The sequence below is a fragment of the Ureibacillus acetophenoni genome (assembly GCF_900220965.1).
GTDB classification, from domain to species: Bacteria; Bacillota; Bacilli; order Bacillales_A; family Planococcaceae; genus Ureibacillus; species Ureibacillus acetophenoni.
On sequence record NZ_OBQC01000007.1, the window covers coordinates 115,343 to 171,354 of the forward strand.

The window sequence follows — 56,012 nt, forward strand, 5'->3', positions numbered from 1 at the left end:
ATTAGAAGAAATCGATGAGATATTAGACAAAATGCACTAGTTATTAGCCAAAATCGAGGCATTATTAGAAAATAACAGATTAAGTCCATATAATTGTGTAAAAACAAAAGAGTCATTTTGATTCCTCTTGGTTAGAATGTTTTCAGCTACGACAAACATTAGAAAAGAGGATATTAAAATGACCCAAATTCAGTTTAACCTAAATATGGATCTTTTAAAAGATTCTGTTATAAATTCAAACATTGATACTGTTGTTAAATCAGCTATCGTTCTTGTTTTAAATGAGTTCATGGAAAAAGAACGTGATGAATATTTACAAGCAGCTGCTTATGAGCGCTCTTCTGAGCGTCGTGATTATCGTAACGGTTATTATGAACGTGACTTTACATTAAGCATAGGCAAAATAACACTGAAAGTACCTAGAACACGTAACGGTGAATTTTCACCTTCAGTATTCGAAAAATATGCTCGTTGCGATCAGGCATTGATTGTATCTATGACAGAGATGGTTATAAATGGAGTCTCTACAAGAAAAGTCACTCATATTGTTGAACAACTATGTGGTAAAAGTGTTTCAAAATCATTTGTTTCAACGCTTACTCAAAAGTTAGATCCAGTTATCAATGAATGGGCCAGCAGGCCTTTGAATACGACTTATTATCCATATATGTTTGTTGATGCTATGTATACTAAAGTTCGTGAGCACCATAAAGTCGTTTCTAAGGCTATTTATATAGCGACTGCGATTAATGAGCAAACGGATAAAAGAGAAATACTCGGATTAAGTGTTGATCATGTCGAAAGTTATGAGAGCTGGACTCGTTTTTTTCAATCTTTAAAATCTCGTGGGCTCCAATCTCCAAAACTTATAATTTCTGATGCACATCAGGGGTTACAGAAAGCTATACAACGTGAATTTATCGGTACAGCTTGGCAAAGATGTAATGTTCATTTTAAGCGTAATATCATGGATAAACTACCAAAAAAGGATTCTTCTGAAATACGTACTATGATTAAGCGTGTTTTTGAAGCCATTACAATTGAAGATATTCGTAAATTTAAGGATGAACTACTGGAACAATTCAGTGATAACCCAAGATATGAAAAAGCTCTTACGACCTTTGATGAAGGTTTCGAAGATACCATTCAATATATGAATTTTCCTGAAAAAATTCGAAAACATATCCGAAGTACTAACTCTCTTGAACGCTTAAATCAGGAAGTAAGAAGACGTGAAACTGTCTTACGTATATTCCCGAATACACAATCAGCTTTCCGTTTAGTAGGAGCAGTGTTAATGGAATATCAAGAAAAAAATTATGACCGAAGGAAATCTCTAGCTAAATAAGACTTTGAATTTTTCGTTCTTAACTTCTATTCCTGGGAGTATTCCATATCCAATAAAGGCTATCAAAGTGAAAAGAGCCTTTGACAGCCTTTATTGGATATGGAGACTTTTGCCCACGGAAGTTAAGGCCGAAAAAATGTTAGGGATAGTTATACTCGAGCCCAAATGGGTACGTAAAATTTAAGTTGAAAACATTCGATATAGAATTTACACAAGATTAAGGACTTGACTAAATAACATGAACGTAGACGCCTCCTTTAATTAAAATGAGGGCTTATTAGAAATTATATTGAATATGGATTATCCAAAAGTTTAAATAACTTTAGGATAATCCTTTTTTTATTTTTAAAACGTAATTACTGATTATGAGAATTATTAATTCAAAATTGTTTAGGTATAAATGTATCAAAACTCAATTCTACTCCATAAAAATTCTAAAAAAATCATTAAATTTCATAATATGAAATCAAAGGTCAACCTTTCTTGAAATCTATGTTATCATGTTAAATAGTCATAATTTTCTAATAATAGTAGCCCCCCACAATAATATTAACTTCAGGAAAAATTATTATTAGGAAAACAAATTAGAAAAGGGAGTGGGAATTTTGATTACAAAAGATATCCTTAGTGAGAAATTAATAATTCAACAAGCAGTTGATAACAGAGATAGTGAAATAAGAGACCTTGCATTAAAAATCCATGCAAATCCGGAACTTGGATTTAAGGAGTATAAAGCAGCTGAATGGATTACAAATACATTGGAAAAAGCCGGTTTTAAGGTGGAAAAAGGTGTTGCAAATATTGAAACTGCCTTTGTAGCAACATGGGAAGGATCATCTGAAGGACCGACCATTGCCTTTATAGCAGAGTATGATGCATTACCAGAGTTAGGGCATGGATGTGGTCATAACATTATTGCATCTTCTTCAGTAGGTGCAGCTCTTGCAATAAAAGACGCATTTCCTAATTTCCCAGGAACAATAAAAGTAATCGGAACACCAGCTGAAGAAGGCGGTGGTGGAAAAATCATTATGTGTGAACATGGGGTATTCGATGATCTTGATGCTGCAATGATGTGTCATCCACTACGTGATTCTTTAGCCTACTTAGGTGGACTAGCGGCAGTAAATACGACATTTAAATTTTATGGAAAAGAATCTCATGCAGCTTTTGCCCCTGAAGATGGAATCAGTGCTTTAGATGCTGTCATTAATAGCTTTAATGCAATAAATAGTTTAAGACAATTTTTCACAGATGATGTGAGAATTCACGGAATTATTACAAAAGGTGGAGATGCTTCTAATGTTGTCCCAGCCTATTGTGAAGCAAAATTTGGAATTAGAGCTTCTACTAGAAAACGATTAGAACTAGTAAAAGAAAAAGTATACAATGCGGTACGTCATTCTACTGCTGCTGTAGGTGCTAAATGTGAAATAGAAGAAGGTTTAGTATATGCAGAACGTAACGATAATCTAACGATGGCAGATTTATTTAAAGATAATTTGGAGTCAATGGGAGTTCAAGTAAAAGAGCGACCTAAACAAGGTGGAATTGCATCCTCAGATATTGGGAATGTGAGTCAGATCGTTCCTACAGTTCAGTCTTATATCAAAATTGGAGACGCCCCAAATCATACACCTGAATTTACAAGGGATTCAGGATCAGAGCGAGGAATGGTTGGTTTAAATCAAGCAGCAAAGGCGTTAGCGATGACTGCTTATGATTTAGCAGTGGATCCTGAAATCTTAAAAAATGTAAAAGAAGAATTTGAGAACTCGAAGAAAGTTAATAACTAAATTGTTACTAGTAGTAATTTAATAGATTTAGGGGGATGGGTGTATGAAAATTTCTAAAAAGCTATTTTGGATTACAATAGGTGTTTTAACTTTAATATTAGTTGGGTGTGGCAGTAATAATAGTGGGGTAACAGCGGATGAAAAGGTTTTAACAATTGGACGAGGAGAAGATATTATAACTTTTGATCCGCATAATCATACACAAACAAATACAAAAGCTCTTACTGTAAATATTTACAATTCTCTTGTAAGAGATAATGATGGCGAAATTGAACCGATTATTGCAGAGTCGTGGGAAATTATTGAGCCAGATTTATGGGAATTTAAACTTCATGAAAATATAACATTCCATAACGGTGATAAATTAACAGCAGAAGATGTGAAATTTTCATTAGAACGAATTGCTCTTGATGAAACTTTATTAGGTCATGACTTCTCAAAGATTCAAGAAGTAATCGTTGTCGATGAATATAAAGTTCAAATTAAAACAGATGGCCCTGCACCATCATTATTACAACTATTAACTATGCCTGGTGGAGATATTCTTCCTAAAAAATATATAGAGGAAAATGGAATTGATCATTTCATTCAAAATCCAATCGGTAGTGGTCCATATAAATTCGTGGAATGGAAGAAAGATGATCGTGTAGTGCTTGAGAAAAATCCAGATTACTTTTTATATGAACCAAAATGGGATAAGTTAGTTTTCCGAGTGATTCCTGAATCTTCAACACGTTTAGGGGAATTGTTAACGGGCGGAGTTGATATGATTACGAATGTTCCACCATCAGATTGGGAAAGGATTAAAAATAACGATGAAACAGAACTTGTTCAAGGTCCAGTTCCTCGAGTTTTCCAACTAGTTACTCGAATGACTGAAGGGACGGTAACTGCGGATCCAAGAGTACGTGAAGCAATTGAACTTGCAATTGATAGTGAAGCAATTACTAAAAATATTCTTATGGGAGCAGCCACTCCTACAAGAACGCAAACAACACCTACATTCTTTGGTGCAAATAAAGATCTACATGGTAAAAATCTATATGATCCGGAACGTGCAAAACAACTATTAAAAGAAGCTGGATATGAAAATGGCGTAGAAATAAATATAGGTGTTCCAAATGGGCGTTATATAATGGATAAAGAAATTGGAGAAGCGATCCAAGCAATGCTTACGGAAGTTGGTTTCAAAGTTAACATGGAATTACTTGAAAGTAGTAGATGGAATGATAAATATAGAGCGAAATCCTTTGATGAACTTTATGTACTTGCATACTCTAATGCAATCGATGCAGGGTATTCATTATCATTAAATCTATCTGAACGTGCTAAAGGTGAAACAGATTTTAATAATGCTGAATTTGATGAATTATTGGAAGCGGCATCTGTAAATATGGATCCTGTAGAACGTGAAAAACAATACCAAAGAGCACAAGAAATTTTAGCTGAAGAACGACCACGTATTTTCTTGTTCCAATACGATCAAACATTAGCTATTTCTGACACACTTCTGTTTACACCACGATTAGATGAGTCACTATACGCTGATGAGATTATACTAAAGTAAAAAAATAGATAAAGAATACTAGTTTCTAGTTACTCACAAAGTTAAACCCCTACCAAAAATTTGGTAGGGGTTTATTTTCATTTGAATAGTATTAGTGTATTATAGTTTGTATATTCTGAAAATTGGACAAAGTTTTATAGAAACCCTCATTTTAGTCTACTTTAATCTATTAATTAAAATAGATTAGTTAATAAAATCTAGCATAAAAATGCATTTAATAGAATATATAAGCTTTAGAAAAAAATTTTATGAGATTTCATATAGTGAAATCTTAAGCTCTCCATTAATTTTAAAAATTGTTAATATTTAGACAAATGATGTTGAGGAGGGGTTGTATGGATACTAAATTATTACGTCAAACTTTCGGCAAATTCCCAACAGGGGTGACGGTAGTCACTTGGTTTGATGATGAAGGTATTAATGGAATAACGGTCAATTCATTTACATCTGTTTCGTTAGACCCTGCTTTAGCTCTCGTTTCTATTGATAAGCGAGCTAAATCACTAGATCAAATGAAAGGCAGACCATTTACTATTAATATTCTTTCAGATTCACAGGAAGCAACTGCTTGGCAGTTTGCTGGTCGCCAACAAGAAGATTTACAAATTGAATGGGATGAAACTGGTGATTCACCTTCATTAGTTGGATCTGCTGCAACAATTTACTGCAAACCATGGAAAGAAGTAGATGCAGGAGATCATGTTTTATACATTGGGGAAATTACTAACTTTAATAGAACTGATAAGCAAGCGCTAACATTTTATGAAGGTAAAATGGGCTCAGTTGCTAAATATGTTTGAAAAGATGCCAATAGGAGGGATAAATAATGGGAATTAGAACAGGTGAACAATATATCGAAGCATTAAAAGCAAGAAAACCAGAAGTTTGGTTAAATGGACGTTTAGTAGAAAATGTGTTTGATGAGCCTTATTTCAAACAACCAATATTGGAAATTGCAAAACTTTTCGATTTACAACATGATCCAGCATATCAAGATGATTTAACACATATTTGCGAGGAAACTGGTGAGCGAGTTGCCAATTCATTTTTATTCCCTCGTTCCTATGAAGATATTATGAAACGAAGTAAAGCCTTTGAAGTTGTAGCACGTCAAACATACGGTTTAATGGGACGTACTCCAGACTTCTTAAACTCAGTTGTTACATCATTAGCACAAAACTCTTGGTTCTTAAAAAAATACAACGAAGATTGGGCAAAAAATATTGAAAATTACTATCGTCATTTACGTGATAATGACTTGTTCTTAACTCACGCGATTGTAAATCCACAAAACGACCGCAGTAAAAATTCACACCAGCAATCAGACACGTTTACACATCTTGGAGTTGTTGAAGAACGAAAAGATGGAATCGTCGTTCGTGGAGCTAAAATGCTTGCAACGCTAGCTGCAATTACAGATGAAGTGATCATCTATTCGTTCCCAGGGTTTGCACCTGGAGATGAGCGTTATGCATTAGCATTTGCTCTACCAATCGATACAAAAGGATTGAAAATTATTTGCCGTGAACCAGCTCAAGATGGCACACGTTCAACTTTCGATCACCCACTTGCATCAAGATATGAGGAAATGGATGCACTTCTTATTTTTGAAGATGTATTTGTACCTTGGGATAAAGTATTCCTATACAACAACGTTGAGGCGGCAAACTTACTATACCCAATGACAGGAATTGCTGAACAACCAGCACATCAATCAGGCGTGCGCGGTTATATTAAACTAGCATTTGCTGTTGAAGTAGCTTGTAAAGTAGCAGATTCAATTGGTGTAGACCAATATTTGAATGTATCGCGTGATTTAGGTGAGCTTGTTCAATCTGTTGAAGTAATTCGCGCATTATTACGTACAGCGGAGCGTGAATATACAATTACAGAACATGGGGAAGCACGTTTAAATCCTGATACGCTCGAAACGATTCGGGGTATGATGCCAGAAATGTACCCACGTGCAATTGAAGTGTTGCAAACAATTGGTGCTGGTGGATTACTCATGATGCCAACTGAAGCAGACTTCTTAAATGAAGAACTTCGACCAAGTATAGATCGCCACTATGGAGGTCGCGAGGGTGTTGATGCTGAGCTTCGTATAAAAATTTTCAAATTAGCATGGGATTTATGTGGAGAAGCGTTCGGAATGAGGGCTCTTCAATATGAGCGCTACTACACTGGAGATCCAATTCGTAAGCGCAGTATTTTCTATAACAAATTTAAAAAGAATCATTCCTTTGACTTAGTAGAATCTATTTTATCGAAGGAAGACAAAGGGGTTAAAGAAACAGTGAAGTAACGAATGTAGGAGGGGAGTAAGCTGATATCATCAGTTAAAAAGTTTGTTAGTATCATAGATTTATTTGCAGATGGTGACCCTTCGTTAAGTAATAAAGAAATCGCAGACAGACTTAATTTACCACCAAGTTCTGTACACCATTTCTTAAAAACGATGACGGATGAACATATTTTAGTGCAGGGTAGTGACAAACGTTACCGACTAGGGTGGAAAATACTCGAGTGGGGTAACAAAGTGATGTATTACCAAGACATTAGTTTGGAAGCTAGTCCAATTATAAGTCAACTTGTTTCGCGTTTTAAAGGAACATCACACATAGGGATGTTTGACGATGGAGAAGTACGTTTCGTATTTAAAGCAATGTCACCCCATGCTGATGTTGTACCAACATTAGTAGGAATGACACGTTTTCCAGCATACGCAACAAGTATTGGTAAAGTTCTACTCGCTTACAATAAGAGCTTTTTACAGCCGATGTTGGCAAAAGGTATGTTTAAACAATCGAAAAACACGATCACAAGTATGGAAGTTTTGGAAAAAGAACTCGCTGAAATTCGTAAACGGGGATATTCCATTAGCGATAATGAAAATGAAACAGACACTTATGGTATCGCTGCACCCATTAAATCCTACAGCGGACAGGTAGTTGCGGCGTTAAATTTAGTTGGGGAAAGAAATTATATGACAGGGAAAGAACATCATCTAATTGTTCGCGAAGTTGTTCACTCTGCTCAAATGATTTCGAAACAACTTGGTTATATGACTATTAATTATTAAAAACAAAGGGGAAATGATTATGTCAAACCAAACAAGTGTAAGTAAAATGCAAGCTCGTTCACTAAATATTTTACAAGTGATTGAGGACAATAAAGATTTACTAAAGCCACCTGTAAATAACAAAGAATTATGGAATGATTCAGAGTTTCTTATTATGTTACTAGGTGGTCCAAACGCACGTCGTGATTTCCACGTAGATCCATCAGATGAGATCTTCTATCAAATTAAAGGTTCATGCTATGTAGAAATTATTAATGATGAAGGAAAACGTGAAGTAATCGAGGTAAAAGAAGGTGAAATGTTCACATTACCAGCGAATGTTCCACATTCACCACATCGTGTTGCAGATACGTACGGAATTGTTATTGAGCGTAAACGTAAACAAGGTGAGTTGGAAGATGTAGCTTGGTTCTGCGATAAGTGTGATCATGAATTACACCGTGTTAGAACGCAGATTACTGACATTGGAAAACAACTAGGAGAAGCAATTGCTCATTTTAATAATTCTTTAGAGCTTCGTACATGTGATAATTGTGGGCATGTGATGCCAGAAAAGGTGAAAGAATGGCAAAGCGAATAGATTTTCATACTCATATAATGCCGCTTGATCTACCAAATTTTGAGGAAAAATATGGTGGAGGTAGATGGCCTGTCTTAGAACAAAAATGTTCGTGTGGGGCAGATATAATGGTTGCTGGCAAACTGTTTCGTGAAGTAACAGATCAGGTTTGGGATGTAAAAAAACGTATTGAAGATATGGATCGAGAAAATGTTGATATGCAAGTGATTTCTCCAGTCCCAGTCACGTTTTCATACTGGGCACCAATCGAGCAAGCACTTGAATTGTCAATATACCAAAACGATTTTATCGCAAATATTGTGAAAGAAAATCCTGATAGATTCATAGGGTTAGGGACTATTCCTTTACAAAATCCGGAAGTTGCAATTCAAGAAATGCGTCGTTGTAAAGAAATTGGGTTAGTGGGAATCGAAATCGGTACAAATGTTAACGGCGAAAATTTAGATTCTGATGAATTACTTCCAGTATTCAAAGCAGCAGAAGAACTAGAAATGCCGTTATTCATTCACCCTTGGGAGACACTAGCTCAAAATCGTACACCAAGACACAATTTCCTATACACAGTAGGAATGCCTAGTGAGACTGCATTAGCAGCTGCTAGTTTAGTATGGAGTGGCGTAATGGAAAAATGTCCGAACTTAAAAATCTGTTTCGCCCATGGTGGAGGATCGTTCCCGTATATTTTACCTCGTTTAGATCAAGGCTGGAATGTTTGGCCAGACAAACGTAAAACAGAACATCCACCAAGCTATTATACGAAGAATTTCTACTTTGACTCTCTTGTATATGACCCACAAAATATTAACTATTTAATCGAAAGATTCGGTCATGACAAAATCATTATGGGATCAGACTATCCATTTTTACTAAGAGAAATTAATCCAGGGAAAGTACTCGATGAAATGGATACGTTAACGGATGAAGTGAAAGATGCAATATTCGGTGAAAACGCATTAAATTTTTTGAATATTAAAAAAGAGGATGTTGTAGCAAATGGTCAATCAAACGCAAAGGCCTGAAGAACGTTTACAGGAAATAGGAATTGAGTTATTGCCTCCACGCCAAGCAGTAGGGAATTACGTTAGCTGTGTTCGAACAGGTAATTTAATCTTCACATCTGGGCAAGGTGTAGACCAATTCCACGGAAAATTAGGAAAAGATTTAACGATTGAAGAAGGTTATGCAGCTGCTCGTCAATCAGTGATTAACTTACTTTCTGTTTTGAAGCATGAACTTGGTGAATTGTCCAAAGTAAAACGAGTAGTGAAAATTTTAGGAATGGTAAATTCCGCTGAAGATTTTACTGGGCAACCGAAAGTAATGAACGGTGCTTCGGATTTACTAGTAGAAGTTTTTGGAGAGCGCGGACGTCATGCACGATCAGCAGTAGGTATGGCACAACTTCCTAATAATACTGCGATTGAAATTGAAATGATTGTTGAAGTTGAAGAATAAAAAAGGTTTAAGCGACTTTCTAGTAATGTAAAGTCGCTTAAACTCTAAGGAAGGAGTTTAAGCAAATGCCATCATTGTCTTCAAAAGTAAAAAGTATTAACTGCAGAAACTTTATTAATGGAGAATTTATAGAACCTAATCATACGAATACCTTTGAAAATGTGAACCCTGCAACTGAAGAGGTAATTGGATGGGTTGCAGAAGCAACGAAAGAAGAAGTAGATTTAGCGGTTCAATCTGCGAAAAAGGCTTTAAAAGGACCGTGGAAAAATTTCACTGTGAAAGAGCGTTCTTCTATTATTCGTAAAATAGGGGATTTAATTTTAGAAAATGTTGAAGAGTTAGCAGTTCTTGAAGCTACTGACACGGGTAAACCTTATAGTTTAGCTTTAGAAATGGACATAAAACGTTCTGCTCATAACTTCCACTTCTTTGCAGATTACGTAACAAGTCTTGGCAATGAATCCTATAACCAAGATAACATTGCACTTCATTATTCTGTTACTCGCCCTGTTGGTGTAGTAGGAATGATTAACCCGTGGAATTTACCTTTACTTCTATTAACGTGGAAATTAGCTCCATGTCTAGCATCTGGAAGTACTGCGGTTATGAAGCCTGCTGAATTAACACCAATGACAGCAACACGTCTTGTTGAGCTTTGTAAAGAAGCAGGTGTGCCAGACGGTGTGGTTAACTTAGTCCACGGTTTTGGTAGTAATTCAGCAGGTGCATTTATATCCGAACACCCAGATGTAGATGCAATAACATTTACAGGGGAAACAAGTACTGGAACAGTCATTATGAAAGCTGCAGCACCTACATTGAAAAAAGTATCATTTGAATTAGGTGGAAAAAATCCAAATATCATTTTTGCAGATTCAGATATTGATGAAGTAATTGATACGACACTGAAGTCTAGTTTTATGAACCAAGGTGAAGTGTGCTTATGTGGATCACGAATCTACGTACAACGACCAGTTTACGATCAATTTATCGAAAAATTTGTTGCTCGTACAAAACAATTGCGTGTAGGAGATCCATTCGAGGATTCTACAGATGTTGGTGCAGTAATTGGTAAAGAGCATTACGAAAAAGTAATGAAATATATTCAAATTGCAAAAGAAGAAGGCGGTAACATTCTTACTGGAGGAGACCGTCCATCTCATATGGAAAAGGGCTACTTTATTGAGCCAACAATTGTTACTGGCTTAACACAACAGTCACGTTGTGTACGTGAAGAAATTTTCGGTCCAGTAGTAGTTGTAATGCCATTTGACGATGAGGAAGAAGTAATTGAATATGCCAACGATACGCATTATGGCCTAGGTGCAACAATTTGGACAAACGACCTACGCCGTGCTCACCGTGTTGCTGCACAAATCGAAGCGGGTATGATTTGGGTAAATACATGGTACTTAAGAGATTTACGGACACCATTTGGAGGCATGAAACATAGTGGTATCGGCCGTGAAGGTGGTACACACAGCTTTGAATTTTACTGTGAAGTGTCCAATGTAACGATAAAACTGTAAAAGGGGATAACCATGGTAGTTAATTTAATAGAGTGGTCAGAAAAATTACTTGAAGCAGAGGAATATCGAAGAGGTATTACGCCACTAACAGAAGAGATGAAAAATTTATCGATTAAAGAGGCGTACGGTATTCAACTACAAATTATCAATTCAAAACTTGCATCAGGCGAAAGAATAACTGGGAAAAAAATAGGTTTGACTTCACTAGCGATGCAAAAACTTCTAAAAGTTGATGAACCTGATTATGGTCACTTACTAACGAATATGGAAGTTCTTAATGGAAAGATCGAAAGAGATCAGCTTATTAAGCCTCGAGTTGAAGGTGAAATTGCCTTTGTAATGAAAAAAGCATTAAAAGGACCAAACGTAACAGTGGAACAAGTATTAGATGCCACTGATTATGTCGTTGGAAGTTTAGAAATTGTCGATAGTAGAGTAAAAGATTGGAAGATTAAACTTCAAGATACGATAGCGGATAATGCATCTTCAGCAAGATATCTTCTAGGTAACGTGAAACGTTCAGTTTCAGAAGTAGATTTACCAAATGTGCATATGAAGTTGTACAAAAATGGTGAATTTGTAAATGAAGGTAGTGGCACAGATGTGCTAGGGAATCCTGCGAACTGTGTTGCTTGGTTAATTAATAAACTTGCTGAATTTAATATCGGTGTTGAAGAAGGGGAAGTAATCTTATCAGGAGCATTATCTGCTGCACTTGATGCAGAAAAAGGTGATACGTTTACTGCTGATTTCGGAGACCTATTGGGCAAGTTGGAAGTGGAATTTGTATAGGGGAGTGTAAATATGTCCGAAAAAATTAAAGTTGGGATCATAGGGTCAGGAAATATCGGTACAGATTTAATGATGAAAATCATGCGTTCACCGTACTTAGAAATGTCTGTTTTAATTGGAATTGACCCACATTCTGAAGGACTAAAAAGAGCTAGTGATGCGGGTATCCATACAATTACAAATGGAATCGATGGTTTCTTAGAACAACCACATTTAGCAGATATTTTATTTGACGCTACTTCTGCCAAAGCGCATGAAGTACACGTTCAAAAATTAGAGGGATTAAATAAACGACTAATCGATTTAACTCCTGCAGCAGTTGGGCCATTTGTGGCACCGACTGTAAATCTTCTTGAACACATCGAAAAACCTGTTGTAAACATGATTACATGTGGCGGGCAAGCTACTATTCCAATCGTAAGAGCAATTGGGGATGTGCAAACAGTAGAGTATGGAGAAATCGTTGCAACAATTGCATCGAAAAGTGCAGGTCCTGGAACACGTGCAAATATTGATGAGTTTACTGAGACAACTGCCAATGCAATTGAATCGGTTGGGGGAGCAAAGTCAGGTAAAGCAATCATTATCTTAAATCCAGCTGAGCCACCGTTAATCATGCGTGACACAGTACTTTGCTTACTTGAAGAAGAAGTGAAGGATGAACAGGCGATTATTGACTCTGTTCGTCAAATGGTAGACAAGGTACAACAATATGTTCCCGGATACCGTTTGAAAATGGATCCGATCATTGATGGCAATAAAGTTACCGTTTTCCTTGAAGTAGAAGGTCTTGGTGATTACTTACCTATTTACGCAGGCAACCTAGATATTATGACGGCTGCAGGTGTAAAAGTGGGAGAGGAAATTGCTAAATCCTTAATAGAGAAGGGAGAGCGTGTGTAATGACTAAAGTGTTATTGACGGAAGTGGCACTACGTGACGGAAGCCATGTAGTTGCCCACCAATTTACAAAAGAACAAGTACGTTATGTAACGGAAATGCTAAGTAAAGCGAATGTTCCATTTATCGAAGTTACTCATGGTGATGGGTTAGGTGGATCTTCTTTACAATACGGCTTTTCAAAAGTTCATGATATTGAATTAGTTGAAGAGGCAGCGAAAGTTGCAGGAGACTCTAAGGTATCTGTTCTACTGATTCCAGGAATCGGTACGATTAGTCAACTGAAAGATGCTCATGCTGCAGGTGCACGAATGGTTCGAGTGGCGACTCATGTAACGGAAGCAGACGTTTCAAAACAACATATTGAAACTGCCCGTAATATGGGGATGGAAACTATCGGATTTTTAATGATGTCTCACTCAGCACCACCTGAAAAGGTGTTAGAACAAGCATTACTAATGGAATCTTACGGAGCACATGCTGTTTATGTGACTGATTCTGCAGGTGCCATGTTGCCTTCAGATGTAAGAGACCGTATTTCATTATTACGTAAAAACTTAAAAATTGATATCGGATTCCATGCGCATAACAATTTATCGCTTGCAGTTGCAAACTCACTTGTAGCTATTGAAGAGGGTGCAACACGTATCGATGGAAGTATTTGTTGTTTAGGTGCAGGTGCTGGAAATACGCAAACAGAAGTATTAGTAGCTGTATTAGAGCGCATGGGAATCGAAACTGGTGTCGATCTTTATCCTATGTTGGATTTAGCAGAGTATGTTAGAAACGATATTTTACCGCATCCACAAGATATCACTACAGGAAGTTTAGTTATGGGATATGCGGGAGTATATTCAAGCTTTTTACGCCATGCAAACGTTGCAGCTGAAAAAGTCGGCGTAGATGCAAGAGATATTTTAGTAGAGTTAGGCAAGTTAAATGTTGTCGGTGGTCAAGAAGATATGATTCTAGAAGTAGCTTCTGAGATTGCAAGAGAGAAAGTAGGGAAGATATAGTGTCGTTGTTTCTTTATGCAGAAAAGGTAGCACATGCTCAAGCAAACCATAAAGCAATTGAAAAGATTACTGTTACAAATCCAAAGATGACTGTGGAAGAAGCGTATGAAGTTCAAAAAATAAGTATTGAGCAAACATTGTCAGCAGAAAATCGCTTTATTGGTTGGAAAATGGGGTTAACAAGTGTTGCAAAACAAAAACAAGTTGGTGTAGAAGAACCCATCTATGGTCGACTCACATCTCAAATGAACTTACAAACTAACGAACTTATTGCTGCTGAACATATCCATCCAAGGGTTGAAGCAGAAGTAGCTTTCGTTTTTAACAAAGAACTAAAAGGTGCTAATCTAACACCTTTAGAAATTTGGCCAGCTATTGAAAATGTATTTCTAGCACTTGAAGTAATTGATAGTAGATATGAGAATTTCTCATTCACTTTACCGGATGTGGTTGCAGACAATGCTTCATCATCAAAAATATTATTAAGTTCACAAGCTTTCTCACCATATGAGAAAAACTGGGCAGATGTAAAAGTGAAGTTATATCACAACGGTGAAGAAAAATTGGAGGGAACTGGCGCGGCTGTGTTAGGCCATCCGATTAATTCTGTTATTCAGTTACTTAACATGCTAGAAAAAGAAGGTCGTGGAATTTTACCAGGTCAACTAGTATTAACTGGCGGAATTACTGATGCGATTCATGTCGCAGCTGGTGATGAAGTCGTTGCAGATTACGGTGATCTTGGTTCGTTAACATTAAATGTAAAGTAGGAGATAGAATGCCAATAGTTCAAATACAATTACTCGAAGGCCGTTCTATTGAGCAAAAAAAGAACATCATTTCAGAAGTAACAGACGCAATAGTGAAATCAGCAGATGTTCCAAAAGAGAATGTTCGCGTCATCATAACTGAAATACCACACGTGCATTGGGGAACAGGCGGTAAGACAAAAGATGAATAAATTTGTTTATTAAACAGGGGGATTATTATGAAACAATCTATTAAAATGTTTCGATTAGTATTCTTATTTGCCTTTATATTAGTTTTAGTAGCCTGTGGAAATTCTACTGAAAGCGGTAGTTCAACTGGAAGTGGAAGTTCTACAAGTAGTGGAGATACAAAAACAGATGAAACTGTACCAGTAAGTGGAGAAGACATTCCTGAAATGAAATTTAAACTAGCGCATATTACTCCAACGGATCATATGTGGCATCAAGCTGCAGAAAAGTTTAATGAAAAATTACAAGAATTATCAGGCGGTAAACTATCAGTTGAAATTTATCCAGCTAGTCAGTTAGGTACAGAAGCGGATATGGTTCAACAAGTAGAAGCTGGCTCTCTTGATTTTGCATTAATTACAGGTGCGTATTTAAGTGCAAGAACACCTGAAATGGCTGCATGGTTTGCTCCTTATGCTTTTGAAACATTGAAAGAAGCAGATGAAGCAAGTAGAACAGACGTTGCACGTGAAATCTTAGGGAAACTTGAAGGTACTGGTTTAAAAGGTCTTGATTACTTATTTGCAGGACAACGAGTAATCGTAACGAAGGATAAAGAAATTAAATCAGCAAGCGACTTAGAAGGCTTAAAAATGCGTGTAACACCAAGTCCACCGTTACAAGACTTCTACAAATCAGCAGGTGCTGCACCAGAAGGATTACCACTTCCTGAAGTTTACTCAGCGTTACAAACTGGTGTAATCGACGGAATGGACATGGACTTAGATGCAACGATTACAAACAAGTATTCTGAAGTAACGAAATATGTTGCTGTAACAAATCACATGGTGTGGCCATCAGTAATTGTTACAAATGAAGGTATGTATGAAGGCTTACCTGAAAATGTTTCTGCGATTGTAGACGAAGCATTAAAAGAAGCTATTAAGTTTTCTGTAGAAACTCGTTCAGCTCAAGAAGAAGAGTTTAAATCTGAGTTAGCAAGTCAAGGAATGACAGTTTACGAGTTAGATAAAGAAGTATTCAAAGATCAAATTGAAGAATTTGATGCGAAATATAGTGGGCAATCAGACTTAATTAAGAAGTTTATTGAAACATTTAGAAATTAAGGGGGTCATGCCAATGTCAAAACTGAGCAACATGATTACAAAAGTTGAAGAAGTAATCATTATTATATTAATGGCAGCTCTGGCAATTTTAATGACTCTATCTGTTGTGTTTAGGTATTTCTTGAAAGATCCGATTCCATGGGCAGGAGAAGTATCGATCTTTTTATTGATTTGGACATCATTTTTAGGAGGAAGCTGGGGCCTGAAATATGGCACCCAAGCTTCAGTCACTTTTGTATATGATGCCTTTTCAGATGAAAAGAAAAAAATTTTACGAATTGTTCAGGATATCATCATGATCATCTTCCTGTTTGTCCTTCTATTTTATTCGTATAAATGGATGGCATTACCTTCAACTATGATTCAAAAATCTAGTTCATTACAGTTACCAATGATTATTCCGTATAGTGCTGTTCCAATTGGATTAACTTTTGCAACAATCCATATTATTGCTAGGTTAATAGAAACGTTTCAAGGGAAAGAAACTTTGCAAGAAAAGAGGGATAATGTCGCATGATTTCATTTATCGTATTTGTCCTTTTCATCTTGCTTTTACTTATTCGTATTCCAATTTCAATCGTATTAGGTGTCACAACAGTTGTCTACTTTTTAATGAATGGTCAAATCCCATTACTGGAGTCGACACCGTTAAGAATGTATTCAGGTTTAGAAAACTTTGGATTACTTGCAATTCCTTTATTCATGTTAATGGGTGAAATTATGAATGAAGGTGGTATTACTACTAGACTTGTAAAGTTTGCTAGAGTTTTTATCGGTCACTTTAAAGGTGGACTAGCTTATGTAACAGTAGTAGCCAATATGTTTTTAGCTTCTATTTTAGGCTCTGCAAATGCTCAGGCAGCGATGATGAGTAAAGTAATGGTTCCACAGATGGAAAAAGAGGGATATTCTCGTGAATTCTCGTCATCCATTACACTTGCATCGTCAGTTATTGCACCTATCATTCCACCTAGTATGATTTTCATTATCTATGGGACATTGTCAAGTACATCAATTGGCGCTTTATTTATGGCCGGAATTGTACCTGGTATTATTTACGGTATTGCGTTTATTTTACTAATTTCTTATATCGGTATGAAACAGAACTTCCCAAAAAGCGAACGTGCTACAGGAAGTGAGATGATTCAAAGTACTATTCAAGTAATCCCAGCATTACTTATACCGATCACAGTAATTGTTGGAATTCTATCAGGGGTGTTTACAGCGACAGAATCAGCAGCTGTTGCTTGTTTTCTAGCACTTATTGTAGGGCTATTTTTCTACCGTGAGTTAAAGTATAAGAAATTACCAAAAATACTGTTAAATACGGTCATAAATACAGCGACAGTAACGTTTTTAATCATCATGGCAAACATCTTCGGTTGGATGATTGCTTTTGAGCGAATTCCTCAACTACTAGTTGATAGTATGCTTAGTATTACTGATAATCCATGGGTATTTTTATTACTTGTGAACATTGCACTTATATTTGTTGGGATGTTATTGGACGGAATTGCAGCATTAATTATTTTAGTGCCTGTGATGATGCCTTTAGTAACTGCGTTAAATATTGACCCTGTTCATTTTGGGGTAATTATTTGTATTAACTTAACGATTGGATTATTAACACCACCTGTTGGAACTGGATTGTTTATCGTTTCATCGATGGCGGACATTAAATTTGAACGACTGGTAAAGGCGGTAATACCGTTCATTATCGTTTCCTTTGCCGTATTATTACTTTTAACGTTTATTCCAAGCCTTGTAACATTTGTACCTAAATGGTTAGGGATGTAGGTGAATCGATTGGTTCTGGCAGAAGAACAATTTTTAAAAAAAGTAAAAATACTTACGTTGTGGGTAATTATCGGACAGTTACTCACGGCGTTCGTTGGAAGATCTCTAAGTCCCTTAATGATCTATATCGGAAGTGATTTATCATTAAATAAAGTGCAGTTGGGATTACTTCCGACTGCGCTTTTTATTGGACAATTTATCGGAACATTACCTATTGGTTTTCTGGTAGATAAAAAAAGTGTAAGAAAAGTGATCCTAATCATTATGTTGGTTGTTGGAGGGGCCTTTTTCTTATTTTCCTGGTCCAATATATTCATCGTGTCTTTCGTTGCGATCATGATGGCGGGTATTGGATACGGTGGCATGCACCCTTCAACGAATAAGGCAATTGTTCAAATGTACCCAAATGCTAAAGTCTCTTTGCCGATGGGACTAAAGCAAATGTCAATTACACTCGGATCATCAGGGGCTAGTTTAATATTAATTCCGATTGCAATCCTATTCGGGTGGCGGGTCGCATTAAGTTTGGCGGTTATTTTATTAATCATTTTTAGTTTGCTCCTTTATAGGAAATTAGCAATTTTAGAAGAGTTGCCAAGTACATCCAAATCCTCTAAATCTATTGTTTCCCAAATAGGACCGTTAGTAAAAAATAAAAGTTTACTTTTCACTACAGGATCTGCCTTTTTACTAATGGGAATCCAAGTAACGTTTAATACGTATTTAATTATCTATTTGTATGAAATAAAAGAGTGGTCAATTTACAGCGCGGGTATTTGTTTAGCTATATCAGAGTTAGGTGGGGCAGCAGGACGTGTGTTATGGGGAATAATCAGCGATCGGCTGTTTCGCCAAAATCGTTGGGTTGTACTAATACTTATAACAATGCAAAGTATTTTATTATTCTACTTGCTTCATATTGTGTTTTCAGCGGCTCTAATTATATTAATAGTCGTTAGTATAGGTTTTTCTCTTTCAGGATTTAATGGTGTGTGGATGAGTTTAGCCGTTGAAAGTGTTGAACCAGAGCAAAGCGGAACAGCCAGTGGATTTAGTGTCATGTTTGCCTCAGTGGGTGTAATGATTATTCCACCTATTTTTGGGTTTTTCGTTGACCTGTCTGGCTATGTTGCAGCAGGTAGTTTTATTATTATTTCTTTAACTCTTTGTTTTGTCATTTTAGTTCTAGCTAATTTTATAACCAATAGAAAGAGAAACGTTGAAAGTTTATGAAAACCTTATAAATAAAGGGAAAACGTTCTGTTATCTCGTAATTATAGATAATAAGTAATAATATTTTTTTCTATTTCTCGTATATGGAACTTTGTTTTAAGGAGGTAAGATGTATGTTCGATAGTAAAGTGCTTAATAGTTGGACACCTTATCTTAAATATGGAGAAAGACGTTTCTACAAAAGAAAATCAGTAGTCTATAGGGAAAATGAGAAAAGTGTACAAGGGTTTTATTATTTAAAATCAGGGTTTATAAAAATATCGTTAACGATCCATGCAGGCGATGAACAGATTATTGATATTGTTAGTGATGACACGCCCTTTGGTGAACAAGTAGTAGATGGTGAGCAATATTTTTCAACTGCAACTGCTATGAATGAAAGTGTTGTTTATTTTTTTCCAATGTCCATTATTGAAACATTAATAATGGAAGATGAAAACTTTAGAAATTTGTTCTACCATGGTTTAACGAAAAAGTTGAAAACCTTATCAAACAATCTTTTATTTGATTCCCTTCCATCCGAGAGATTGCTAGCAAGAACTCTATTAATACTTAGAGATAAATTTATTAGTGATCAATTTCCCTTCACACAACAAGAATTATGCCGTTATACGAACCTTAACCGCAACACAGTCTACCATATTTTTAAAAAATGGAAGGATGAAATTGCCTCTTTTGATAAACGGAAAATTATCATCCATAACATCGATTTATTGGAAAAAATTGCTGTTAATGATGTTGTGAGGTGAATGAGTTTGTTAGATTGGTCCCTTTACACCAGCTATGCAGAAGTAAAAGAATTGAAAAAAAATACACGTTTGTTTCGGCAAGGGGATGTAGTCAACGGTTTCTACTATTTAAAAGAAGGTAAAGTGATGATTAGCGTATTACGTGATGATGGTTATGAGCGCATTATTGATTTTGTTTATGCTGGATCTCTATTAGGAGAACAATTGATTAATCGAACTGCTTCTTTTACAACCGCCACTTTATTGACAGACGCTACGCTTTACTTTTTTTCAATTGATCAGTTTGAACAGTTGACTGGAGAACATCCTGAAGTCTCTAAACAGTTTGCTTATTCACTTATTAATAAAATACGAATGTTAGCTCAGATCAACACAATATTAAATGCACCTCTAGAAGTTCAATTAGCCCACTATTTACTAAACTTACATGAAAAAAACGGCAGCCATACTATTAACTTAACTCAAAAATCAATCTCACAATATATAGGGAAATCTCGTGTGTCTATATGGACCGTATTAAAGAATTGGAAAAGTGAAGGGATTATTGAAATTACAAATCAAACTTTCATTTTAAAAGATGTAAAAAAACTTAGAGAAAAAAGAGGAACACTTTCAATAGATAGATAAGGTAAAGTTATCTCACTTTCTATTTTCTTAAAATTTAGAAGTTTCAATAAATAGCGAAAAAATGTTTATTACTTAACATTCATTATCCATTCCTTGAACTATAATAAAGGCATTATCCTAGCTAAAAGGGAGTGCGATTGAATGTATACGACGAGTACAGCGTTTTTAGAAGCTCTTCAAGAAGCAGGTGTTTCTTATATTTTTGCTAACTTTGGAAGTGATCACCCCGCAATTATTGAAAGTTTGACGGATGCATCACTAAAGAATAAAGAATTACCAAAAGTAATTATTAGCCCTCATGAATTTGTTGCTATGAGTGCAGCCCATGGATACGCTCAAGCAACCGGAGAACCACAGGCAGTACTCGTACATGTTGAATGTGGAACGCAAAACCTTGGTGGAGCTATACACAATGCGTTTAAAGCAAAAGTTCCGGTACTTGTATTTGCAGGGGCATCTCCATTTACCCAAGAGGGAGAAATGTTAGGTAGTCGAAACGAATTTATACATTGGTATCAAGACGTTAATGATCAGCGCGGTATTATGAGAGGTTACTCGAAATATGATAATGAAATCCGCACTGGGAAAAATGTAAAACAGCTTGTCCATCGAGCTTTACAAATTGCTAAAAGTGAACCTCAAGGACCTGTCTATTTAATGGGCCCACGAGAAACAATGGAAGCTGAAACAGAGCGAGTGGAAATTGACCCAACGCTTTGGCAACCGATTTCTGCAAGTGCGTTACCTGAAGAAGAAGTAGAAGCATTAGTAGCTGATTTATTGGCAGCAAAGAAACCCATCGTCGTAACGTCCTATTTAGGTAAAAAGGAAGAAGCAGTTCAGGAACTTGTTGACCTATGTGAAAGATTAGCAATTCCTGTTATGGAATCAGTGCCACAAACGATGAACTTCCCTGCGAACCATCCAATGCACTGTGGTTATCAATGGAACGAAAATAAACAACATCCTATTTTAGAAGATGCTGATTTTATATTAGCAATTGATAGTGATGTTCCATGGATTCCAACGAAAAATAAGCCACCAAAAGATGCAATTATTTATTATATCGATGCAGATCCATTAAAAGAGGAAATGCCATTATGGTATATCCCTTCGAAACGATTTTTTAGAGCAGATTCTCTTACTGCATTAAAGCAGATTAATAGAAAACTAGACCAGTCTAAAATAAATGAATCTTCTATATCCTCAAGAAAATATAGAATTAAGTTATATCACGAGGAATTGAAAAAAGAGGCCTCGTTAGCAGCACAGTTCCGTGAAGATGTGATTACACCAGAATATCTTACGGCTTGTGTGAAGGAAATCGTAGATGATAATACGATTGTTTTAAACGAAGCCATTACTAACTACGGGTCGGTAACAACCTACCTTGGAGGCAATAAACCAGGCACTTACTTTAGTAGTGGTGCAGGTTCTCTTGGTTGGAATGGTGGTGCGGCAATCGGTGCTAAGCTTGCCCATCCAGATAAAACAGTGATTAGTCTAACTGGGGACGGATCTTATCTATTTAGTGTCCCATCAGTTGTACACACGATGGCTGAACAATATAACACTCCGTTTCTAACGATCATTTACAATAACCAAGGTTGGAATGCACCAAAGCATTCTACTTTAGGGGTACATCCAAATGGCATTGCAAAAAATGCAAATCAATTTTGGACGAACTTTAATCCAAATAGTGAACTTGCAAAAGTGGCGGAAGCTGCAGGTAACGCTTATGCGGTGAAAGTGGAAGATCCACATCTATTAAGAGATGAATTAAGAGCAGCTATCGATCATGTGAAAAGTGGCCGTTCTGCAGTATTAGATGTAAGGATTCCAACGATACAATCTCAAGGTTAATTAAAGGGGCTTTCAACAAGACAGCGCCAAGTCTTTCATCATGTGGTTATTCAATCTATCAAATATATATATTGGAGGAGATTTTTAATGACAGTTTCAAGTAAAACGAGTTCAGTAGATGTAAATTTAGATTTGAAGTACGGTCCACTAATTAACGGCCAAATTGTAGAAGCGGCTGATGGCTATATCGACGTAGTCAATGCTTCGACTGGTGAAGTTCTTGCACAAATTGGTAAAGGCGGAACTGAAGATGTTGACAAGGCTGTAAAAGCGGCAAGAGCGGCATTTCCAGCTTGGGCAGCTACTCCAATTGAGGCGCGCTCAAGTATTTTAAATAAAATTGCAGATATTCTAGAAGAAAATCAAGAGCGTTTGAAATTAATAGAATCTATGGAAACGGGAAGAGCTATTCACGAATTTGATTTAGATTATGCGTTAGCAATTAATCAGTTCCGCTATTTTGCAGGGGCAGTGCTTACTCATTATGTAGGTGAATCCCGTCCAGTTGATAATGGATATCTTATTACAAAAAAAGAACCACTAGGGGTTTGTGCTCAAATTATCCCATGGAACGTCCCAATGATCATGACATCGTTTAAACTTGCTCCTGCACTAGCAGCAGGTAACACTCTTGTGTTAAAACCTGCAGAAGATGCATGTCTATCAGTTTTAGAGTTTGGTAAGTTAATTCAAGAAGTTTTACCAGAAGGTGTCGTAAACATGGTTCCTGGTATTGGTAAAGAAGCAGGACAAGCACTTATTGACCATCCTGATGTTGACAAACTTGCATTTACAGGAAGTGTAGATGTTGGTCGTATTGTAGGAAGAGCTGCTGGGGATCGAATTCTTCCTGTGACATTAGAATTAGGTGGTAAAGCACCACACATCGTATTCCCTGACGTAGATATCGATGCAGCAGTGGAAAACGCAACATTAGGTTATACATTCTTTAATGGTGAAAGTTGTATCCTTGGAACTAGATTGCTAGTACATGATGATATTTATGATGAATTTGTTGAAAAGTTAATCGAACGAGCTAAGAAAGTGAAAATTGGTCCACCAACAGATCGTTCTACAAGATTAGCTTCTCTTATTAATAAAAAACAAGGGGAACGCGTGTTAAACTACTTTGAAATTGCGAAACAAGAGGGCGCTAAAATTTTATACGGAGGTAACCGCGTAACAGTTCCAGGTCACGAACATGGTTACTTCATCGAGCCAACAATTATTGAAGCTGAGCCACATATGCGAATTGCTCAAGAAGAAATTTTCGGACCAGCTGCAACGGTAACACGTTGGAGTGATATTGATGAAGCAGTTCGAATTGCTAATGATGTGAAATACGGTCTAGCAGCAGGTATTATGACAAACGATATTGAAAACGGCCTAACTGTAGCTAATAAAGTGCAAGCTGGTAGCGTTTGGATTAACTCTTACTTCAACTTCCAAACTGGTGCACCATTCGGTGGGTATAAAAATAGTGGGGTTGGAAGAGAACACGGTAAAGAAGCTTTAGATGCTTATAGTCAGTCAAAAACAATTGTAGCGGCATTTAAATTACCACCACTAGGAACTTTCCTATAATTCAAAAAAACATAAAAATCATGGTTAATATGCTAGTACGGCATTATGTCGTACTAGCTAATTTAGAATTATAAATAAATCTTAGTGAGGAGAATCAATATACTTGATAAATAAAACAAAATTCTATTTTCTTATGTCGTTATTTCTATTGTTGTTAGTTGCAGGCTGTGGTAGTAGTGGAGGTTCTTCAGCAGAAGGTAGTGCCTCTGGAAACGGCGGGGATAGTAATAATCCGATTAAATTAACAGTCGTTAGTTTCCTACCACATAATCATCAATTTACTAGAGATATAATCCCAATTTGGATTGAGAGAATTGAAGAAGGAACAGATGGAGCTGTAGACCTAGATTGGAATGCAGGACCAGAATCCATTCCGACAAACGAACAATTTGATGCAGTGAGAAATGGAATTGTTGATATTGGCTTTAATACTAGTTCGTTTTATGGTCATTTAATGCCTGAAACACTTTCACTTCATATGTCAACGGCCACGCCGTGGGAAGAGAGAGAAAACGGATACTTTGACTATTTAAGCGAACGATTTAAAGAGCAAAATCAAGTATATTTAGGTAGATGGTTAGGTCCAAATCCGTTTCTTTTCTGGACAAATGAAAAGGTAGAAACTTTAAGTGATTTTGAAGGGTTGAAGATGAGATCTAATCCTACATATCACAAGATCCTTGAAGCTTTAAAAGCAAGCCCTGTAGATGTGCTTCCTGGTGAAGTTTATACTTCATTAGAGCGAAATATGGTTGACGGGTTCGGATTCCCTTTACTAGGACCAGCTGAAGATGGATGGACGGAAGTTACAAAATATCTCATTGACGAACCGTTTTTAAACCAAAATGCAACAATAGTGATAAATCAAAAATCGTTTGAATCACTTCCTGTAGATATTCAAGAAAAGATGATTAGTATTACAGCAGAGTTCGAGAAGGAAATGTATGAACATTTTAATAAGGAAAATGAGAAGACGTTGAAAGTTCTTGAAGAACAAGGAATCGAAATTATTAAGTTACAAGAAGAGGATTCGAAAAAGTTTCAAGAATTGGTTTACGATGTCTACTGGAACATGTTAGAACAGGATAATCCAGATCAAATTGAAAAACTAAAATCATTGTTGCAAACTGAGTAGTCAGAATAAATCCTAATAGATAGAGGAGTTTACTACAATGACTAATTTGATGAATAAAACATTAGATACGGTGGAAAATGTTTTAGCAGCGGTTGCGGGAATTTTCATTTTATTATCCATGTTTACTATTGTTCTAGAAGTAATCGTACGTTCAACTATAGGTCATTCATTTGTTTGGGTACAAGAGTACAATGAATATCTATTACTCTATATTCCTTTTCTAGCTGGAGCATGGTTACTAAGAAATAATGATCATGTAGTCATTAATTTAATTGATAACATTTTAGGAAAAAGTTCAACAGTATTAAATGTAATTGTTGCGGTATTAGGTTTTATCGCCATGGCAGTACTGTTTTACTATAGCACCATAGTGACGATCGATATTTTCGAAAGAGGTGTAAAAAGTACAACAGTATTGAGGACTCCCCAAGTTTATATTTATATCGTAATCCCGATTGGTTCCTTATTAATGGCATTAGAATTTTTAAGAACCTTCTTCAAAGCAATTTATTTGAAGAAAAATCATGAGGGTAAAGGGGAGTTGTAAATGGAATGGTGGCTCATATTACTATTTATTTTAATTAGTTTATTTGCGTTAATGTTTATGAAAGTGCCAGTAGCATTTGCCTTCATTTTAGTGAATATGGTTACGGCCTTCATATTTTGGAATGGAGAAGAAGGTTTAAAGCTATTAGTTACTAGTATAGAAAATTCATTAACTACTTTTACTCTTGTTCCAATCGCGTTATTTATATTGATGGGTGAAATTATGTTTCATTCAGGTGTTGCACCGAGAATGTTAAACGCTTTAGATAAGTGGTTAGGTAATATTCCGGGAAGGCTAAGTATTCTATCCGTTTTTGGTGGAACTATGTTATCTACTTTAACTGCATCTTCTATGGCTTCAACAGCGATGCTTGGTTCAACGTTACTTCCAGAAATGGAAAAGCAAAATTATGATCGAAAAATGGCAATGGGTCCTATACTTGCAAGTGGTGGTTTAGCTGTAATGATTCCGCCAAGTGCACTAGGAGTTTTGCTAGCTTCGTTAGGTAAAATATCTGTCGGAGATTTTCTAATTGCAATTATCTTACCAGGTATTTTAATGGCACTATTATTTCTCATTTATGTATTTATCAGAGTGAAAATACATCCTGCACTTGCCCCAAAATATACAGTATCTACTATACCTATATCTACAAAAATAAAAGAAACAGTAATTTATATCCTTCCATTAGGCAGCATTATATTTTTAGTCATTGGTTCAATTTTTCTAGGTTTAGCTTCTCCTACTGAAGCAGCAGCAATGGGAGCAATTGGGAGTTTTATTCTCGCCTTTGCTTACAAACAAATGAATATGGAAGTACTTGTTAAAGCAGTATCAGGTACATTGAAGCTAACTGGAATGATCTTAATGATCGTTGCTGCGTCTGTTGCATTTAGTCAAATTCTAGCATTTACAAATATTGCAAGAAGCTTAGTGAATCTTGTTAGTAATTTAGAAATTGCGCCTACCATAATTTTAATTCTCATGTTATTGATTGTTTTATTCTTAGGTATGTTTATGGAATCTTTATCCATCATGATGGTGACTGTTCCAATATACATCCCTCTTGCAGAAGTATTAGATTTTAATCTATTGTGGTTTGCTGTATTGCTTTTAATAGCGATTGAAATCGGACAAATTACACCGCCATTTGGCCTTGGTTTATTCGTCATGCAAGGTGTAGCACCAAAAGGAACAACCATGTTAGATATTTATAAGTCTGCTACTCCTTATATATTTTTAATTTTAATAACTCTAGTAATTGTAATCGCCTTTCCATCAGTTGCAACCTGGCTACCTGACATAATGGAACGATAGCTTAACAGGGTACTAGACAGTTACAACTGATTATTTTTTGGGAAATAAAAAAGATAAGGGGAGAAAGAGAATGGATACTGTAAAATCTAAAACATTAGTAAATTTAATGGAGAAACTACTGGATCAATCTATCGAGGTAGTTGATTTGACGCAAGTACTTAATGAGGATACTCCGGTCATTTCTTTACCAGATCCTTTTGTGGATACAAAGGGGTTCTCGATCGAACAAATCTCTAAATATGATGAGAATGGCCCATTCTTCTATTGGAACAATTTTACGATGGGCGAGCATTGCGGTACACACTTTGATGCACCTGTTCATTGGATTTCAGGCAAAGACCATCAATCAGTTGACGAAATTCCAGTGAAAAAACTGATCGGTGAAGCGATTGTTATAGATATTAAGGATAAGTGCGATAAAGATCCTGATTATTGCCTTACTATTGAAGATATTAAAGAATTTGAAGCGGAGCATGGAGAAATCCCGCCTCATTCTTGGGTACTGATCTATACTGGCTGGGCGCAATACAGTAATGATCATGAGAAGTTTTTCAATGTTGGCGAAGACGGACAGCCACATACACCAGGTACAAGCGTGGAAGCATCTAAGTTCTTAGCAAATGAACGCGATATTTTAGGGGTTGGAGTAGAAACAGTAGGTACCGATGCAGGCCTTGCTGGAGGATTTGAAACACCATTCCCTAACCATTATTTCATGCATGAAGCTAATCGATATGGCCTTGCGTCATTAACAAATTTAGACAAACTTCCGGCTAGAGGTTCGATTTTAATTGCAAGCCCATTAAAAATCGAAAATGGTAGTGGAAGTCCAGCGAGAGTTATTGCGCTAGTAGAAAAATAATGTGTACGGTTTACGTGAAAATTAAAATAAAGGTGGGGTAGAAATGGTAAGTAAAAATAGGGAGATTATCAACCCAAGTACGATCCACGCTCCAATTGGCTATACACATATGACCATTCCTAAAGGGAAGAAAATTGTATTTCTATCTGGTCAAGTAGCTTGGGACAAAAACTTCAACGTCGTTGAAAAAGATGATTTAGCTAGTCAAACGAATAAAGTCTATGAAAATATTGAACATGCGTTGAATGAAATTGGAGCGACTTGGGATCATATTGTAAAAACTACTGTTTACACTACGATGCCTAATGAGTACGAAATTATCGGCAATACAACGGCAAAGTTTTTCGGAGACACTCCACCACCTGCTCAAACAATTGTTGGAGTAACGGGACTTGCATTGCCTGAATTTTTAATAGAAATTGAGGCAACAGTTGTGATGGATGAGTAAAGGATGAATACAAGAACAGTTAATGACTTTGAGTTATTAACTGTTCTTTTTATATTTGTATGAGTGCGAAAAACCTCTTTCCTTGTAAAGGAAGGAGGTTTTTACTTCAAAACAATAGAGTTATTCGTCAAAGTCAGGTGAATATTCGCCAGGAAGTCGGAAATGAGTTGCTGCGGCCGAGGTAATCGCCAAACCTAATGAAATATTCGTCAAAACAATAGAGTTATTCGCCAAAGTCAGGTGAATATTCGCCAGGAAGTCGGAAACAAGTTGCTGCGGCCGAGGAAATCGCCAAAACTAATAAAGTATTCGTCAAAACAATAGAGTTATTCGCCAAAGTCAGGTGAATATTCGCCAGGAAGTCGGAAACGAGTTGCTGCGGCCGAGGAAATCGCCAAACCTAATGAAGTATTCGCCAAAACAATAAAGTTATTCGCCAAAGTCAGGTGAATATTCGCCAGGAAGTCGGAAACGAGTTGCTGCGGCCGAGGAAATCGCCAAACCTAATGAAATATTCGCCAAAACAATAAAGTTATTCGCCAAAGTCAGGTGAATATTCGCCAGGAAGTCGGAAACGAGTTGCTGCGGCCGAGGAAATCGCCAAACCTAATGAAGTATTCGTCAAAACAATAGAGTTATTCGCCAAAGTCAGGTGAATATTCGCCAGGAAGTCGGAAACGAGTTGCTGCAGCCGAGATAATCGCCAAAACTAATAAAGTATTCGTCAAAACAATAGAGTTATTCGCCAAAGTCAGGTGAATATTCGCCAGGAAGTCGGAAACGCGTTGCTGCGGCCGAGGTAATCGCCAAACCTAATGAAATATTCGCCAAAACAATAAAGTTATTCGCCAAAGTCAGGTGAATATTCGCCAGGAAGTCGGAAACGAGTTGCTGCGGCCGAGATAATCGCCAAACCTAATGAAGTATTCGCCAAAACAATAGAGTTATTCTCCAAAGTCAGGTGAATATTCGCCAGGAAGTCGGAAACGAGTTGCTGCGGCCGAGATAATCGCCAAACCTAATGAAGTATTCGTCAAAACAATAGAGTTATTCGCCAAAGTCAGGTGAATATTCGCCAGGAAGTCGGAAACGAGTTGCTGCGGCCCAGATAATCGCCCAAACACTAGAGTTAAACGTCAAATTAGAAGAAATATTAATCAAGCAGCGGAACACAAAAAAAGAGAATCGTTTTCCAGAATTGATTCTCTAAAAATCTTTTACTTTGTAAAAATATCAGGAGGTATTAAATAATGTCGCCCTCGTTTTTCACCAACAGTTTCTATGCCCAATCTAATTAAAATTTTAGAAGCTGCATCTATAGACTCAATACCAAAAAACTCCCGAAACTCACTATTCGTAATCTTATTACTAACGAGCACTCTATAATCGTGAAAAGCCTGAAGAATTGATTTTTTATTCCGACAACCGCATTCTGCACAATGCCATAATCCCCCTTGATACTTCATCTCAATTTGAAAATGACAATTTTCACAAAGTACGCCTTTCTTAATACGAGATAGATTGATGGTTGGTTTTACTTCTTGTCGTTTTAGTTTGGACAATAAATCACCTGATAATTTTTCCAGTCTTTTTTCCTGAAGTATTTCCGGATAATTCTTAAGCAACTTTTGGACAAAAAAACGTAACCCGCTTGAATGGAAGATAGGAAAATTCTTGGGGACATTACCGATGATAGTAGCGGGATTTGAAAAAACAAGTGCCCCCACAATGGGAAGGGAAACATTCAATTGAGTTAGCAATATAAGATGCTGGGAGTGTCGTCTAATCTGGTCAAGGGGATTTCGATAACTTTTTAAAGTGCCATCCGGTCTTGTGATGATCATCTGATGTTTATCCTCATCGATATCAACTTGTCCAGAAATATTTTTAATTTCTAAAATTAGTAGAAACTTAGTAGTCAGTAAGAGGGTATCAATTTGGTGGGGAAATCCAAATTTGTTTTCAAATTCGTAGTTAAAAAATAAATAATGACTTCCAAGGTTTGGCATGTCAAACCATTCGCGGTCGACAAACTTTTCACCTTCGAACCCAGCGACTTGACGCTGATAACTTTCCTTAAAGTAAGAATAGTCACTGTCGGCAGGAGCTAACCGACGCATTAAAGACTCTAACATGATTAACTTGCTAGACTTTGTTCTTTCCAATAATAACAACTTCTCACCTCCTCAACTTCAATTTTAAATCCACTCCAAAGAGAATAAAACCACAAAATAAAAACCGCCCCAAACTTATCATTTGGGGCGGCATTTGCCGAGTAAATTTAAATTTTAAACTCCAACTGTTACTTTCTCTTCATTATTCTTTGGAGTTCCATCACCATTGTCATCTTTTTGCTCCATACGGCTTGCTTTTGCAGACCAGTAAGTTGCTAAGATTGGACCTGAGATGTTGTGCCAGAAGCTGAAGATCGCACTTGGTACAGCTGTAATAGGGTCAGGGAAATGAGCTGTAGCTAATGAAGCCCCTAAACCTGAGTTTTGCATACCAACCTCGATGGAAACAGCTTTTTTATCCTCATATTTTAAGTTAAATAGTTTACCAACTGTATATCCAACTAAATAACCAAGACCATTATGAAGAATAACAATAGCTAAGATGAATAAACCAGATTCGATAATACGATCACGACTTCCACTTACTACAGCCGCTACGATTAAAACAATCGCGATAACTGATACTACTGGAAGAACATCAACTGCTTTTGAAACGATTGGTTTAAAGAAGAATTGAGCAATTGCTCCAAGAATAATAGGTAGTAATACTACTTGTACTACTGACATAAACATTGCCATGAAATCAACTGGTAACCATGCACTTGCAAGGAAGTAGATTAATGCTGGTGTCATGATTGGTGCTAATAAAGTAGTTACTGAAGTAATTGTTACAGATAATGCAGTATTACCTTTTGCTAATAATGTCATAACGTTCGATGAAGTACCACCAGGACAACAACCAACTAAAATTACACCGACAGCTAATTCAGGTGGAAGTTGGAATAACTTCGCTAATCCAAATGCAAGTAATGGCATTACAACGAATTGAGCGATTACACCGATAAATACGCCCTTTGGATAACGTACTACTAGTTTAAAGTCACTTAATTTTAACGTCATCCCCATACCGAACATAACGATACCTAATAATGGAGTGATGTACTGTGCAAGCCACTTAAAGTTTTCTGGTGTCCACATTGCAAGGCCGGCTGCAACTAGAACCCAGATCGCAAACGTGTCGCCTGCAAATTTCCCGATTTTTTGTAATGGATTCATAATTATGTACCTACCTTTATATTTTATGATTGGGATTTATTATAGTAATGTATTATTTAAATAGCAATATTATTCTGAAAAATAAGAAAACAATACTATAATTAAGAATAATAGTATCATATTGTAAAAAAAAATAAACATTAATAATATGTAAATAGTGTAAATTAATACAATTGCAATATTGTAATCTAGAAAACTTCTATTCGGAATAAAAAAATGCCGAGACAATTCAATTGTCTCAGCATGTTGTCATTAATTATTTTGCACGTTTAAACATTTCTTCTGATATAAAGAATTGCTTGTCGTTAAATACTGTAACTGTCTTAAATTCATGTGTCTCAACTTTATTGTTGTTCTTGTTTTCTACTATGACAATATTCTTATTTTCTGGGATCGTCACAATTTTATTTTTATTCTCAGCAATAAATACTGGGTTCGCAGCATCCGTTGTATCGATTTTAGTTGTGTAGCCTGCTTCTTTAAATGATTGCTCTGCATTCACAAAAATTTCATTAGATAATTTATCTAAATCAAAGCCCATCGCTTTTGCCATTGTATGTGCGATATCCGTGTTATCCACTAGTCCAGTTGGTTTTGATGGACCATAAGAATATAAGAATACATCTTCTCCTGTATGACCACCTGTTGTAAATCCAATATTCGCACGTTCAGCTAACAGTTGAACCATTGTCGCACTTAATTTTTCACTAGATTCTAATGCAGCTTTTTCTTTGTCAGTTAAATTAGTTAATCCGTAAAGACCAGCAACTTCAACTAAGTTAGATTGATCTTCTTTTAATAAACTTAATGCACCTTCTAATGTCATCGTTGCTTCTTTTAATGGATCAATATAAGCAAAGACTGGTGTTGTATCATAGTTTGAATTTGTATTGTGGTTACCGATTGTAATACCGCTATTTCCATGGTCAGTAAGTGCAATCACTAATGTATTTTTATCTTTTTCCGCAAATTCTAATGCCTTACTAACAGCATCATCAAATGCTAAAAAGTCAGAAATCATTCCAATTGGATCGTTTGCATGAGCAGCCCAGTCGATTTTACTTCCTTCAACCATTAAGAAGAAGCCGTCCTTATCTTGGCTTAATGTATTAATAGCTTTTTCTGTCATTTCAGCAAGTGTTGGTTCTTCTGGTTTTGTCGTTTGGCGATCAACATCATAAGCTAAAGCGCTTGGTGCAAAACTTCCCCAAATTTTCTCCGAGTCCGTCGATAAAAGTTCGTTACGATTTGTTACATAGTCATATCCTTTGTTATCTATTACTTCTAATAGATTTTCACCATCTTTACGTTTTTCATTAAGAGAATTGTAGCCTCCACCAAGAACAACATCCATATTTTGATATACTTGTTGTTCTGCAATGTCATCGTAGTTTGAACGTTTGACGACGTGAGCAGAAAATCCAGCAGGAGTCGCATGTTGTATTTCTGATGATGAAACAATCCCCGTAGCTTTACCATCTAATTTGGCACCTTCTAAAACGTTTGCCACTGGTTTATGAATATCTTCATTTGCTACCTGTTCCACACCAGGTGTTGTTACTAAAGAAGGTAATACTCCAACATTTCCAGTGTTTGCTTTATTACCGGTTGCTAATGCTGTTGCAGCTGGAGCGGAATCGGTAATAGCTGATTCTGCTGAGTATGTTTTAACACCACCCGTTAAGATGCTATCTAATGCTAAATCTTCGCCTTTATACCAACGAGCAAGTGTACTAAGATCATCACTGCTTCCATCCATTACGAGCATAATAACGTTTTTTACTTTTCCATTATTATTTGCAGATTGATTTGGTTTTTTAGCTTGTGCATCTCCAACAACCAATCCTAATGATGAAACTGCTAAAGCACCAACTAATGCAAATGACATCCACTTTTTACGCATATTTTCCATACCTCCAATGTTTTAACTACATTGGTAGATTAACAATCTAATATAAAGAGAAAATTAATAGAAAGCTAAATAATAGTAAAGGATATTACAATTGTAAATTAGTGGTAAAAACGGATTAGTATAAGATGGAAAAAGTGTGATAAAACGATTATTCGTTATATACTTTTCGGTTAAGAAGTAGTGTATTGATGATAGGAAAATATGCATAATTATGGTTAATTAGTTAATAATAATAAAATGAAATCAAATTAAGAACTTAATAAATTTGTAGAAGATATAAAATAGGCCTTTATAAATATGTTGTAAACATTGAAGTGGAATGTTAATATATTTTTATCTTTATTTTTGTGTTTATTGTATAGTCAGACTATTTTTGGTATACTTTATGTTGTTGTAAAGTTTCAATTTCAGGAGGTGGAGTTTTATGCATACGTTACTTTTAACTTTACTGATTATCGTAAGCTTAGCATTAATTGTTGTTGTATTATTACAATCTAGTAAAAGCTCAGGATTATCAGGGGCCATCTCAGGTGGAGCTGAGCAACTATTCGGTAAACAAAAAGCAAGAGGTATCGATTTAATTTTACATAGATTAACAATTGTTCTTGCAGTTTTATTCTTAATTTTAGCTCTTTTAGTGGTTAAATTCTAACTTCATTCTGTTGTCCTATTTTATAAGTAGTAACATAATAATGATGAGTTATTCCATTCAATATGAGTTCAAACTTGAGATGAATGAAGTTTGCCTCCGGCGGATGCCACAGATTTTTAAAGGTAACTATCGAGCAAGCTCGATAAAATCTGGGCGCAAATACGCCAAGGCGCATTTGATTGAATGAAAACATTATAATTTGAAAATAATGAAAGCCTAACCGAGCATGGTTAGGCTTTTTAATATATAATGAAACTTATGCAATGTTTGGAAAAAATGTATATACGAGTTGATTTTGGAGGATTATAGATTTGCGAAAAATCGAAATTAAACCCTTTTTCTATAAAGCTGGCCCACGTGCTGTTCTTTTACTACATGGTTTTACTGGAAGTTCATCAGACGTAAGGATGCTAGGTCGTTTCCTAGAAAAAAACGGATATACAGTCCATGCTCCCCATTATAAGGGACATGGTGTTCCACCGGAGCAATTAATCGAGACATCACCAGCTGATTGGTGGAAAGATGTTATAGCTGGATATGAACTGCTGAAAACTGAAGGATACGAAGAAATCGCAGTTGCTGGACTTTCATTAGGCGGAGTATTTTCATTGAAACTTGCGATGAATGTTCCTTTAAAAGGGGTCATCACAATGTGTGCACCGATGTCGATGAGAACAACCGACAAAATGTTTGATGGTGTTTTGAAATATGCGAAAGACTATAAGCGTTTTGAAGGAATCGACGAATCCGTTATTGAAAAAGAAGTCGAAGAAATTCGCCAAAAAGGAATGCCGTCACTCCCTGAGCTGCAGCAACTAATCTCAGACGTAAGAAGTGAATTAGACCTTATTTATGCACCGGTATTCGTTGTTCAATCGAGAAATGATGAAGTAATAGACCCACAGTCTGCTCATACTATATACGAAGATGTGGAATCCTTAAAGAAGGATATTGTTTGGTTTGAGCATTCAGGTCACGTCATTACGCTTGATAAAGAAAAAGAACAATTACACGAAAAAGTGCTAGAATTTTTAAATTCGCTCGATTGGAATGAATAGTTCGTTCCAGCAAACAATAAGAAAATATAAGTCATATTAGTATAACTAAAGGAGGGAAACCTATGACTCAAAACAATGAACTACAGCAACGTCTACTCGATCTGATGAAAGACGATGAATATAAACCGCTAAAAGTCGATGAACTCGAGGAGCTTCTACAACTAGAAGACGCAGATGAATTTAAAGATCTAATAAAAACATTAGTTCGAATGGAAGATCAAGGTTACATTGTCCGTTCTCGCTCAAACCGCTATGGTTTACCTGAACGAATGAATTTAATGCGCGGGAAATTTATTGGCCACGCGAAAGGGTTTGGATTTGTTACACCCGAAGAAGAAGGAATGGATGATATCTTTATCCCACCTCATGAAATCAATGGGGCTATCAATGGGGACACTGTATTAATCCGCGTATTAAAAGAATCATCTGGGGACCGTAGAGAAGGTACGATCACAAAAGTTATTGAACGTGGACAAACAACCTTTGTTGGAACATACCAAGCAAATCGTGGTTTCGGATTTGTCGTACCAGATGATAAAAAATTAAATATGGACATCTTTGTCACAAAAGAGGATTCCCTTGGTGCAGTGGATGGCCATAAAGTAGTTGTTGAAATTACAAACTGGCCAAGTGAAATTAAATCGGCAACAGGAATTATTACAAAAATTCTAGGTCATAAAAATGACCCTGGTGTGGATATTCTTTCTATTATATATAAACACGGGATTCCACCAGAATTCCCACAAGAAGTGGTGGATGCAGCGGGTCAAGTGCCTGATTCAATCTCTGAAGATGATTTAGTAGGTCGCCGTGATTTACGTAACGAAACGATCGTAACAATTGACGGTGCCGATGCAAAAGACCTTGATGATGCCGTTACTGTAACAAAATTAGAAGATGGCAACTTTAAACTAGGTGTTCACATTGCGGATGTTAGCTATTACGTAACAGAAGGCTCTTTACTGGATAGGGAAGCTTACGATCGTGCAACGAGTGTTTACTTAACAGACCGTGTAATTCCGATGATTCCACATCGTTTATCTAACGGAATTTGTTCACTTAACCCACAGGTGGATCGTTTAACGTTATCGTGTGAAATGACGATTGACCGAAATGGCCAAGTGGTTGAACATGAAATTTTCCAAAGTGTTATTAAAACGACGGAACGTATGACGTATCATGATGTGAATAGAATCTTAGTAGACGAAGACAAAGAAGTAATGAAACGTTATGAAAGTCTTGTTCCGATGTTTAAGAATATGGAGGAATTAGCCCAAATCCTAAGAAATAAACGTTTTGAACGTGGTGCGATTGACTTTGACTTTAAAGAGTCAAAAGTGTTGGTGGATGAAGATGGTTGGCCACAAGATATCGTATTACGTGAACGTGGGACAGCTGAACGCCTCATTGAAGAGTTCATGTTAGCAGCGAACGAAACAGTAGCGGAACATTTCCACTGGATGGATGTGCCGTTTATTTACCGTATTCACGAAGATCCAAAACCAGAAAAATTAAATCGTTTCTTTGAATTTGTAACGAACTTTGGATTAGTTGTTAAAGGGACAGGAAATTCAGTTCATCCAAAAGCTTTACAAGAAATTATTAAAGCAATTGAAGGATTACCAGAAGAGCCTGTTATTTCAACGATGTTACTTCGTTCATTGCAACAAGCGAAATATTATCCAGAATCTATTGGACACTTTGGATTATCAACGGAATATTATACGCATTTCACATCGCCAATCAGACGATATCCGGACTTAATCGTACATCGTTTAATTCGTACGTACTTAATCAATGGAGATGTTTCGAAAGAGACGAGATTTAAATGGGCTGAGGCAATGGATGAAATTGCAGATCATACATCCGATCGTGAACGCCGTGCTGTAGATGCAGAACGTGATACAGATGCACTGAAAAAAGCACAGTACATGTCCGGTAAAATTGGTGAAGAGTTTGAAGGTATGGTTTCTTCCATTACAAACTTTGGTATGTTTGTGGAATTACCGAACACGGTGGAAGGACTTGTCCACATTAGTAATATGACGGATGATTACTACCATTTCGATGATCGACAAATGATCATGGTTGGTGAACATACTGGTCGCCAATTCCGTATTGGGGATGAAGTTCAAGTTCGCGTAACGAATGTAATCATTGAAGAATCTTCTATCGACTTTGAAGTTGTTGGTATGTTGAAATCCCATGCGGGTAGAACGAGAAAAGCTGCACCGAAAGTGATTCACGCAGGTCGTCGTGGTGATGGCGGTGGCCGTGGCAAGAAGGAAGAAGAACGCGGTGGTGGTCGCGGCGACGGACGTCGAAGAAGAACTGACGATAAGAAGTCAGGTGGCGGCGGTAAAGTAAAACAAAAGCAAAGATTTTACGAAGGCGTTGCGAAAAAGAACAAAAAGAAAAAGAAGAAAAGATAACTCGTAGTTTTTAGAGAGTTATTGTATAGTAAAAGAAATAAGCTGTGTTCTATTTAATGTTGATTTTCGCGTAGGTTGGAGAGCAAATAAGCGGAGAATTTTCCGTTATTGTATAGAGTAGTGGCTTAAAGAGCTGATATAAGCGGAGAAATTCCGCTTATCAGTCTAAAATAAGCTAAAATACAAGGATTTTAATCAGTTAAGCGGAAATACTCCTCTTATTTTGAATAAATTCTAAGTATTTTCTAAAATAAGCGGAATTTTTCCGTGTATTTTTAGTGAAATCAACTTTACGATAGAACAGAGTCAAAGAATAAAATGAAATCGGATAGGCTGTTGAAAAAATTGCTTTCTAAAGGCAAATGCAGTAAAGCAGTTTTTACACAGCCTTTCTCGCGCTCTCGGATTGGAAAGTTGAGGTGCTTTTGGAAAATTGCATCTCGACCGCAAACCGCAAAGAATTTGTTCGGCCCAAAGTGGTCGAATGTGTTGTGAGGTGTTTTAAATGGCAAAAGGTCAAGGGAAAGTATTAGCCCAAAACAAAAAAGCGAGCCATGACTATTTTATAGAAGAAACCTATGAAGCTGGGATGGTTCTTCAAGGAACAGAAATCAAATCGATCCGTGCAGGCAAAGTGCAATTAAAAGATTCCTTCATTCGTATAAGAAATAATGAAGCATGGGTAAGTAACATGCACATCAGTCCGTACGATCAAGGAAATCGTTTTAACCACGATCCATTGCGTGTACGTAAACTGTTACTTCACAAAAAGCAGATTAATGAATTAATCGGAGCCGTGAAGCGTGATGGATATACAATTGTTCCATTGAAAATGTATATTAAAGATGGCTACGCAAAGCTTTTAATCGGTCTTGGTAAAGGGAAGAAAGATTACGACAAGCGCGCGGACATGCGTAAGAAAGATGCTAAGCGTGAGGTTGAGCGAGCGCTTAAGGAGAGAAATCGATAAAATCGCTATTGATTTTATTTCGAAGGAAAATTTGAATGAAATTTGCTGACAGGCGGATTTAAGATACGACTTATCTGAAATTAAGTGCAAGTTGCACATAACTTTGATTATGTCGTATGTCAATTTCGTCAGTGAGAGAAATGTGAGTTTTTATTTGCAGGATTGAAATTGATCAAGCAAAAAGTTGGGCGACGATTTTTGGGATTGATAATTTTCCAAGGCAAGATTATGCAAAGTCTCCAACAGATACATGGGGATGATGTCTTGAAATCTAGTGTTTCGCGATGTATAATGTTCATACAGCCAGTAAGTTCGATGCTTAAATGCATCACTGCCGTACATGGCAATAAGCCATGACCCTTTTATAATAAGGGGACGTTACGGATTCGACAGGGATGGTTCAAGCTTGAGCTGCGCGTCGGAGGTCTCGGCTCCGTCATCAACGGAAGTTATATAATAACTGGCAAACAACAAAATTTAGCTTTCGCAGCGTAAGCTCGTAAGCGCTCTGCCTCTCTATCGCCCATGTAGAGAACGTGGGGCTTAAACTTAGTGGGATACGGTCGGTGGTGCCGCTTGAGTCACCGGCAAGAGATTTCCAAGCTAGTGCACAGGACGCCTGTTTGTCGGCATAATGTTGCACGAATTGCAAATAGGCAAACTACACGCGTAGACGTTTGAGTATTGGAGTTTCTGGACGCGGGTTCGACTCCCGCCGTCTCCATATGTGAGTGACAACAGCTTAGTTTATTTAATATACTAAGCTGTTTTTGTTTATTATCGAATTTCCTAAGTGAGGGGTAATAAAATTGAAAAAAATCACTAAAAATTCTATTGAATATAAACGAGTTGAAAAAAATTTAACTTTAGAGAATTTCAGTATAGATCCTATTATTGCTAATAAGGCTATTGAAGTGGTTAATTCTGGCCAACCGATTACGCCAAAATTAATTAGAGATGTGTTGAATAATGGGAAAATATAATTTTGATGATAAAGATGAATTCTTATTGTCTCAATGTGTTCAAAAGGTCGAAAATCTAGATGAACTTGCAAAAATTGAGCAGTATGCCTTTTTCATTCGTTCATTTCAATTGGAGCAAGGACTATATAAAGTGCAGGGGTTCACTTTTAATGATCTGATTAAACTACACCATCACTTATTTCAAGATGTATATCAATTTGCAGGCAAAATACGAAATGTCCAATTAACAAAAGGTGATACAAGATTCTGTCAGTTCCAATTCATAGAATCAATGGCTAATGAAATTTTCCATCAGATAGAAAATGAATCGGATTGGATGACAACTCAAGTAGCAGCAAAACAATTAGCGTATTACAAAGCGGAATTAAACATGCTTCATCCATTTCGAGAGGGAAATGGTCGTACCATTCGGATATTCATACAAAACTGGGCTCAAACAAAAGGATACAATTGGCATTACAACGAGCTACAAAAAGAAGAATATTTACAAGCAATGATTGAATCAAAATATAATACTTCAAATCTTGAAGAAGTTATCTACAATACACTAGAAAAATTGAATGAGTAACAGAGGATATTGTACTGTTGAATGTGCAATATCCTTTTTTGATTTCGATTTAATGATATAACCTACCTACAACATTTGGAACAATCTGATAAGAGGTTGTTCCTTTTTCCACTTATACTCTAGAATACAGACGGTCATAAAAAAATTTCAAACCGAATGAAGGGTAGCTTCGTCTAAGATATATGAGGGGGTGACAACTAGATGAATGAACTAAACCAATTGGCGGTTACAGATGAAATGATGCTGGATGAGCGTGAGCAGATCATTGATCAATTAATGCGTGAATACAGCGATGATATCCTGCATCTTGTATATACATATGTAAAAAACCGAACCATAGCAGAAGATTTAACTCAAGAGATATTTATAAAGTGTTATGAAAAATTAAATCAATTTAATCAGCAGTCAACAATAAAAACTTGGGCTTATCGCATTGCGAGTAATCATTGCAAAGACTATTTAAGAAGCTGGCATTATCGCAAAATAACGCTTAGCAATAAAGTATTTGACCATCTCCCTTCTAAGTCAAAACAGGTGGAAGAAGAGGTTATCAAGCATAGTGAAGAAAATAGCTTAACGAATGCCGTTATGAATTTACCTCTAAAGTACAGAGAAGTCGTATTTCTACATTATTATGAAGAACTGTCTTTAAAAGAGATAAGCAAGATTACTTCAGTCAATATAAATACATTAAAAACGAGATTAAAGCGTGCGAAGGAATTAATAAAAGACAAGATGATAGAGGAGGTTTAGGAGATGAATGATCCATTTAAGAACCTGAAGAGTTCGATGGAAAAATCAATATTTAAGGATTTTTCTTTTTCTAATGAAAGAAAAAATGCCGTGCGTGAAGCCATTCGTACGAATCAGCAATCACAATTTCATACAGAAACTATTATAGCTATATTAGAATCTGTTCAGCATGAATCAAGGGATGGCTACAATATTTCCATCCAACTTTTTCAAAAAAATGAACGTACTTTCCAAAAAAATGAAGGGCAGCTTTATACACTGCTACATCTATTAGAAAATAAAGAAATGCTTACTTCAAATTGGATAAATAACAAGAAATATTATTCTTTAAACTCAAAAGGTAAAAGATACTTAGCTACTTATAAACAAGATATTACTAAACAAGGATTATCCCTTAATCCCTTCATAACGGAGGCATCTTTATGAGTTCTCCAAAATTTGAGGAATTTTTAAGTAAAGTCACTTCCAAAGTCAAATCTACGGAGGCCCACAACAAGATAAAAAAAGAGCTTACTTATCATCTGCAAAGTTTAAGTCAATCTTACAAGAAAAGAGGATTTTCTGAAGAAGATTCAGATGAAAAGGCCATTCAAGAAATGGGAAATCCATTTATTATTGGAGAGAAATTAAATCACCTTCATAAGCCAAAAATGGATTGGATTCTAATTGTTATATTTGTGATTTTTGCTAGTATCAGTTTTCTCCCGTTAGTTGGTGGAATTCCTGAGATTTCATCGTCAATCACCACTATTATGGGGAGACAAGCTATCTGGTACATCTTAGCTGCTCTTGTGATGATTGGTTTTCTTTTCTTTAATTATCAAAAATCAAAGAATTGGTGGATGCACTTTTATGCGATCGGCTTGTTCATTCACTTATATCTCTATTTATTTGGATTAACGATCAACGGAGCAAAAAGATGGATTTCACTTCCAGGGCTAACGGTCGATGGCACTATATTGAGTTTATTTTTCTTTTTCCTGGCCTGGGCCGGTATTTTTAACATAATAAATGAGTTTCGCAGTTGGAAAAAACAAGGATTTCTTCTTGTTATGTTTTGGATTCCCATCTTCCTCTACTTGATAGTGCCAAACTTTATGGTTGGGGTCATTTACTTTTTCTGTTTACTAGGAATGTTTACATTTGCACGTGTTCATAAGAAATTAGCTATCAACCTAGTCGTATCAAATCTAGTGGCTGGTATCATCTTCATCATTATGATTATTACTACGACCTCACATCAAAGTTATTTTCTTACTAGATTATCTACTTTTATAAACCCAAATGCCGATCCAAATGGAGCCGGATATATGTATATGGTCGTTAGGAATGTCCTTGCAGAAGCTGGATGGTTCGGTAACGGACTTAATAATGATGTGAAACTTCAATTGTTGCCAGAATCACATACAGATTTTGCTTTCCCCTTCCTCGTCTATTCACTTGGCTGGACATTCGGAATCGGTCTTTGTTTGGTTCTGCTGATTTTTATATTAAGAATCTCAAAAAATGCATTTAAAACAAAAGATCTTTATGGGAGATTAATCGTAATCGGTGGTGCTGTATTATTTGCCGTACCTACTACTTGGAATATATTGATGGCCTTTGGAATCGTGCCCATCATGGAAGTTTCCCTGCCGTTTATTAGTTATGGAGGAAGTGCAATCCTCTTTTACGCTGCTGTTTTAGGGTTCATTTTAAATGTTTATCGAAGAAAGGATATTGTAGAACCCACGATAGCAGATGATATAAACATTTAAAGTCAAAAATCTGAATGATGATAAAAAGGGCGACAGCTAAATAATAGTTGTCGCCATTTTCATAATCTCGAAGTACCGGTAATTTGATGAAATAGTTGGTTTTAACAATGAGTCTATTTACTATTCTATTAGGCGTGGCAGTTACAACCTCGCCTTAATTAATGCGCTTTTCACTCATAAGTTCACTAACGGTGCCAAGTTTAAGACCTTTGTCTTGAATACCCATTATCATGGTCTCTATCCCTTCAGCAGTAGGCTTCGTAGGATGCATAAGAACCATTGAGCCATTTTCTACCTCCGATACAACCCTTCTAACCATTCCCGATGTTTCAGGCTTTCTCCAATCGACCGTATCGACTGTCCATAGAATGGTTTTCATATCAAGTCGGGCAGCGACCTGAATCGTTACCTTATTAAAACTTCCACTTGGTGGGGCAAACCACCTTGGCTTTATACCAAGGGTTTCATAAATGATATCATTCGTTTTTTGCAACTCTTCCAACGTTTCGGCCTCGGAGCGCTGTTGCAGATCGGGGTGGCTATAAGCATGGTTGCCAATTTCATGTTCCGCGTCCTTAATTGTCTTGGCTAGATCAGGGTTCTTTTTAACCCAACTTCCATCAAAGAAAAATGTCGCCTTGATTTGATGATCATTTAAGACTTTGAGGATTTCTGGGATATATTCATTTCCCCAGGCAACATTGATTAAAAAAGCCACCATTGGTTTCTGCGGATTCCCCCTATAAATCGGTTCGGGAGCTAAATCTTCCAAATGGACATTTGGCGGGATTTCCTTATAGACAACCTTGCTTTTATCAAATTTACCGCTTTTCTTCATATTTTTATAACTAGCTTTGATATCTACACCTAACCCGTTGTACCCAGGCATTGCCTTCCATACTCTATCGACTTTTGCATCAATCGGGTCAATTTTAAATTGTTCATGGTAGGCTTCAATTTTTTTGTAAAGTTCATCTTTATTAACCTCCGAGGAAGTTGTGGTGATATCTCTAACATTAGACTCCGTAGATATAGCTTTATGCGGGGGTATAGAGAACCCAAACGTCAATACTAATATAAGTGAAAGCAATGAAAGACGCCCTAGATATTGTCTAATTTGAAATCCCTCATTTTATGTTTGATGATTGTAGGGTTCCCTTTGGCCCGTGAGACTATGCTACATTACTAAAGGATAAATTGTTCAAAGTATTATCCATTTAGTTGTAAATTAAAAAGACCCACCTACGTCCGCATTTAAAGAGACGTGGTGAGTTTTTTTAGAGTTATTATATCAATATGGAATAGAGCGTTAGACGTTTCTCGAGATAATGTTTTATTTTTTACTTATTATAGTTTGAGTTGCAACTCAGGCAATCTTCCACGACTGAACTCTTTTACTAGGCCAACAACAAATAATTGCTGTATAAAATTCAGTAGTTCCTCATCACTACTTTTCTTTATCTCAACTTCGGGTAAAATGATAAAATCCCCAGATACTTTTAGTCCAAATGTGTCTTCTAGTAAATCCAGAATTCTCGGCTTTAATTCTTTTTTGACTCCGAGTAGTTTGTATTCTGGTAATAGCTTTGCATACTTTGCATTCAAGAATTTATGAAAACCATATTGAGTTAGCATTTCATAATTTTTAGCTGATCTTTGTTTTTTCAGTTCAAAGATTAGGAATCGGGAAAATGCATCTTCATAAACAGAAGCAGGTTCACCACGGTTTCCCCAATTGGTTAGTAGCAATCTACCTTCACGTAATAAATTTCCATTTTGCAATAATTTATATGGCAAGCCGCTCCCGACAATTAAACTGTCATTATTATTAAGTTCCAACCAGTTCTCATCAAAATAGATTTCGATAGACAGAGGAAGAGTCATAGATTGTGATGGCAATAAGGACATAATCTTATAAAAATAGGTGTCAACTAATGTTTGATTGATTAATAAATCATTAGATAAGACTTTACTATGGTCTGAATGCTTATTTGTCCCATGTTTAACGACAAATGTATTTGGGTTCTTTTCCCTAAAATTCATATGATCAGCATATCCAGCACGTTCTTGAAACCAACTCATGGAAACACTCCTTTCAAACCAATTACCGAGAACCAAATTATTCATTATTTATTAACTTAATTCTATAACAATTGTAGAGCTGAGTAAATATTTGGTAATATAATAGATAAAACGTGAGCATTGAAAGGATAATGGGAGTGATACATGATGGAAATTGCTAAAACTCATCTTATTCAAATTGATTGGGATGGACCTTATAAATTAAGTGAATTACATACTTTAGAGAACGAAGAAATAGATTATGGAATTTATCAAATTTATGGAAAACACCAGATCTATGGAAGTGATGTACTTTTATACATTGGAAAAGCTGATCAGCAAACTGTAGGTAGAAGAATATCACAAGAGGGATGGGAGTATGTAAATGACACTAATAATATAAAAGTGTATATTGGAAGATTACATGGCCCACAAACACCAACTAATGATGAATGGTCTAGAGAAATCAATTTGGCTGAAAGTCTATTAATTTATGTACATAAACCAGCTTATAATGCGAAAAGCATTGCATCAGTTCCTGATTTTGAGCTTCAAAACATACATATTCTGAATTGGGGCAATTATCGAGATATTTTACCAGAAGTTTCAGGGTTAAGATGGACTAGTAAGTTAGAAGATTTAGATTACGAAGTATACAAATTCAATGGGTATGAGGAAATGAGAAAGCCGGTTAAAGGATATGAAGGGTACTATGAAATATCAGAATCAGGTAGGATTTTCTCGGTGAAAAGTCAACGATTCATGGCAAGATGTGGCGATGAATATGGATTCCATATTGTGAAATTAACTAAAAATGGAGTTTCAAAGAATTATAATGTATATGAATTATGGAAAAGGGAATTTCCTAATTTATCAGAATCAATATTTAAGGGAGCAAAGGAACGGATATATTAATTGAACAGATTTATAGTGTTTTTTCATTCTACTTAGGGTATTTGACAATTGATCCTGTAATTTATATGGTATTTGCAATTATTACAAGTGTTTTAACTTTTGTTATTTCACAGTTAGTTAAGGTAAATTTATTTTAACCTTTAAGAGTGTAATAAACTGATGAAAAATTAATAGAGATATAAACATTAAATTTTCTATTCCACATGCGGGTGTATTTCAATTTTTAGGAATACATCTGTTTTTATTTAAGGTTCATTACTTGTACTATCGAAGTTAGTGAAAAGAATGTTTTAATATAGAGGAATAGGCTTTAAGGGGCGTTGTCCAAGATTTCGCACCATAATATAGTCAAAATTCCGCAAAAACGACTTTATATTAGTATTAAAAACAATATTAAATAAATCCCTAGAACTAATAAATATTTGACCGAAGTGAGTTTTGTTTATTTAGAAGGATAAAGGTTTTAATTAAAGAATAAGAATATTGGGAGGTGTGAATTGTGTATAAAAAAGGATGGGTTTTTTTAGGCATTGCTGGTTTCCTTGCTTTATGGTCTATTCTTCTTTTTGGAGAAGGATACGGATACTATAATTCAATATTGAATGACTTTCTATACGTTAGTTTTTTTGGTGAGATTGTAAAAGTAACAACAGTAGATGAGTTGAATACCTATGCCTATTTATATATGGCATTAAGCCTTATTCCTGCAATTCTTGCTGTTTACCTTTATCGAAAGTTTTTGAAAATTGTACCAGCGAGAGAATTTAATTAACGGATGCTTTTACTGATAAGTCAAAGGTTAACGAAACTTTTTAATATAGTTATATTGACCTAATATTATGTTAACTTTATAATAATGTTGAAAGAATTTATATAAAACTCCAAAAATTAACACTATAAAGAATAAGGCAAATTCATCGAAAGGTGAAGACGCAAAGCTATAGGGACTAAAGTTGTATGACTATGTAAGCCAGTTACCGATGTATGTTTAATAAAAGTAGACTAATTGGTATTCCATTAGTCTACTATTTTTATTTTTATAATAGAATTGTCCGAAAAAGAACGTAATTTATAAATAACGCGGGGAAATAATAATGGAATTAATCTATTTTTGTTTAGGTTTAATAGTAGGTGCAGTAATTATCCAAATAATTTACATTAAATATGAAAAGGCTAAATGGATGACGAAGTTTGAAAATGAAAAGAGGATTTTTGAGCTAGTTGAAAGTTCAAAGGATCTTATCTATTATTACGAAGTCAAACCAGAATATAAATTTAGATATATTAGTCCTTCGATTGAACAACTGTTAGGAGAGGGATTAGTAGAGAAAGGATATCAAAATCCATATTACGTTTTTGAACACATCCATCCAGATGATTACAACCTACTATATGGAAAAGTTAATGGGTATGGAGATTATAGCAAGCCAATCATCCAACGGTGGAGAGATGAAAAGGGTGAATATAAATGGTTCGAGGAATATGCAACTCCAATATATGAAAATGGTCAAATAGTTGCAATAGAAGGGATTATGCGAGAAATTACTGATAAGGTAAAGTTACAACAGGAACTAAATTATCAGATTACACATGATGTGTTAACAGGTATACATAACAGGGCTTATTTTGAGCAAATAATGGAGAAATACAATAAAGATATAGATACATCTATTGCAGTCATTCTAAGTGATTTGGATGAATTAAAGTATCTAAACGATAATTTTGGTCATAAAACAGGTGACGTTTATATAAAAGAATATTCTAAACTGTTGAAGCAATATTTCAAAGAGAATTCAATTGTTGCGCGGATTGGTGGAGATGAATTTGCTATAATTGTTCTAAATGCAAATTTGGATCAAGTGAAATATCACTGTCAAAATTTCTCTGATAAAATAAGTGAATATAATTTAAACAGTAAAGGCATTAAAATTAAAGTATCGGTGGGATATGCTTTTTCTGAACATTCTATAGGAAATATGGAGAAACTTTTGGCTGAAGCAGATAAAAATATGTACCAAGACAAAAATAAGAAAAAGAGTGAAAGTTTAATTAAATAAAAAAGTATATTGGATATGGAAGTTAGAATTTTCTAGATTAGAAAATTGCTAATTTCATTAAAGAACCAAAATGTCTAATAGCAATTTTATTTGCGTAATGTTGAAAATAAAATCTTGGAGTGACAAGTTGATGGATATATATCTTTTATACTTTATAGGCTTAATTATTTTGTTTCTTACAATTACATATGCGGTTCGATACGGCATTGACACTTCAAAACAGGTTAAGTCTTTAAGAATTGAACTGAAAGAAATTAAAAGAAAAATAGAAGATTTAGAAAAAAAGAGGAATGAAAATTGAATAATCGTGTTGCAGGGTTATTATTGATCGGCTTATCATTATTAACCGCAGTTATTGCATATTCTTTAGGTGAACTAATTGATGCTATTAAAGCATCCTCTGCTCATATTGCAGGAACAATTTCAGGAGGCGGTGGAACGAGTTTAGCGTGGGGAGGAAATCCACCTTTATCAGTTGTACCAATCATTTTAATTATAATATCTGTAGTTATTGGGTTTTATCTTATTAGTAAGCGTGGCTAAAAGTTATTAAACAATCGGGTGCATTCATGGTAATAGGGATGCGCCCTATCCTTTTATGGGCCATGATTGAAGAAGAGTTAGTTCTAAAAAAAAGGTTATTATTACCAATTTGTTTGTGGTAATATAAATGTAATCTTTTAGAAGAGGTGAGTTTAGATGAGTAAAGTTGAGCAGAGTACAAAGTTAGATTTAGAAAGAATTGTTTTTATTGGGAGAACTTTTGAAGAGTATTTGGATATGTTTTCGCTTTCTGAGGAAGAACTGCAAGGAAAGAAAATACTCGATTGTCCAGCAGGAGCTTGTTCATTTACTGCTGTTGGAAACAAATCAGGTTTAAATGTAACTGCTTGTGATATTGCCTATTATCATTCAAGCGATGACTTAAAAAATAAAGGTCTTCAAGATATTGATCACGCAATGGAACATATGGAATAAGCAAAAACGAACTACAAGTGGGATTATTTCGGTAATATAGAGGGGCTTAGGAAACAGCGTTTAAGTGCTTTACAAGATTGTGCCAAAGATATGATGGAATCTAGCGAAAGATACATTCCTGTGACGTTGCCTTCTTTACCGTTTAAGAATGAAGAATTTGATATTCTTCTTTCTGCACATTTTCTATTCATGTATGCAGATAGATTGGATTACCAATTTCACATTGATACGTTGAATGAGTTATTAAGGGTTACAAAAGAAGAAATACGGATTTTCCCTTTGGTAGATTTAGAAGGAAAACGATATGAGTATTTAGATAGAATGATAAGTTACCTGGTTGACAATGGCTATACAGTAGAAGAAGTGAAAGTATCATATGAATTTCAGTTAAATGCTAATTCGATGTTAAAGATTCAAAAAGGTTAAATAAAGAATGGGGAAACATGGATGTGTTGCCCCTTTTGAAATAAGAAAAGCAAAGACGCCGAAATCCTTGATATTAAGGGTTTTGGCGTTTCTGCTTTTTAGACAGACTGAAATATAAATGAGCAGTATTAAATTCTTTTATTCATCCCCTTCTAAAAATTCTTCCAACCTTTCATAATTAATCCGATAGCATTTGGACTGATCAAACCAGTGAAGTTTTGGTTTGTACGCGATGATGAGCGATTTCTGCTCTAGTTTTTTGAAAATCCGATAAATGGTTTGCTCAGACCAGAACGGGAAATAGTGTTGTTGCCATTCGGGGTACGTTTTGTGTACCCAATTGTGTCCTGCAATGGATAGTGGTTCTTCCTCAGCACTTACGTGTATCTGTTGTAAAACGAGGGCTTCATTAAAACCTAATTTTGTTGCTAGGGTAGGGGAGACTAGTAGAGGCCTCTCTCTTATTACTAGATCGCTATCTTCACTACTTTCACTCTCATCAACTAAAACTTCATTTGCTTCGTAATTAATCATTTTCTACCTCTCCTTTTTTCTGTTAGTTGGTTTGTACCATTCTATCTATTACATAGTGATTTTTTCGTCTAAATGAGACATGCTGAACGAAAAAAATTTCAATTAAGCATTTTTTATTCCTCTAAAATCACAATCTCCCAATTTTTTCTCTCCAACATGTCTCTTTTTTCGATTTAGAAAGCTATATAAAGGGTGAATCGAATATTTCAAAAAAAGGAGAACGATAACAATGAAAGAAAAATTACTTATTCCAGAGGCACCTTTGCAAACATTACCTACACTTGCAGTGAAACTAGGTGTTAAGGAGGCGATGATTTTGCAGCAGCTTCATTATCGCTTGTTGAATTCGCCATATAAAAAAGACGGCTATACTTGGTACAGGCATACGTACATGAATTGGCATAAGCAATTTCCTTTTTATTCTGAGAAGACGATTAGTCGAGGTTTTTTAAACTTAGAAAAGAAGCGCATCATTGTTTCGAGCCAAGTCTACAACCCAGCGAAAGTCATGAAAACGAAATGGTATCGAATTGATTACGAAGAATTGTATCGTCAACTAGGTATGGAATATGACCCTATCAGTGAAACCCTTGTTAGCGCTGGACAACACCCAGAAGTTCACACAGAAGTTTCTCATGCCATTGTAAGTCAAAACGACTGCATCAAAAATACAAAAAATTCTCCAATTGTCAGCCAGTTCGTACCACAATTGGAGGACAAAGAAGTGCCATATATAAAAGAAGAATTAAAAGAAGAAATAAAAAATAATAATATTGTCGAGAAAAATCTCGACGTTGTCGCAGAAGTGATCCAATACTTAAACAAAAAAACAAATCGAAACTATCGAATTGACAATCATTCAACCCAAAGATTGATTAATGCTAGATTAAAAGAAGGTTATAAACTAGAGGACTTTAAAAAAGTGATTAATGTAAAAGTAAAACAATGGTTACGTGAACCAAAAATGAAAACTTACTTAAGACCCAGCACATTATTTAGCCCCATTAACTTTGAAAACTATTTAGTCGAAGCAAAAGAAAACCGTAGACCAACGCGGATACGCGAAATAAAACCAATCGAACTAGATTTTACTTTGGGTGAGGAAGATTGAAGAGGTAGTAGTTTTTAAAGGTGGCTATTCTGACAATTCACACTAATTACTAAACTTGTACGTAATATTGTTAGGAGCTTGTTAATTTATTTGTGAAGAAGGGTAGCTGGATAAAAAGGTATTTCAGCAAGAACCATTCTAAACAGTTGGAAGCCATCGTATATAATAAAGTAAAACGAAAACTAGAAAGTGGGACATTATATTGCGTTTTCAAATTAATAAACTGATAGAATCTAATTCATTAGAGTCTAGCGAACAATTTTGTAATGAATTAAATGAATGGTTAACTGAAAAGGGATATACTACTTTACAACATCAGTTAATTGAACTTCCCAATGGTGTATCATCCCCTATAAAAATTGGTGGAAGTACAGCTGTTTTTCACAGTAACTATAATGCTGGTGTTACATCTTTAACAACATATAGACGTTACTTCTTAAGCCGAACCTGGAATAGTTCTTTACCTGTAATGACGCTATTTGGGATGAATCCGAGTAACGCCTCAATAAATTCTAATGACCCAACTGTAGAATTCATGCTGAAAGTTGCTGAATTTAATGACTGTGGCTCTTTGTATGTTGTAAATACGAGTCCTTATATAAAGAGTTCTCAAACTAGAAGAGCAGATTTTGTTATTGATGATGAAGCTTGGGAGTATATAAAATATGCTGTAAATCATAGTGATATTGTAGTGTTGGCATGGGGAGAAAATGGTCAAAAATATGGAATTCCTACCATAATTAATAATTACCCACTTAGGGGTTTATTAGCAAGAAATTCACAAAAACTAAGGGTTTTCGAATTTGGAGGAATTAACTCAACTCGGAAATTTCCTAAACATCCACTCCAAATACCCCCTAATGATTTCCAAGTAAATCATAGATTGTTAACGCCATCTATAACAGAGTTTAATGATTTATTCCCTTACTAGTATCGTAAGAAGAGTTGTTTATAAAGTAGATTAAATATCAATATATGGCAATACATTTTTTCCCGACGATATTTTTTACGAAAGATGATCACCTTAGTCTGGAATTGATTATAACTGATATTCAATTAAACAAGACATTAATGCATGTGAAATACCAATCAAATTATTTAGATTGTAAAAAATAGCTTAGTATACTAAATATCCTAAGCTATTTTATTTATTTAATTTTTCTAAAATACAATTAAGGCAACATCATCATAGGCTGAGTATGAGCAAAATCCATAACATAGATTACTGGAATGTTCTTTAGCAGAGCCTGTTACTTTGTGTGCATATGGAGTATTGTTTTATACCACGAGGGGTCAAGGTGTTTATGATAAGATATAAAGAGAATTTATTAGGAGGATTCTATGAGCTTGATCGCACAACATCCTTATATAAAAACAGAAAGAAAAGTGACAAGGTTTGAACAGTTTGAAATTGAACATGAACGAATCATTTACTTATACACGGATAAGGTCGTTACACAGAATAGAGAGTTTCCGGTTAAGGATGTAATGGATTTTTCTTATCGAGAAATTACAAATCAAGGTGGGATTCTCTATTTACATACGCTACAAGGTGTATTTCCATATGTCGTGAAATCTTCACCGGAAGCTTTTATTACATCCTATCGAGCGAATTTTAAATGATTAATGGAAGGGAAGTAGGAAATGAATGAAGTCTAGTATATTTAATTTTCTAGGTGAGTTTTCAAGTACGCTAGAAGAGCTGGCGTTACGTGTAGAAGACCTTTTATGGGACCAGCCACAAGAAGCTATGATGAAGGCGCGCTTGTTTGGGGAAACGTTAGTATCCATGATTTATGAGCAAGAAAATATGAATGAAGTGTACCCTCTGAAACAGTGGGAAAAGATAAATAGATTGTATAAACATGACATTATTCAAGATGAAATTTATAAAAAATTCGAATACATAAGAAAAAATGGCAATATCGCAGTGCATCAAGCTACAGATATGGATCTTGAAGTGGCAAAACAAGCCCATCAGGTTCTTTTTGATCTGAGTGTTTGGTATATGGAAGTTTATGTTAGCTATCAATTTAATGCGCCTGTGTATGAATTGCCCTCTAAACAAATGCAAGATCCTCATATTGTGGAGAAATGGATGGATGAATATCAACAGAGGGTTGCGGAGATTGAAATGCAACTGGAACAACTCAAGCAAGAAAAGAAGGAACAGCAAATCCCAGTCAAAGAAGAGAGAAAAATAAATGCTCGTAATCACACTAATAATAGTGAACGTATTGTCCCGTTAGAAAAATTTCAAGATACATTTGATAGAGCAAATTTTGATTGGAAAAATACAACGAAAAAGGCTGCTGAATTCAAACATAAAGAGTTTGGGGAAGAAGCCGCTGAAGCATACGTCTATCTGTTAGATAACGTTACTCCTACAATTGTTGTACATCCTTCGTTGATTGAACAGGAGAAGAAGGTGGGAACCGTGGTATCTAAACCACGTAAAAGTACGGCATTAAGAAGATTTCCGAGAATGGTAGAGGAAAACACAATTAAATCGAATTATGGCTATCCATATACATTCCAAACTAAAGGTGAGTTAGAATCATTACTCTCGCGGATTGTTGAAGTACTACAGTCTAGAAGCATTGAAGAATAGTAAATTGGATTTAGTCTAGTACCGGTCCATATGTAAACAAAAACAGCTTAGTATATTTGGTACACCAAGCTGTTTTTATTCATATCAAATTTCCTAAAAGACACTTAATTTCAACTTTAAATCCTTTGTATCAATACTAATCTCCCCACCAATAGGTAATGTCATCATAGGTTGAGTATGACCAAAATTCATATCATACATTACTGGAATGTTCTTTAGCTGTGGATGCTTATCTAAAATGAAATGAAGTTGTTCTTCAGTTATTTTAGAAGCTTTTTGGAAGCGTCCAATTAGTAAGCCTTTTATATCTCCGCTAACTTGTAATAAGGAGGTCAAATCTCTTGCAAATGTCTCAGGTATTGTTAATTCATCGTCTTCTACAAATAAAATGCAGTCCTTTAGGTTAGGCATGAATTCGGTTCCTTGGAGTAAGTTGAGTGTGCATAGATTGCCGCCAATTAAACTTCCTGTAGCACTTCCTTCTGAATAAACTTTCCATTTCGTATCCTCATAAACACGATTTTCTTGATCTAAATACCATGCATCATCACTCCATTTTTCTGAAGGTTGCAATAGATATGCTTCGTCATTCATGAGACATTTTTTAAAATACTTAGTTTGGTAATCTTGTAGCCCCGTCATTTGAAAACTTGAAAAGTGGGGTCCAGAATATGTTATGAATCCGCATTTTGTCGTGATTGCGTTCGCGAGCGCGGTAATGTCGCTATAGCCGCATAGAATTTTTGGATTTGCTTTGAGTAGTTCATAATCTATATAGGGAAGTAATTCGTTACTATTAAAGCCACCGATTACTGTTAAGATCCCTTTTACATTTTGATCAGCAAATGCATCATGCAGATCCTCAATGCGCTGTTCGATTGAGGACGAGTTTTGTAGATCAGATTCTTCAACGTGTTTTCCAAAGGTCACTACAAAACCCAATTCTTCAAGTCGTTCCTTAGCTAATCGAATACCATCTTCCGATAATATTTTCATACTTCTACTTGGTGCAATAATACGGACTTCATCACCATGTTTTAATTTCATTGGTATTTTCATATTTTTGTCCCTCCAGACTTTCTAATATTCTACTGATAGTAGCTGGGATCTGCGCTCTACTTATCGTTTCAGTAGCATAACGCTTTACGTCATTATCCCCAATACAAACACTATGAATGGCATTTTCAAATAGACATTGATCATTACTATCGTTTCCAAAGGCTATAAATTGGTCAACCTTCAATTTACGGAGGCCACTTACTTTATCAACTCCAAGTGGACTTATGTCGATTGCGTTTTCATTTTTATATTCAACGATTGTTACTGGTAATTGCGATAATTCCTGTAGCACTTGCTCTGTTGGGTGAAATAAAACTAGCTTACATATTTTTTGTAGCTCAGTGATTTCTCGATTCTCAGCACTCGTTTTATTGATATTTCTATAGATTGGGTGTTCAGTATCACCTGTATAGGCATAATCCCAATCACTATCTGCTAAATAGGTTAATTGGTTTGCCTCAATACAAGCTAATAACTGTTTTAATAATTCATCCTTAAAATATTCCACTTCAATTTTCCCTTGTTCAAATACGAAAGTACCATTTCCACCGACCAAGGAACCATGTCGAAAGCGTTCTGGCAAAACTGGAATAAGGTCTCTTATAGGTCTGGCAGAGGCAAAAACAATTTCATGATTTGCTCTGATTATTTCGTCAAAGGCTAGACAGATCGATTCATCGATTGTTCTACCATCAAAACAAACCGTACCATCAATATCAAATATAAATTTCATATAATCAGCTCCTAATCCTGAGTATAATTGGAAGAGAAGAGATTTTAAAGGTCGGATGTCCGAGAGGTAGCAATTGATTACTTTGAAACATTTACTCGAATATATGATTATACCTTTCAAGATAGATTTAAAAATGAAGTAGAAATTCGTTCCTATGAGCCAAATGAGTATATTTTAAATATGTTAAAATCTTGTGAAGAAAGAAGGTAAGAACGATGTCTAAATTATTGAAGATTGTAAAACTCTTGAACAACCCCAAAGTGAAAAAGGCGATTATAAAAAAAGGTGTGCCGATAATTAAAAAGGAAATTGAAAAGAGAAAGAATAGAACAAAATAATAGATTGATATAGAATGAACTATTGACGTCCTAACTTAAACTTGTTATCATTCTCCTATTGTTTTTTAAAAGAATAGAGATACCTTGTATAAATTCAAGAATACGGCTTGAAAGTTTCTACCAGCTACCTTAAATAGCTTGTCTACAAGGAATGGAAAATTAATGATATTTTTATGTTCCTTTTTGTAGATAAAAACTTTGGCCAAACTGAGGTCAAAGTTTTTTTATTTAAGGACATAATATAAAGAGCTGTTAAACTAACTCCGGATTAATTCTGTTCATTCTTACATTTTGCAAAATAGGAGATTACATCATGAGAAACTTTTTTAAATTTACTGAACGGAATACTTCTTATAAACAAGAGACACTAGCAGGAGTGACAACCTTTCTATCCATAGCATATATATTAGTCGTTAATCCACTTATCCTAAGCCAAGCTGGGATGGATAGTGGGGCTGTATTTACTGCAACAGCTCTTACTGCGATTATCGGTACACTACTAATTGGTTTGCTTGCTAA

The 56,012-nt window shown here is 35.6% G+C and carries 55 protein-coding genes, 1 other RNA gene, 2 pseudogenes and 2 riboswitches; of the genes and pseudogenes, 50 read left to right on the plus strand and 8 right to left on the minus strand.

Annotated elements, in window-relative coordinates:
* Window positions 1-178: 178 nt before the first annotated feature.
* From CRO45_RS11075 to CRO45_RS11210, 29 genes and pseudogenes are all read left to right on the plus strand, one after another.
* Window positions 179-1,348, plus strand: coding sequence for an IS256 family transposase (locus tag CRO45_RS11075; protein WP_097149709.1), 1,170 nt, complete (start codon window positions 179-181; stop codon window positions 1,346-1,348).
* Window positions 1,349-1,944: 596 nt separating this feature from the next.
* Complete coding sequence (locus CRO45_RS11080; RefSeq protein ID WP_408057134.1) at window positions 1,945-3,144, plus strand: M20 family metallopeptidase; 1,200 nt, start codon at window positions 1,945-1,947, stop codon at window positions 3,142-3,144.
* A 43-nt stretch (window positions 3,145-3,187) separates the two neighbouring features.
* Window positions 3,188-4,711 (plus strand): ABC transporter substrate-binding protein, encoded by a 1,524-nt coding sequence (locus CRO45_RS11085; RefSeq protein ID WP_097149710.1) that lies wholly within the window; start codon window positions 3,188-3,190, stop codon window positions 4,709-4,711.
* A gap of 335 nt (window positions 4,712-5,046) precedes the next feature.
* The gene (locus CRO45_RS11090; RefSeq protein WP_097149711.1) at window positions 5,047-5,511 is read left to right on the plus strand and encodes a flavin reductase family protein; all 465 of its coding nucleotides are present in this window, start codon (window positions 5,047-5,049) and stop codon (window positions 5,509-5,511) included.
* Between the two features lie 26 nt (window positions 5,512-5,537).
* Entirely contained in the window at window positions 5,538-7,016 is a 1,479-nt protein-coding gene (locus tag CRO45_RS11095) for a 4-hydroxyphenylacetate 3-hydroxylase family protein (protein WP_097149712.1), read from the plus strand.
* Window positions 7,017-7,040: 24 nt separating this feature from the next.
* Window positions 7,041-7,184 (plus strand): annotated as a pseudogene (locus CRO45_RS20345) (helix-turn-helix domain-containing protein); the annotation flags it as partial.
* Window positions 7,185-7,253: 69 nt separating this feature from the next.
* Window positions 7,254-7,793, plus strand: coding sequence for an IclR family transcriptional regulator (locus CRO45_RS11100; protein ID WP_235864578.1), 540 nt, complete (start codon window positions 7,254-7,256; stop codon window positions 7,791-7,793).
* A 46-nt stretch (window positions 7,794-7,839) separates the two neighbouring features.
* Complete coding sequence (locus tag CRO45_RS11105) at window positions 7,840-8,373, plus strand: 3-hydroxyanthranilate 3,4-dioxygenase (protein ID WP_408057138.1); 534 nt, start codon at window positions 7,840-7,842, stop codon at window positions 8,371-8,373.
* Window positions 8,358-9,392, plus strand: coding sequence for an amidohydrolase family protein (locus CRO45_RS11110; RefSeq protein ID WP_097149715.1), 1,035 nt, complete (start codon window positions 8,358-8,360; stop codon window positions 9,390-9,392). The genes CRO45_RS11105 and CRO45_RS11110 overlap by 16 nt, the downstream gene beginning before the upstream one ends.
* On the plus strand, window positions 9,367-9,828 hold the full coding sequence (locus CRO45_RS11115) for a RidA family protein (RefSeq protein WP_097149716.1): 462 nt from the start codon (window positions 9,367-9,369) through the stop codon (window positions 9,826-9,828). The genes CRO45_RS11110 and CRO45_RS11115 overlap by 26 nt, the downstream gene beginning before the upstream one ends.
* A gap of 65 nt (window positions 9,829-9,893) precedes the next feature.
* The gene (locus tag CRO45_RS11120) at window positions 9,894-11,360 is read left to right on the plus strand and encodes an aldehyde dehydrogenase (protein ID WP_097149717.1); all 1,467 of its coding nucleotides are present in this window, start codon (window positions 9,894-9,896) and stop codon (window positions 11,358-11,360) included.
* Between the two features lie 12 nt (window positions 11,361-11,372).
* On the plus strand, window positions 11,373-12,152 hold the full coding sequence (locus tag CRO45_RS11125) for a 2-keto-4-pentenoate hydratase (protein WP_097149718.1): 780 nt from the start codon (window positions 11,373-11,375) through the stop codon (window positions 12,150-12,152).
* Between the two features lie 12 nt (window positions 12,153-12,164).
* Window positions 12,165-13,055, plus strand: a complete 891-nt coding sequence (locus CRO45_RS11130) for an acetaldehyde dehydrogenase (acetylating) (protein ID WP_097149719.1) — start codon at window positions 12,165-12,167, stop codon at window positions 13,053-13,055.
* Complete coding sequence (dmpG, locus tag CRO45_RS11135; protein WP_097149720.1) at window positions 13,055-14,068, plus strand: 4-hydroxy-2-oxovalerate aldolase; 1,014 nt, start codon at window positions 13,055-13,057, stop codon at window positions 14,066-14,068. The genes CRO45_RS11130 and dmpG overlap by 1 nt, the downstream gene beginning before the upstream one ends.
* Entirely contained in the window at window positions 14,068-14,838 is a 771-nt protein-coding gene (locus CRO45_RS11140; protein WP_235864579.1) for a 2-keto-4-pentenoate hydratase, read from the plus strand. The genes dmpG and CRO45_RS11140 overlap by 1 nt, the downstream gene beginning before the upstream one ends.
* A gap of 8 nt (window positions 14,839-14,846) precedes the next feature.
* Window positions 14,847-15,029, plus strand: coding sequence for a 4-oxalocrotonate tautomerase (locus CRO45_RS11145; RefSeq protein WP_097149721.1), 183 nt, complete (start codon window positions 14,847-14,849; stop codon window positions 15,027-15,029).
* 27 nt (window positions 15,030-15,056) lie between these two features.
* Window positions 15,057-16,133 carry a TRAP transporter substrate-binding protein gene (locus CRO45_RS11150; RefSeq protein WP_235864580.1) on the plus strand — a complete coding sequence of 359 codons (1,077 nt, stop codon included), beginning with the start codon at window positions 15,057-15,059 and terminating at the stop codon, window positions 16,131-16,133.
* Window positions 16,134-16,146: 13 nt separating this feature from the next.
* On the plus strand, window positions 16,147-16,650 hold the full coding sequence (locus CRO45_RS11155; protein ID WP_097149722.1) for a TRAP transporter small permease: 504 nt from the start codon (window positions 16,147-16,149) through the stop codon (window positions 16,648-16,650).
* A complete protein-coding gene (locus CRO45_RS11160; RefSeq protein WP_097149723.1) occupies window positions 16,647-17,930 on the plus strand; it encodes a TRAP transporter large permease in 1,284 nt (427 codons plus the stop codon). Before CRO45_RS11155 ends, CRO45_RS11160 begins: the two co-directional genes overlap by 4 nt.
* Window positions 17,931-19,163, plus strand: a complete 1,233-nt coding sequence (locus CRO45_RS11165) for an MFS transporter (RefSeq protein WP_097149724.1) — start codon at window positions 17,931-17,933, stop codon at window positions 19,161-19,163.
* A 113-nt stretch (window positions 19,164-19,276) separates the two neighbouring features.
* A complete protein-coding gene (locus tag CRO45_RS11170; RefSeq protein WP_170949473.1) occupies window positions 19,277-19,912 on the plus strand; it encodes a Crp/Fnr family transcriptional regulator in 636 nt (211 codons plus the stop codon).
* A 6-nt stretch (window positions 19,913-19,918) separates the two neighbouring features.
* On the plus strand, window positions 19,919-20,539 hold the full coding sequence (locus tag CRO45_RS11175; RefSeq protein WP_170949474.1) for a Crp/Fnr family transcriptional regulator: 621 nt from the start codon (window positions 19,919-19,921) through the stop codon (window positions 20,537-20,539).
* Between the two features lie 141 nt (window positions 20,540-20,680).
* Window positions 20,681-22,402 carry a thiamine pyrophosphate-requiring protein gene (locus CRO45_RS11180; RefSeq protein WP_097149727.1) on the plus strand — a complete coding sequence of 574 codons (1,722 nt, stop codon included), beginning with the start codon at window positions 20,681-20,683 and terminating at the stop codon, window positions 22,400-22,402.
* An 87-nt stretch (window positions 22,403-22,489) separates the two neighbouring features.
* Window positions 22,490-23,986, plus strand: a complete 1,497-nt coding sequence (locus CRO45_RS11185) for an aldehyde dehydrogenase family protein (protein ID WP_097149728.1) — start codon at window positions 22,490-22,492, stop codon at window positions 23,984-23,986.
* A 103-nt stretch (window positions 23,987-24,089) separates the two neighbouring features.
* Complete coding sequence (dctP, locus tag CRO45_RS11190; protein WP_097149729.1) at window positions 24,090-25,121, plus strand: TRAP transporter substrate-binding protein DctP; 1,032 nt, start codon at window positions 24,090-24,092, stop codon at window positions 25,119-25,121.
* 37 nt (window positions 25,122-25,158) lie between these two features.
* Entirely contained in the window at window positions 25,159-25,668 is a 510-nt protein-coding gene (locus tag CRO45_RS11195; RefSeq protein WP_097149730.1) for a TRAP transporter small permease, read from the plus strand.
* Window positions 25,669-26,985, plus strand: a complete 1,317-nt coding sequence (locus CRO45_RS11200; protein ID WP_097149731.1) for a TRAP transporter large permease — start codon at window positions 25,669-25,671, stop codon at window positions 26,983-26,985.
* A gap of 70 nt (window positions 26,986-27,055) precedes the next feature.
* Window positions 27,056-27,847, plus strand: a complete 792-nt coding sequence (locus tag CRO45_RS11205; RefSeq protein WP_097149732.1) for a cyclase family protein — start codon at window positions 27,056-27,058, stop codon at window positions 27,845-27,847.
* Between the two features lie 43 nt (window positions 27,848-27,890).
* Window positions 27,891-28,295, plus strand: a complete 405-nt coding sequence (locus CRO45_RS11210) for a RidA family protein (protein ID WP_097149733.1) — start codon at window positions 27,891-27,893, stop codon at window positions 28,293-28,295.
* 1,217 nt (window positions 28,296-29,512) lie between these two features.
* Here CRO45_RS11210 and CRO45_RS11215 read toward each other — a convergent pair.
* The 3 genes from CRO45_RS11215 to CRO45_RS11225 all read right to left on the minus strand — a co-directional run bounded on the left by CRO45_RS11215 (window position 29,513) and on the right by CRO45_RS11225 (window position 33,497).
* Window positions 29,513-30,469, minus strand: coding sequence for a nuclease-related domain-containing protein (locus CRO45_RS11215; protein ID WP_097149734.1), 957 nt, complete (start codon window positions 30,467-30,469; stop codon window positions 29,513-29,515).
* Between the two features lie 114 nt (window positions 30,470-30,583).
* Window positions 30,584-31,585: a bile acid:sodium symporter family protein gene (locus tag CRO45_RS11220; protein WP_097149735.1), complete on the minus strand. Its 1,002-nt coding sequence runs from the start codon at window positions 31,583-31,585 to the stop codon at window positions 30,584-30,586.
* A gap of 256 nt (window positions 31,586-31,841) precedes the next feature.
* Window positions 31,842-33,497, minus strand: a complete 1,656-nt coding sequence (locus tag CRO45_RS11225) for an alkaline phosphatase (RefSeq protein ID WP_097149736.1) — start codon at window positions 33,495-33,497, stop codon at window positions 31,842-31,844.
* Between the two features lie 424 nt (window positions 33,498-33,921).
* Here CRO45_RS11225 and secG point away from each other — a divergent pair, with 424 nt between their 5' ends.
* The 10 genes from secG to CRO45_RS11275 all read left to right on the plus strand — a co-directional run bounded on the left by secG (window position 33,922) and on the right by CRO45_RS11275 (window position 42,670).
* On the plus strand, window positions 33,922-34,149 hold the full coding sequence (gene secG, locus CRO45_RS11230) for a preprotein translocase subunit SecG (protein ID WP_097149737.1): 228 nt from the start codon (window positions 33,922-33,924) through the stop codon (window positions 34,147-34,149).
* Between the two features lie 311 nt (window positions 34,150-34,460).
* Window positions 34,461-35,207, plus strand: coding sequence for an alpha/beta hydrolase (locus tag CRO45_RS11235; RefSeq protein ID WP_097149738.1), 747 nt, complete (start codon window positions 34,461-34,463; stop codon window positions 35,205-35,207).
* Window positions 35,208-35,269: 62 nt separating this feature from the next.
* Complete coding sequence (rnr, locus tag CRO45_RS11240; RefSeq protein ID WP_097149739.1) at window positions 35,270-37,639, plus strand: ribonuclease R; 2,370 nt, start codon at window positions 35,270-35,272, stop codon at window positions 37,637-37,639.
* A 505-nt stretch (window positions 37,640-38,144) separates the two neighbouring features.
* Entirely contained in the window at window positions 38,145-38,609 is a 465-nt protein-coding gene (gene smpB, locus CRO45_RS11245) for an SsrA-binding protein SmpB (RefSeq protein ID WP_097149740.1), read from the plus strand.
* 371 nt (window positions 38,610-38,980) lie between these two features.
* Window positions 38,981-39,336: a transfer-messenger RNA gene (ssrA, locus tag CRO45_RS11250) on the plus strand.
* 82 nt (window positions 39,337-39,418) lie between these two features.
* Window positions 39,419-39,592 carry a Zn-dependent hydrolase gene (locus tag CRO45_RS11255; protein WP_097149741.1) on the plus strand — a complete coding sequence of 58 codons (174 nt, stop codon included), beginning with the start codon at window positions 39,419-39,421 and terminating at the stop codon, window positions 39,590-39,592.
* Window positions 39,579-40,160, plus strand: coding sequence for a Fic/DOC family protein (locus tag CRO45_RS11260; protein WP_097149742.1), 582 nt, complete (start codon window positions 39,579-39,581; stop codon window positions 40,158-40,160). Before CRO45_RS11255 ends, CRO45_RS11260 begins: the two co-directional genes overlap by 14 nt.
* 201 nt (window positions 40,161-40,361) lie before the next feature.
* Window positions 40,362-40,913: a sigma-70 family RNA polymerase sigma factor gene (locus CRO45_RS11265; protein ID WP_170949475.1), complete on the plus strand. Its 552-nt coding sequence runs from the start codon at window positions 40,362-40,364 to the stop codon at window positions 40,911-40,913.
* Between the two features lie 3 nt (window positions 40,914-40,916).
* Window positions 40,917-41,339, plus strand: coding sequence for a PadR family transcriptional regulator (locus CRO45_RS11270; protein WP_097149743.1), 423 nt, complete (start codon window positions 40,917-40,919; stop codon window positions 41,337-41,339).
* Window positions 41,336-42,670 (plus strand): FtsW/RodA/SpoVE family cell cycle protein, encoded by a 1,335-nt coding sequence (locus CRO45_RS11275; RefSeq protein ID WP_097149744.1) that lies wholly within the window; start codon window positions 41,336-41,338, stop codon window positions 42,668-42,670. Before CRO45_RS11270 ends, CRO45_RS11275 begins: the two co-directional genes overlap by 4 nt.
* A 154-nt stretch (window positions 42,671-42,824) precedes the next feature.
* Here the strand turns inward: CRO45_RS11275 and CRO45_RS11280 are convergent, their stop codons facing one another.
* Both CRO45_RS11280 and CRO45_RS11285 read right to left on the minus strand, forming a co-directional pair.
* A complete protein-coding gene (locus tag CRO45_RS11280; RefSeq protein WP_170949476.1) occupies window positions 42,825-43,760 on the minus strand; it encodes a polysaccharide deacetylase family protein in 936 nt (311 codons plus the stop codon).
* A 257-nt stretch (window positions 43,761-44,017) separates the two neighbouring features.
* A complete protein-coding gene (locus CRO45_RS11285; protein WP_097149746.1) occupies window positions 44,018-44,752 on the minus strand; it encodes a hypothetical protein in 735 nt (244 codons plus the stop codon).
* A 144-nt stretch (window positions 44,753-44,896) separates the two neighbouring features.
* Here CRO45_RS11285 and CRO45_RS11290 point away from each other — a divergent pair, with 144 nt between their 5' ends.
* The 6 genes and pseudogenes from CRO45_RS11290 (at window position 44,897) to CRO45_RS11315 (ending at window position 49,107) form a co-directional block, all read left to right on the plus strand.
* A complete protein-coding gene (locus tag CRO45_RS11290) occupies window positions 44,897-45,646 on the plus strand; it encodes an NUMOD4 domain-containing protein (RefSeq protein ID WP_235864581.1) in 750 nt (249 codons plus the stop codon).
* Between the two features lie 499 nt (window positions 45,647-46,145).
* Entirely contained in the window at window positions 46,146-46,418 is a 273-nt protein-coding gene (locus CRO45_RS11300; RefSeq protein ID WP_097149747.1) for a hypothetical protein, read from the plus strand.
* A gap of 125 nt (window positions 46,419-46,543) precedes the next feature.
* Window positions 46,544-46,628: riboswitch (cyclic di-GMP riboswitch) on the plus strand.
* 112 nt (window positions 46,629-46,740) lie between these two features.
* Window positions 46,741-47,703, plus strand: a complete 963-nt coding sequence (locus CRO45_RS11305) for a sensor domain-containing diguanylate cyclase (protein ID WP_097149748.1) — start codon at window positions 46,741-46,743, stop codon at window positions 47,701-47,703.
* Window positions 47,704-47,833: 130 nt separating this feature from the next.
* On the plus strand, window positions 47,834-48,004 hold the full coding sequence (locus CRO45_RS20075) for a hypothetical protein (protein ID WP_170949477.1): 171 nt from the start codon (window positions 47,834-47,836) through the stop codon (window positions 48,002-48,004).
* Complete coding sequence (locus CRO45_RS11310) at window positions 48,001-48,246, plus strand: hypothetical protein (protein ID WP_097149749.1); 246 nt, start codon at window positions 48,001-48,003, stop codon at window positions 48,244-48,246. Before CRO45_RS20075 ends, CRO45_RS11310 begins: the two co-directional genes overlap by 4 nt.
* Before the next feature lie 156 nt (window positions 48,247-48,402).
* Window positions 48,403-49,107 (plus strand): annotated as a pseudogene (locus tag CRO45_RS11315) (SAM-dependent methyltransferase).
* Window positions 49,108-49,245: 138 nt separating this feature from the next.
* Here the strand turns inward: CRO45_RS11315 and CRO45_RS11320 are convergent.
* Window positions 49,246-49,641 (minus strand): hypothetical protein, encoded by a 396-nt coding sequence (locus tag CRO45_RS11320; protein ID WP_097149750.1) that lies wholly within the window; start codon window positions 49,639-49,641, stop codon window positions 49,246-49,248.
* Between the two features lie 229 nt (window positions 49,642-49,870).
* On the opposite strand from CRO45_RS11320, the gene CRO45_RS11325 reads away from it, so the two are divergent.
* The 4 genes from CRO45_RS11325 to CRO45_RS11340 all read left to right on the plus strand — a co-directional run bounded on the left by CRO45_RS11325 (window position 49,871) and on the right by CRO45_RS11340 (window position 53,363).
* Window positions 49,871-50,752 (plus strand): conserved phage C-terminal domain-containing protein, encoded by an 882-nt coding sequence (locus CRO45_RS11325; RefSeq protein WP_097149751.1) that lies wholly within the window; start codon window positions 49,871-49,873, stop codon window positions 50,750-50,752.
* A 202-nt stretch (window positions 50,753-50,954) separates the two neighbouring features.
* The gene (locus CRO45_RS11330) at window positions 50,955-51,683 is read left to right on the plus strand and encodes a DUF1643 domain-containing protein (RefSeq protein WP_097149752.1); all 729 of its coding nucleotides are present in this window, start codon (window positions 50,955-50,957) and stop codon (window positions 51,681-51,683) included.
* A 410-nt stretch (window positions 51,684-52,093) separates the two neighbouring features.
* Window positions 52,094-52,375 (plus strand): hypothetical protein, encoded by a 282-nt coding sequence (locus CRO45_RS11335; RefSeq protein ID WP_097149753.1) that lies wholly within the window; start codon window positions 52,094-52,096, stop codon window positions 52,373-52,375.
* Between the two features lie 25 nt (window positions 52,376-52,400).
* Entirely contained in the window at window positions 52,401-53,363 is a 963-nt protein-coding gene (locus CRO45_RS11340; protein WP_097149754.1) for a DUF4145 domain-containing protein, read from the plus strand.
* A 93-nt stretch (window positions 53,364-53,456) separates the two neighbouring features.
* Here the strand turns inward: CRO45_RS11340 and CRO45_RS11345 are convergent, their stop codons facing one another.
* Together CRO45_RS11345 and CRO45_RS11350 are read right to left on the minus strand one after the other, a co-directional pair.
* Window positions 53,457-54,422, minus strand: a complete 966-nt coding sequence (locus tag CRO45_RS11345; protein WP_097149755.1) for a S66 family peptidase — start codon at window positions 54,420-54,422, stop codon at window positions 53,457-53,459.
* The gene (locus CRO45_RS11350) at window positions 54,391-55,155 is read right to left on the minus strand and encodes an HAD-IIB family hydrolase (protein WP_097149756.1); all 765 of its coding nucleotides are present in this window, start codon (window positions 55,153-55,155) and stop codon (window positions 54,391-54,393) included. The genes CRO45_RS11345 and CRO45_RS11350 overlap by 32 nt, the downstream gene beginning before the upstream one ends.
* A gap of 402 nt (window positions 55,156-55,557) precedes the next feature.
* A riboswitch (purine riboswitch) is annotated at window positions 55,558-55,658 on the plus strand.
* Window positions 55,659-55,806: 148 nt separating this feature from the next.
* Between CRO45_RS11350 and CRO45_RS11355 the strand changes: the two genes are divergently transcribed.
* The coding region (locus CRO45_RS11355; protein WP_328588624.1) for a solute carrier family 23 protein at window positions 55,807-56,012 on the plus strand (206 nt) is incomplete at its 3' end.

What these genes read in the sequence shown, in the direction of transcription:
- CRO45_RS11075 (WP_097149709.1), top strand. Translation starts at nt 179, where the DNA reads ATGACCCAAATTCAGTTTAACCTAAATATGGATCTTTTAAAAGATTCT.
- CRO45_RS11085 (WP_097149710.1), top strand. Translation starts at nt 3,188, where the DNA reads ATGAAAATTTCTAAAAAGCTATTTTGGATTACAATAGGTGTTTTAACT.
- CRO45_RS11090 (WP_097149711.1), top strand. Translation starts at nt 5,047, where the DNA reads ATGGATACTAAATTATTACGTCAAACTTTCGGCAAATTCCCAACAGGG.
- CRO45_RS11095 (WP_097149712.1), top strand. Translation starts at nt 5,538, where the DNA reads ATGGGAATTAGAACAGGTGAACAATATATCGAAGCATTAAAAGCAAGA.
- CRO45_RS11100 (WP_235864578.1), top strand. Translation starts at nt 7,254, where the DNA reads ATGTATTACCAAGACATTAGTTTGGAAGCTAGTCCAATTATAAGTCAA.
- CRO45_RS11105 (WP_408057138.1), top strand. Translation starts at nt 7,840, where the DNA reads ATGCAAGCTCGTTCACTAAATATTTTACAAGTGATTGAGGACAATAAA.
- CRO45_RS11110 (WP_097149715.1), top strand. Translation starts at nt 8,358, where the DNA reads ATGGCAAAGCGAATAGATTTTCATACTCATATAATGCCGCTTGATCTA.
- CRO45_RS11115 (WP_097149716.1), top strand. Translation starts at nt 9,367, where the DNA reads ATGGTCAATCAAACGCAAAGGCCTGAAGAACGTTTACAGGAAATAGGA.
- CRO45_RS11120 (WP_097149717.1), top strand. Translation starts at nt 9,894, where the DNA reads ATGCCATCATTGTCTTCAAAAGTAAAAAGTATTAACTGCAGAAACTTT.
- CRO45_RS11125 (WP_097149718.1), top strand. Translation starts at nt 11,373, where the DNA reads ATGGTAGTTAATTTAATAGAGTGGTCAGAAAAATTACTTGAAGCAGAG.
- CRO45_RS11130 (WP_097149719.1), top strand. Translation starts at nt 12,165, where the DNA reads ATGTCCGAAAAAATTAAAGTTGGGATCATAGGGTCAGGAAATATCGGT.
- dmpG (WP_097149720.1), top strand. Translation starts at nt 13,055, where the DNA reads ATGACTAAAGTGTTATTGACGGAAGTGGCACTACGTGACGGAAGCCAT.
- CRO45_RS11145 (WP_097149721.1), top strand. Translation starts at nt 14,847, where the DNA reads ATGCCAATAGTTCAAATACAATTACTCGAAGGCCGTTCTATTGAGCAA.
- CRO45_RS11150 (WP_235864580.1), top strand. Translation starts at nt 15,057, where the DNA reads ATGAAACAATCTATTAAAATGTTTCGATTAGTATTCTTATTTGCCTTT.
- CRO45_RS11155 (WP_097149722.1), top strand. Translation starts at nt 16,147, where the DNA reads ATGTCAAAACTGAGCAACATGATTACAAAAGTTGAAGAAGTAATCATT.
- CRO45_RS11160 (WP_097149723.1), top strand. Translation starts at nt 16,647, where the DNA reads ATGATTTCATTTATCGTATTTGTCCTTTTCATCTTGCTTTTACTTATT.
- CRO45_RS11170 (WP_170949473.1), top strand. Translation starts at nt 19,277, where the DNA reads ATGTTCGATAGTAAAGTGCTTAATAGTTGGACACCTTATCTTAAATAT.
- CRO45_RS11180 (WP_097149727.1), top strand. Translation starts at nt 20,681, where the DNA reads ATGTATACGACGAGTACAGCGTTTTTAGAAGCTCTTCAAGAAGCAGGT.
- CRO45_RS11185 (WP_097149728.1), top strand. Translation starts at nt 22,490, where the DNA reads ATGACAGTTTCAAGTAAAACGAGTTCAGTAGATGTAAATTTAGATTTG.
- CRO45_RS11195 (WP_097149730.1), top strand. Translation starts at nt 25,159, where the DNA reads ATGACTAATTTGATGAATAAAACATTAGATACGGTGGAAAATGTTTTA.
- CRO45_RS11200 (WP_097149731.1), top strand. Translation starts at nt 25,669, where the DNA reads ATGGAATGGTGGCTCATATTACTATTTATTTTAATTAGTTTATTTGCG.
- CRO45_RS11205 (WP_097149732.1), top strand. Translation starts at nt 27,056, where the DNA reads ATGGATACTGTAAAATCTAAAACATTAGTAAATTTAATGGAGAAACTA.
- CRO45_RS11210 (WP_097149733.1), top strand. Translation starts at nt 27,891, where the DNA reads ATGGTAAGTAAAAATAGGGAGATTATCAACCCAAGTACGATCCACGCT.
- CRO45_RS11220 (WP_097149735.1), bottom strand. Translation starts at nt 31,585, where the DNA reads ATGAATCCATTACAAAAAATCGGGAAATTTGCAGGCGACACGTTTGCG.
- CRO45_RS11225 (WP_097149736.1), bottom strand. Translation starts at nt 33,497, where the DNA reads ATGGAAAATATGCGTAAAAAGTGGATGTCATTTGCATTAGTTGGTGCT.
- secG (WP_097149737.1), top strand. Translation starts at nt 33,922, where the DNA reads ATGCATACGTTACTTTTAACTTTACTGATTATCGTAAGCTTAGCATTA.
- rnr (WP_097149739.1), top strand. Translation starts at nt 35,270, where the DNA reads ATGACTCAAAACAATGAACTACAGCAACGTCTACTCGATCTGATGAAA.
- smpB (WP_097149740.1), top strand. Translation starts at nt 38,145, where the DNA reads ATGGCAAAAGGTCAAGGGAAAGTATTAGCCCAAAACAAAAAAGCGAGC.
- CRO45_RS11260 (WP_097149742.1), top strand. Translation starts at nt 39,579, where the DNA reads ATGGGAAAATATAATTTTGATGATAAAGATGAATTCTTATTGTCTCAA.
- CRO45_RS11265 (WP_170949475.1), top strand. Translation starts at nt 40,362, where the DNA reads ATGAATGAACTAAACCAATTGGCGGTTACAGATGAAATGATGCTGGAT.
- CRO45_RS11270 (WP_097149743.1), top strand. Translation starts at nt 40,917, where the DNA reads ATGAATGATCCATTTAAGAACCTGAAGAGTTCGATGGAAAAATCAATA.
- CRO45_RS11275 (WP_097149744.1), top strand. Translation starts at nt 41,336, where the DNA reads ATGAGTTCTCCAAAATTTGAGGAATTTTTAAGTAAAGTCACTTCCAAA.
- CRO45_RS11285 (WP_097149746.1), bottom strand. Translation starts at nt 44,752, where the DNA reads ATGAGTTGGTTTCAAGAACGTGCTGGATATGCTGATCATATGAATTTT.
- CRO45_RS11290 (WP_235864581.1), top strand. Translation starts at nt 44,897, where the DNA reads ATGATGGAAATTGCTAAAACTCATCTTATTCAAATTGATTGGGATGGA.
- CRO45_RS11305 (WP_097149748.1), top strand. Translation starts at nt 46,741, where the DNA reads ATGGAATTAATCTATTTTTGTTTAGGTTTAATAGTAGGTGCAGTAATT.
- CRO45_RS20075 (WP_170949477.1), top strand. Translation starts at nt 47,834, where the DNA reads ATGGATATATATCTTTTATACTTTATAGGCTTAATTATTTTGTTTCTT.
- CRO45_RS11320 (WP_097149750.1), bottom strand. Translation starts at nt 49,641, where the DNA reads ATGATTAATTACGAAGCAAATGAAGTTTTAGTTGATGAGAGTGAAAGT.
- CRO45_RS11325 (WP_097149751.1), top strand. Translation starts at nt 49,871, where the DNA reads ATGAAAGAAAAATTACTTATTCCAGAGGCACCTTTGCAAACATTACCT.
- CRO45_RS11335 (WP_097149753.1), top strand. Translation starts at nt 52,094, where the DNA reads ATGAGCTTGATCGCACAACATCCTTATATAAAAACAGAAAGAAAAGTG.
- CRO45_RS11340 (WP_097149754.1), top strand. Translation starts at nt 52,401, where the DNA reads ATGAAGTCTAGTATATTTAATTTTCTAGGTGAGTTTTCAAGTACGCTA.
- CRO45_RS11345 (WP_097149755.1), bottom strand. Translation starts at nt 54,422, where the DNA reads ATGAAAATACCAATGAAATTAAAACATGGTGATGAAGTCCGTATTATT.
- CRO45_RS11350 (WP_097149756.1), bottom strand. Translation starts at nt 55,155, where the DNA reads ATGAAATTTATATTTGATATTGATGGTACGGTTTGTTTTGATGGTAGA.